The organism is Biomaibacter sp. TOL, from assembly GCF_059717795.1.
In genome coordinates this window covers 1569730-1626018 of sequence record NZ_AP046092.1, presented here as the reverse complement: position 1 = coordinate 1626018, position 56289 = coordinate 1569730, and the positions used below count along the sequence as shown (strand labels likewise).

Here is a 56289-nt window from a genome sequence, read left to right as displayed (position 1 = left end):
TGATTCTCCCAGCCCTTACACTGGCAGTGGTGCCGATGGGACATCTGGCCCAGATAGTCAGGTTCTCCATGGCCGAGCAACTGAACGCCCAGTATTCTACTACAGCAAGAGCCAAAGGAGCGAGCGATTTTTCCGTGCTTTTTGCCCATGCCCTGAAAAATGCGGCCACATCAATTGTTACGATGGGTGGAATGGACCTGGGGAGACTTCTCGCAGGAGAAACGGCAGCCGTGGAGGTGGTCTTTGGCTGGCCCGGTTTCGGCACTCTCATAGTCGACACTATCGGGCGGCAGGATTTTCCTCTTCTTCAGGCGGAAGTATTCCTGGTAGCCGTCATTATATGCTTTATAAATCTTGCTGTCGACATATCCTACGGGTACTTTGATCCCAGAATAAGGTATTGAGGGGGGCTAAAAGTTGTCACAGGATTTGCAAACAAATACACAAATTCAAATAGAAATTCGAGAGCCTGAAGAAAAGAAAAATGTCTTTCAGAGGTTTTTGCGGCGCTTTTCAGGAAACAGTCTTGCCCTCTTTGCATTTATTGTACTGATGATAATTATAGCGGTAAGTATTTTTGCGCCATATATAGCCCCTTATGACCCCGCAAAAAGCGACATAGTCCACAGGCTTCAGCCGCCGTCTCTCGCTGTGCCCGCAAAGGGAGGTTTTCCGCATATTCTGGGCACCGACCAGCAGGGAAGAGATGTGCTTTCAAGGCTTATATACGGCGGAAGGGTTTCCATGAGTGTGGCCTTTACGGTAGTTGCGGTGGCGGGCGCCATAGGAACGGTAATAGGCCTTATATCGGGGTATTTCGGCGGATGGGTTGATCTGGTGTTTATGCGCCTGGTGGATATTCAATCGTCGTTTCCCGGCTTGCTGGTGGCCCTTACGTTCGTCATGGTGCTCGGACCCGGGCAGAGAAACCTGACCATTGCACTTTTAATCGTAGGGTGGATGATTCATGCCAGAATGGCCCGGAGCCAGGTTTTAACCGCGCGGGAATCAACCATGGTGGAAGCTTCCAGGGCAATCGGATGCAGCATGCCCAGGATCTTATTCGGCCACATACTGCCGAATGTCATTTCCCCACTCATAACCACCTATGTCTTGGAAATGGCCCATATGATTGAAGCAGAAGCCAACATGAGCTTTCTCGGTTATGGTATTCAACCGCCGGCTTCTTCCTGGGGTCTGATGATAGGCGAAGGGCGCCAGTATATAACGAATGCATGGTGGCTGGTGGTTTTCCCCGGTCTCATCATCGGCATAACTGTACTGTGCCTCAATCTTGTGGGCAACTGGGTAAGGGAAGAATTCGACCCGTTACAGAAGGGCCGCCACTAAAGGAGGGGTTTAGGTGACGAATGCAGAAGACATTATCATAGTAAAAAACCTGGTAAAACATTTTCCTGTCAGAGGCGGTTTGATGGGAAAACCGACTTCCTGGGTGCATGCCGTGGATGACGTTTCTTTTACGATAAAACGGGGACAGACCCTTGGGCTTGTGGGAGAAAGCGGATGCGGCAAGACTACCGTAGGCCGCCTTGTATTGAACCTGATAAAGCCAACCAGCGGAGAAGTCTACTTTGAAAATAAAAATATATATGACAAAAAGCAGTGCAATGAAAAAGAATTCCGCAAATGCGCTCAAATCATTTTTCAAGACGCGTTCAGTTCTTTTGACATAAGAAAAAATGTTGAAAGTATTATAGGAGAACCGCTGGTGGTTCATGGCCTGGCCGGCGGGAAAGAGCTGAAAGAAAAAGTTGCCGAGCTTTTGAAGACAGTGGGACTGAAACCTGAAATCGCCAGGGAATATCCGCATACATTATCGAGCGGTCAAAAACAGTGTGTGGGTATCGCCAGGGCTCTAGCATTAAATCCGAAGTTTATAGTGGGGGACGAGCCCATATCGGCTCTGGACGTTTCTGTCAGAGCCCAGGTATTGAATCTGATGCGGGACCTGCAGGAAAAGTTCGATTTAACTTATCTTTTTATATCCCATGATATCAGGGTTGTACAATATCTTTCAAATTATATTGCCGTGATGTATGTCGGTAAAATGGTTGAAATGGCACCGACGGAGGAAATATTTGCCCATAGGTTGCACCCGTATACGGAAGCTTTGCTTACGGCAGTGCCCATTGAGGATCCTTACCTGAGGCGGCCGAGGGAGATTTTACAGGGCGAAGTTCCTTCACCCGTTGACCCGCCTCCGGGATGCAGGTTCTACCCTAGATGCCAGTATGCCATGAAAAGATGCAAAGAAGAGGACCCGCAACTTGTGGAAAAAGCCCCCGGGCACTTTGCAGCCTGCTTTGCAGACTTTCACAGCTCGGAACGGATCATCTAATGTGGAAAAATGTAACATTTTTATGGAGGGTTAAAAAATGGTTGAGAGCCGTAACTTACAGCAGCAAGAGCAAGAAACGCAGCAGGATGGCCAGTATTTCGAACAGGGTGAAAAAGCCTCGTGGATCGGCATAGTTGGAAATATACTGCTTACGGCGGCAAAGATGGCAGCCGGCATCGTCGGGCACAGCACGGCTATGGTGGCCGACGCCGCCCATTCGGCCTCGGATATAATCGCATCAATTGTGGTTTTATTCAGTTTGAAAGTTGCCAGAAAGCCCGCCGATGAAGGGCATCCTTACGGCCACGGTAAAGCCGAGTCCCTGGCTACTGCGGTAGTGGGAGTTTTCCTGTTACTGGCAGGCTTTTATATAGCGTTTTCGGCGGTAGAATCCATAGTGACGGGCCATATGACCGAACCGGGGCTGCTTCCGCTTCTAGCTGCAATTTTATCCATAACGGTGAAAGAAAGCATGTTTCAGTACACTTACAGGATTGGCAAGAAGATTCAGAGCCCTTCCACTATTGCAAATGCATGGCATCACCGTTCCGACGCGTACTCTTCAATAGCTTCCCTTATCGGTATATTTGGAGCCAGGCACGGTATTGTAATACTGGACCCTATAGCGGGCATAGGCGTTACGGTGTTTATAATTAAAATGGGGTGGGATATTACCGTCGATGGAATAAACCAGTTAATGGACGGATTTGGCAACAGGATACTGATAGATAATATTTCCAATATAGTGAAAGGCTGCAGGGGGGTATGTGAGATAAAGACCATAAAAGCGAGGCAGAGCGGACCTTTCATATATGTTGACATGAAAATCGGAGTGGACAAAAGCATGTCTTTTGAAGAGGCTCATAACGTGGCGGTGGAAGTAAAAAATAAAATACTGGACAACAATAAGAAGATCAACGATGTTTTAATTCATGTGGACCCTGTGGAAATGAAAGTTGATTGAACTTTGTCCGGTAAGTATGAATCTCTCTATCACTTGAGAATCAATATCTTGCTTGACTTTATAACCGTTTCATGTTATATTATCATCATAGTGAGAACAGGTAAAATACCGGGCGCAACAGCGCAGCAAGAAAAACTTGCGGGACTCATACCGCAAGTTTTTTATATATATAAAAATGGGTAAGATATAACGTATACGCTAAAAAGATTTAGAATAAAGGGGGATGAAAGATGAACAATATAGTTAAAAAAACCGTGGATTTTATGATAACCCGTTTTTTAAAAGAAGAACAATCGTCTCAAAAGATTATAGAGGCTAAGGCAAGAAAAAAATATGCCTATCTGGAGGCGTGGGTCAGCATTATAGGCAATTTTTTCCTGGCAGCAATCAAGATAATGTTCGGCCTTATGTTGAACAGTATTTCGCTCCTTGCGGATGCGGCACATACGGCTTCGGATGTTTTAACATCGGTGGTGGTGCTGTTGGGATTTAAACTGTCCAGTTCTCCGGCCGATGAAAAACATCCTTACGGCCATGGCAGAATAGAATTTCTTGCGACACTGCTGATAGCGGCAATGTTGGTAATAGTGGGCGTGGAGTTCGGCAAATCTTCCTATGGCCGCCTTATATCAAATACACCGGTCAAAGGCAGCTTTGCAATAGCCGCTATTATGGTGGCGGGTGCCATATTCAAGGAATGGATGGCCCGGTTTTCCATAGATTTGGGCACCAGAATAAACGCTCCCGCATTGATAGCTGACGCATGGCACCACAGGACGGACGGGATAGCGTCGGTTCTGGTGGCGGTGGCGATAGTGGCATCGCAATATGGATATTATAAGGTGGACGCCGTATTCGGTCTGGGCGTTTCAGCGTTGATCGTCTATACCGGTGTCGGTATTGCCAGAGAATCTTCTTCAAAGCTCATCGGAGAGGCTGCAGATCAGGAAATGATCGAGGGCATTGAAAGATTGGCCCTTTCGGTGCCGGGGGTGACCGGCATTCATAAAATCCATGTTCACGATTACGGCGACAGGAAGATGATTTCCCTGCATATCCAGGTAGAGAACGAATTGTCGCTGATAAAAGCCCACGACATATCGGAACAGGTGGAAAGAGCAATCGAATCAAAAACCAATTCAAAAGCCCTCGTGCATGTGGAGCCTCTTCTGGATTTGGAACAGGATTAAAAAAAAAGTCCGGGTTATCCGGACTTTTTTAGATATCAGGCCTTGCAGCCTGTGGGGTTTGCTCAAAGGGATTCTTCATAAATCTTTGCAATTACTTCTTCCGTTGCTTCTACCGGCGCCATGGAAAGCAATCCGTCAAGAGACGGCGTGGTTTTCGCCAGTTTCACCAGAGTAGGGATGTCATCTTTTGTGAATCCAAAGTCTGAAAGCTTTTGGGTGCATCCCATATTGAAGAGCCATTCTTCCACCTTTTTGGCGGCATACTCCGCTTCGGCGGGAATGCCTTTCAGGTCGGGCACCATGGGGCTGTATACATCTGCCAGCACTTCAGCAACCGCGGGGTAAATAGTCTTTATAACCGCGGGCAGTATCGCTCCGAGGCCCAGACCGTGAGCTATCTCGGGCTTTACCGCACTCAGTGGGTGTTCCAGGGCATGGGTGAAGTGCAGCAGACCGTTGTCAAAAGAGATTCCTGCAAGAGCGGAAGCGTAGAGCAAATAATATCTGGCCGTAAGGTTTTCGGGGTCGATTATGGCGGCGGGAAGGTATCGAACTATCAGCCTGACCGTCTCTTTAGCGGTAAGGATGCTGTAGGGTGACGCCACAAGGGTTGTGGCGGCTTCTGTAATGTGGTTTAAAGCATCTACGGTGACTGCTATTGTCTGTTTTTTATCAAGCTTTGTCATGAGGGCGGGGTCGTCTATGGCATACATGGGATAAATGCATTCGTAAGCTATGGCGGGTTTGTAGTTCTTTTCGGGGATGGTTGCCACCGCGAATCTGTCAACCTCGGTGCCGGTGCCATGTGTAAGGTTTATTGCTATGATGGGAGCTGCCTTTTCTGGGGTAAATTTTCCTTCGTATAGTTCTCTTGCATTTTTATCGGCATATTCCAGCAATACGGCAACACTCTTGGCAGTGTCAATGGGGCTTCCACCGCCGATGCCGATAACGGCCTTTGCACCGGTTTCCCGTCCGATTTTGACCGCCTCGTCGATCATGTCCACGGTAGGGTTGGGTCCAACCCTATCATAAAGCGAATATTTAAATCCGGATTCTTCAAGGGCCGGTTTTACCTCGTTCCAGGCTCCACTGGCCTTGTAAGAACCTTTTCCGGTCACAAGGATGACATTGTCTATGCCTTTGTTTTTTAGAACTTCCAGGATGTCTTTTATCTTTTTTATGCTCCCTATTCCGAAATACGTGGTGTTCCTGCAGCGAAGCTCGAAAACCCTGTTAGTGCTTATTTTGGTTTCCCACATTTTAACAGCCTCCTTGTGAAAATTATAACTATCTTCAAATATAATTATATTATAATGTTAAAAAAATATCAATACCCGAATTGAAAAATATTTAATATTTATTTATATCTTTAATTATTTTATCTGAAAGTTGCACTTTTATCCGTCATTTTGCTGCCAAGAATTTTCCACTACAAGAAATTTACCTAGCTTTTTTATATTTTTGTTTAATTCTATTTATACGACTATAATTATGGCCTGCATTCATCATTAGGAAGACATGCTTTTGTCTCTTGTCGATTTCTCATGGCCAGCTTTGATTCGGTTTAATTTTTTTGGTAAAAGGAATACATTGTTGAATTAGAGGCTATAAAATGATAAACTCTGTCTAACAAGACTTGATGATTTTACCAATCATGAATAGAATGTGGGAATCAACGTTTATCTCAAGTCTGTTTGGTTCTTACGCTAAAAATCGGGCCGATCTTTTTACCGATCTGGATATTATAGTTGTGTTGAAGAGGGGGGATATCACATAGCTTGTTTTCTGTCCCAGCAGGTGGCTGAAAAAGCCATTAAAGCTTTTTTGTACTCCAAAGGGGAGACCATCGTAATAGGCCATTCTGTAAACTTACTTTCTCAAAAAGCCAGCCAATATGATAAACGCATAGGTGAAAAGGGCGAAAGATGGTCTATACTGTATACTTGGGAAGGAAGCAACTTTTGATGGCTGTTGTGTTTTAAGCAAAAATATAGTAAGATAAAAAAGAGGGGGAAGGTGGGATGAGCATGCCGATGGAAGATATGGAAAAAGCTAAAAAAGAAGCTGCAAGCGGGATGGACGAGCAGTCTCAAAAAATGCCTGAAATGGGGTATTTTCTGCTAGCACAACAATTAAGTTCAATAAATCAGCAGATAAATTCTCTGCAAAGTCAAATGCAAAAAACTGATGAGAGTTTACGTCAGGAAATAGGATCCGTAAGGCAGGAAATAGGATCTGTACGTCAAGAAATAGGATCTGTGCGTCAGGAAATGGGATCAATAAGGCAAGAAATTAGTTCTGTGAGATCTGAACTAAAACAAGAAATAAATTCTGTACGAACAGAACTAAAGCAAGATATAGCGGCATTAGATCAAGAAGTTGGCAATTTACGCCTATGGTCTATAGGCGCAGTAGTTGGAATTGTTTTAGCTGCGGTAGGATGGTTTGTTACATGGATTTCTGCAAGGTTTCCGGCAATTCATTAAACTTCGGGGAAAAATATATTGAAACTTTAGAAACTTTATAGGCAGGGGCGGACGAAAATTTTAATCCTGCCATTTTGATTTGTACATAATCTCTGGAAGGTAAATGACCAAAGTAATCATGCCACAAAAGTGATTCAAGCAGTTGATATTTTGCCAGTGGATGCATCTGTTTAGACAAAAAACAAATAAAAAAGATAAAAGGATAGTAAAATTGCTTTTTAGAAACGCATAATAAATTATTATCAGAATTAAATTAAAAATTGGGGTGTCAACATGAAGGTAAGAATTATCGGAGTCCCTATGGATTTGGGAGCTGATCGTCGGGGTGTGGACATGGGGCCGAGCGCCATCAGATATGCACATCTGCAGCAGCGCCTGGTAGAAAATGGGATTACAGTGGAAGACAGGGGAAACATTGAAGTTGCTACTCCCGAAAGCCGCAAAATAAAGGACGTTAAATTGAAGTATCTTCACGAAATAGTGGAGTCTTCCGAGCGTACTGCTGATGCGGTGGGCGATGCTCTGGAAAATGGATTTGTGCCCCTTGTGCTGGGAGGCGACCACAGCATTGCCCTTGGTACAGTAATGGGCGCAAGCAGGGTTTTAAAAAAAATAGGCCTTATATGGATAGACGCTCATGGCGATTTTAATACGCATCATACAACTCCTTCGGGCAATATTCACGGAATGGCGCTGGCAGCAAACCTCGGGATAGGAAATGATATCCTGGTCAATATCGGCGGTTTTTCGCCGAAGGTACTCCCCGAAAATACGGTGCTTATAGGGGCAAGAGCCATAGATCGGGATGAGAAGAAGCTTATACGGGAGTCGGGAATTAAGGTGTTTACAATGAATGAAATAGACCGATATGGCATGGAGCATGTTATAAGGACTGCTGTAAAATTTGCGGGTGAAGGCACTGCCGGAATTCATCTGAGTTTTGATATGGACGTCCTTGACCCCATGGTGGCACCGGGGGTCGGGACACCGGTGAGAGGGGGGATAACTTATAGGGAAGCAGCCCTAGCAATGGAAATATTGGCGGAATGCGGGCTTATAAAATCGCTGGAATTTGTGGAAGTAAATCCCATACTGGATCGGGGCAATGAGACCGCTAAAGTCGCAGTGGGACTCATAGCAGCGGCTTTGGGAGAGGAAATTCTGTAGAGAAATCAGCCGGATTTTGATACTAATTCATCGGATATCAGCGCATTAAGGGATTTAACCCTGATATTATATATTTAAGGAGGGTTTGCAATGGCTGTTGTTGCGGGTTTTCATATGCCGCATCCTCCCATAATGGTGAGGGAAGTGGGCGGGGTAGAGACTCAAAAAGTAAAATCTACCGTCAATGCTGCGGAGGAGGTGGGAAGACAGATTCGGGAACTGGCCCCCGATACGGTCGTGATTGTATCACCCCACGGCCCGGTGTTTCGGGATGCCGTATGCATATACGACTTTCCGCTCAAAGGCAGCCTAGCGTCATTCGGCGCATCGGGGGTGAAAATGGAGTTTGAGAGCGATGAAGAATTAAAAAATGAGATTATACGGATAGCGAGGCAAAATGGTATCTCTGCTGTGCGGTCGCGGGATGTTTTTCTTTCCAGATACGGCATAAAGGAAGAACTGGACCACGGCGTGGTAGTGCCTATGCATTTCGTGTCTAAATTTGCTTCGGGTTTCCGCCTGCTTCCGATAGCGTACGGAATTTTGCCATATGAGGATTTATATGCCTTCGGTGCAGCAATAAGCGACGCTGCGGAAGCTCTCGGCAGAAGAGTTGTTGTAGTTGCGAGCAGCGACCTTTCCCACAGGCTCATTCCCGGTGCACCTGCCGGGTACAGTCCCCAGGGAGCGGAATTTGACCATAAGCTTGTGTCTTTGCTTGAGAATTTTGATGTGGAGCAAATAGCCGAATTGGAATCTGGGTTAATAGAGGAGGCGGGGGAGTGCGGCCTGAGGTCCATATGGGTTATGCTAGGAGCCCTGGACGGATACAAAGTTAAAGCACAGGTGCTTTCCTACGAAGGCCCCTTTGGCGTAGGTTACTGTGTGGCTTCCTTCTACCCCGAAGCAAAGAGGGAGAGCCTTTTGAAAAAACTTTATGAAAAAAGGCGGCAAAAAATCGAAAATCGCAGAAAAAACGAAGACCCTTATGTGAGTCTTGCGCGGCAAACCCTGGAGACGTACGTAAAAGAAGGCAGGATACCTGAAATTCCGGCGGATTTGCCTGAAGATATGCTTGCCGGCAGGGCCGGGGTGTTCGTATCCATTAAAAAGCATGGAGAACTTCGGGGGTGCATAGGAACCTATCTTCCCACCAGGAAAAACATAGCGGAGGAAATACAGCACAACGCTATCAGTGCGGGGTGCGAGGACCCAAGGTTCGAACCCGTGAAGCCCGAAGAACTTCCTGAGCTTGTATATTCGGTGGATGTGCTAACTAAGCCAGAGCCTGTAGATTCTATTGACAAACTGGACCCGAAAAAGTACGGCGTCATTGTGAAGAAGGGCTATCGCTCTGGACTGCTTTTGCCAGATCTGGAGGGCGTGGATACCGTGGAGGAGCAGATAAGCATAGCCTTGAGGAAGGCGGGCATCAGCCCCGATGAGGATTATAAGCTGGAAAGATTCCAAGTGGTGAGGCATTATTGACGGCATAATTTTTTCAAATTCGTTAGCCATAATATTCACCGCACAATAATGCCGATAAAGGAAGGTAGTAGAACATGAAAGAAGCTATGTTCTATGAAAAACAAGAGGACAGTTTTGTTCATTGTTTTTTATGCCCGCATAATTGCAGGATAGCACCGGGGAAAGCCGGAGCCTGCCGTGTAAGAAAAAACATAGATGGAAAATTATATTCCATAAATTACGCCCGGATTTCGTCCTGGGGCATGGACCCAATAGAAAAAAAGCCCCTTTATCACTTCTTTCCCGGAAGCTGGATATTTTCAGTGGGGAGCTTCGGATGTAATTTTCGGTGCAAGTTCTGCCAGAACTGGCAGATTGCACAGCTTACTGATGTTCCGACGGAAGAGATAAGCGCCGAAGAATTGGTTAATGTGGCATCAAGACAGAAGGACAATATAGGCATAGCTTACACATATAATGAGCCCACGATATGGTACGAATATGTGATAGAATGTGCCCGTCTGGCCAGGGAAAAGGGATTAAAGAATGTCCTGGTGACCAACGGTTTTATCGAAAAGGAACCGCTGGAAAAATTGCTGCCCTTTATAGACGCCATGAATATTGATGTGAAGGCATATACCGAGGATTTTTACACGGACATGACCTTCGGGAAGCTATCTCCGGTGAAGCGGACGGTGGAAATAGCCCAGAAATCCTGTCATGTGGAGATAACCACCCTCCTCATACCCGGTATGAACGACGGTGAGGATGAAGTAGAGGCTCTAGCAAAATGGCTGGCCTCTTTAAGAAAGGATATTCCGCTTCACCTCACCCGCTACTTCCCCAATTTCAAGCTGGACCTCCCGCCCACACCGGTGGAGACCATCCGGCGGGCAAGGAAAATTGCTATGAAATACCTGGATTATGTCTACACCGGAAATATGGTAGATGAGGAAGGCAGCAACACTTATTGCCCAAAATGCGGCGAGCTTCTGATTGCGCGCCGGGGTTATGATGTGGAGGTATTGGGAGGAGCTAAGTGTCAGAACCTCCCAGAACATAGATGCCTCATAAATTCCTCGAAGAGTTTTGAATGATATTTGTCCTTGTGGTAGATTATGTTGAACTTTCTTAAGAACCTTACGCCCTCTAAATTAATTTTTACTAACCTGCCGCTTTTAATTTCTTCTTTTATGGCTATTTCCGACACCACCGAAATTCCTATATTCGCTTCTACGGCCTTTTTTATAGCTTCGGTGTTGTTCAGCACGTGCTTTATACTGTAGGGGATATTATGTTTTGACATAGTGTTTTCAAAAACTTCCCGAGTGCCGCTGCCCTGTTCACGTATTATAAGATTTTGCTCTGATATTGTCCCTGGACCGATTCTCTTTCTTGCGGCCCAGGGGTGATTTTTGGAACATATTATGAAAAGCTCGTCGTTCATATGGCGGAGGGCTCACTGGCCTTGAAACTGCCGAATTTCTGGCCCAAAAAGGCAAGGATGTGACAGTCCTGGAAATGCAGGACGATGTGGCTGCAGGGGTATTTCCGATGGTAAAAAAACTTCTTTTAAAAAGATTAAAAGAGCTGCATGTAAATATAGTTACAAAGGCGAAGATAAACCGTATGGTCCGGAAAAAGCTGTCATATACTGTAGATGGTGTCGAAAGGCTCTTGGAGTTTGACGATGTTGTCCTGGCGGTGGGCAACAAGCCTGATGAAACCTTTGCAAAATTAAAAGGCCATGAAAAATACACCTTTGTGGGCGACTGCAATGTGGTGGCCACAGCCGTTGAGGCCATAAGGAACGGGGCGGAAATCTCACTGAAAATATAGAGAAAGGGGCGCTTTAAAAATGAATGTAATGGATAAATACGTCGGAAAGATGTCTATTTCCCGGGAAATATGGCATATATTGTAATATGGATTCGACCACTTTTTTGTTAACAACTCTTAACCAGAATATAACAATGATTAACATCACATTAACATCATTTTAAAACAATTCTAATAAAATAAAAACAGGCTTTAAATTTTTTATTATTTTTAGGAGGGGTTTTTGTGAGGTTGTTTTCCAGAAAGAGTATAGGTTTGTTGCTGGCAGTGGTTATGGTATTATCGGTCGTTGTTTTTTCCTATATTCCTGCTGCCGAAGCTGCCGCTCCCGCCAGGAATGTAATTTTGCTCATCGGCGACGGCATGGGATACGGTCAGATGACACTGGGACGTATAATGAAGGACAGCGCTCTCAACATGGATAGTTTTACATATAACGGCACCGCATCTACATATCCCAATGACCCTGTCGAAAAGTGGGTCACGGACTCGGCAGCCGCCGGAACGGCTCTTGCTACAGGTGTTAAAACCTACAATGCGGCCATAAGTGTAGATGTAAACAAAAAACCTGTAAAGACTATACTCGAATATGCCCAGGAAAACGGCAAGGCTACCGGTCTTGTGAGTACCACCAGAATCACTCATGCTACTCCTGCCGTTTTTGCCTCCCACAATGCGGACCGCGATGCCGAAAATGAAATAGCCGTTGATATGCTCAACCATAAAGTTGATGTGCTTTTAGGCGGTGGAAAAAGATATTTCGTGACAAAAGACCAGGGCGGCAAGAGAGAAGATGGCAGGGACCTTATTGCCGAAGCCAAAAACATGGGTTACACCTTTGTGGAAACCAGGGATGAAATGAACAAGGTCACCGGCGGAAAACTTCTCGGCCTTTTTAAGAGCAGCCATGCCAGCTATGATATTGACAGAGATGCCGCAAAAGAACCCAGCCTCGCAGAAATGACCAAAAAGGCTATCGACATTTTAAGCAAGGATAAGGAAGGATTCTTCCTTATGGTGGAAGGCGGCCGCATCGACCACGCCTCTCATGGCCATGATGCAGCAACTGTCGCCAAAGATGTCATAGCCTTTGATGATGCCGTAAAGGTAGCTCTTGACTTTGCAAAATCCCGCAAAGATACTCTGGTTATCGTAACCGCAGATCATGAGACCGGCGGACTTTCCATCGGCGGATACGGCCAGTACAACTTCAAGCCAGAAGTTTTAAAAGCTCAAAAGAACTCCATTGAAGATGTTATAGCATCCAAATTTACAGCGGATAATTATAAGGATATTTTTGCCCAGTATTTTGGTATTACAGACCTTACCCCCTATGAGCAGGTGGCTATGCTGGATGCTTTCAAAGCCCAGAAAACAGATTCCTACGCTGTGGCAAATACAGCTGCCGATATAATGAGCAAGAGGGCTTTAGTAGGTTGGACTTCCGGAGGCCATACCGGAGCAGACGTACCTGTAATGGCTTACGGCCCCAATGCTTCCGACTTTGCCAGACATATGGATAACACCGATATAAATAGGCTCATGATGAAAGCCTTCGGATTCAGCAGGTGAATATAGCGTAAGGCTACTCAACGAATTGAAATAATTTTGTAAAGAACACAAAGGGAGCTGGTAATTCTCAGCTCCTTTCTTTGATATTGCAGGGGACCAGATTAAAAGAATATATGGGCCTGTTTATGGTGAGCCGGTAAAAAAAGGCAAATTTTGAGTTGAAGATACAGGCCTTACGCTATCTATAACTTCCCGGACATCGAACAGAGGTGAGAGCATCTTGTCCTGAGTTTTCATAGCGATACCATCTATATGCCTTCTGTCCATTTCTATAAAATTACTCTCAAAGTTTTCATAGGGTTTTGGCCCTACACCGTAAAAAACATTGAATCCGGATTGCAGTAAAAATTTGAACTTGGGATCCTTCGAAGAAAGGCTGCTGCCGTAAGGGTAGATATATATGGGTGTCGGCCCTATCAGGGGTTCTACCTCCATTTTCCATTTCAAGGTATCTCTTTTCAACTTTTCTAAACTAATTTTTCTCACATCAGGATGACCGTAACTGTGGGAGGCAAATTCCCACCCGGTTTCCTTTAAGCGCTTGACCACCTGCAGAGCTTCGCTTTTTTGCCTTTCATAGGATATAGAGTCCGCTTCATTGGTTCTATACCCCAGGATGCCCTGATAACCTGTGAGGCCAATAATGCCCTTTGCCCCATGAAGCGAAAAGTCCTCATGTTCCTTTACAAAATTATCAAGAATAGGAATTATTTCATTATCATGCGAGATAACTACTTCCCCCTCTGGAGAAACAGAATAGGTGGCTACATTTCCGTTTTCGTCCAGTATCAGCCTGAAAACATTGCCGTTTTTAATCATGTAGTCATAATAATTGAGGTCATCCACCGATATTATAAGGGGTTTTTTGCCCGGGGGAAGCATCAAGGTTTTTTTAACCAGGACTTTTTTTCCATCCACTATCTTTTCCTCAAAAATAGATTTCGTATCTATCAGTATGTAATTGTTTTTGTAAAGAGCCTCAAGGATTCTCTTGAATTCATTTACAGTGACGAACCAGTCATCATATCCCTTTGAAAGATAGTCCCCGTCAAAGGCAAGTTTTGGGTATGCAATAAGTGGATGAAAAAATATATTTTCTATAGGGCCATTGTAGGGTAAAAGTTCCGGTTTTGCGGGACTTTTCTTTTCAGGGGAGGAAACCTGTGAACTTATATCCGGGGCTTTATCTTTATTATCATTACTCTTTGAGTTTTCCTCTGAAGAAGGATTTACTCGAGAAAGGGATTCCGACAAAGCCTGGGTCTTTAATGTGTAATAAGTAATCGGAATAATGAAAATAACGATAAAAACAACTATAAAGATGGTCTTCTTCATGGAGCACCGCCCTTTTTTAAAATTAAGCAAGTACAGCCTAAAATAATTTTTATTATTCTATTATTTTAGACGAAAAAAGTCGGAAAAAGTTCCGCTTTTTTAATGGAACTTTTTTTGACTTTTCTTCGTCTAAACAGGTGGAAAGGAAAAGGGTAGTGAGAATTATAAAAATGTAATTCTAAAAAGGTTTGAGGGAGGGATCTTTAAAATGTTGTAATTCATGGGATAAAAATATAATAACGCCAGGCTTAAAAAAGTACTTAAGGAATAAATAACTTGAATGTTGCTTTTGGTGAAAATAACGTAAATAATCGGAGGGATTTACAATGAAAAGAAAATTATTACCTATAATTGCTATCTTCTTGATTTCAGTTGGGATCTTCACAATAGCTTACGCTGCTTCCCCTATCAAGATTATTTTGAACGGCAGGGAGCTAAAAGTAGATGTGCCTCCTCAGAATGTAAACGGCAGAGTATTGGTGCCTATAAGAGTGATTTCGGAAGCCTTTGGTGCCGGTGTCTCCTGGGATGGGAAAAACAATGCGGTCAAAATAGAGTCCGGCCAGGACAGGTCTCCGGAATTCAGGATAAATCAACTGGAACGGGCGTTAGCTCCAAAAGATCCAATGGAAGCCGTTACCACCTGGACCGAGGCACTGAAAGATAGAAGTGGGGCCGTGCAGTATGCGGTTTTGTCCCCCGAGCTAAAAAAGGCTATGTATTCAGAACTTGCCGGCATGAATTGGGTTACCGGAGTCTCGAGCCCCTGGGTCGATAGCTACAAAATTACAGACTTGGGAAGAGGAGAGGATGGAAGCTACAGATATAAGGTCGATATTTTATGGATGACTTCTGCGGGAAGCTCCACGGGGGAAGAGTATGTCACCGTGAAAAAATACGATGAAAACTTCTTTATTTCGAGTATAGGAAGATAGACATTAGAGAAAAAATCACAAAACTGGATGAAGAAAAGGATAATAAGACTATAAGCATAACGGTCGAAGGCTCCAAGGAATACGATACTTCTTATGATAAGGCAAAGGTGGCAGTCTAGAAATACTTGACGCTTATTCGGGCTCAAGCAGACTTTTGCAGCAGAATGAAAACTGTGATATAAAGGGGACTCCCCGAGAAGGAAAAGAGAGGGCTTTCGGAAGTAATAGAAGAAAGCGAGGAGGTGGATGAGATGATATATAACCTTGAAAGAGCTTTACAGGAAGAATTTCAGAAAAGGGAAATTATAGGGATGGAAAAAGGGATGGAAAAAGGGATGCTGGAAGCTAAGTTAGAAATAGCAAGAAAACTCATAAATAAAGGCAGAAAAGTGGACGAGATAATTGAAATTACCGGTTTGTCTGAAGAAGAAATATTAAAATTACAAGTAAATTAAAGCAAAGGAAAACGGGAATACTAGGACAGGCTTGAATTATTCGCCTTTATCGAAATCATGATTTACAGAAAAAATATAGTGGCCCCTTTTGCAATATATATGGCACTTTTTATAATTGAATATAAATTATTGACTATCTCATTTATAAACTCCTGGCCTTGCTCAGGAGTTTATTTATTTAAACCAAATCCCTTGTTAAAAACGAAAAGCTGTGCTATAATAACAAATGTATTTTTATAGCCTGAAATTTAAGCGATATTCGCTGAAAATAAGCTAGAGAGGTGAAAACGATGAAAGAAGGAATCCATCCCAAATACGGAAAAGCTATAGTGAAATGCGCCTGTGGCAACACCTTCGAGACGGGGTCCACAAAACCCGAGCTGCATGTAGAAATTTGCTCCAAGTGTCATCCTTTCTTTTCCGGCAAGCAGAAGCTGGTAGATACCGGCGGACGTGTAGAAAGATTCAAGAAGAGATTCGGTCTGAAAGACCAGGAGTAGTCTTAAAAGGTTAGAGTTTTGCTCTAGCCTTTATTAGTATATAAAGCTGATTGGGATATTGTAAAAAGTTATATGAAAACAAAGTTCTATACCAGAGGAACTACAAAATAGCATAAAATGAATGTTAGAGATAACGAGAGGGGTCTTTTATGAAGCCGGTAAGACCTAACATAGGCGGCCAGGCAGTTATCGAAGGGGTGATGATGCGGGGCCCAAAGTTTACTGCCATTGCCGTCAGAAAAAATGACGAAATAATTATAAAGAAAGAGGAAAACCGCTCTCTTTCCGATAAATATAAATTCTTGAAATTGCCCATCCTCAGGGGGATGCTGTCCCTGGTGGAAATGCTCATCGTAGGCATACAAGCCCTCTCTTATTCAGCAAGCATGGCGGGGGATGAAGAAGAAAAACTTTCAAGCAAAGATATCGCACTGGCCCTCCTTTCTGCAATCGGTTTTGCTGTCCTGCTTTTTATCATAATCCCTACCGCAGCGGTTAAACTAATTGGAGAAAACGTAAAAAGCCCATTCTGGCTCAATATGATAGAAGGCATACTGCGGATCTTGATATTCCTGGCTTATCTTTTGATAATTACGTCGATGAAAGATATAAGGAGGGTCTTTGAATACCACGGCGCCGAACATAAGGCGGTCCACTGCTATGAGCACGATGAAAAGCTTACACCTGAAAATGCTGCAAAGTATACCACGCTTCATCCCAGGTGCGGCACCAGCTTCCTTATGGTGGTCATGGTCGTCAGCATTTTGCTTTTTTCCCTGCTGGGCTGGCCGGGCATCATCATGAGGATATTTTCGAGGATTTTGCTTTTGCCGCTGGTGGCGGGGATATCCTACGAGTTTATCAGGCTGGCCGGCAAAAGCAATTCGCCGGTGATAAAGATGTTAAATGCTCCGGGGATCTGGCTTCAGAAGTTGACTACCCGGGAGCCGGACGAATCACAGATTGAAGTGGCGCTGGAAGCACTGAAGAGTGTATTATGATACCTGCACGGTTCGAAACAGGTCGGTTGCGGCTTTCGAGCGGTAAGAATATGTTGTGTATTTCAGGAAGGTGATTTATGATGATAGACAGACTTGACGAGGTCGAAAAAAGATACGATGAACTGACTCAGAAAATCAGCGACCCCGAGGTGATTTCAAGACAGGAAGAATGGAGAAAACTCACCAAAGAGCATGCTTCCCTGGAAGAGATTGTCACATGCTACCGGGAGTATAAAAAAGTGGCCGCAGAGATAAATGAAAACCGGGAATTATTGAGGGAGAATTCCGGTGACAGCGAGATGGAAGAATTAATAAAGAGCGAAATTGCAGCTCTTGAAGATAGATATGCAAATCTAGCGGAAAAACTGAAAATCATGTTGCTCCCTAAAGACCCCAATGACGAAAAGGATGTAATCATGGAAATAAGAGCCGGGACCGGTGGCGAGGAAGCCGCCCTCTTTGCGGGGGATTTATTCAGGATGTATAACCGATATGCCGAGAGCAGGGGATGGAAAGTTGAACTGATGAGCTCAAATCCGACCGAACTCGGTGGTTTTAAAGAGGTGGTCCTCGAAATTTCAGGCCGTGGAGCCTTCAGCCGCTTGAAATATGAGTCCGGGGTCCACCGGGTGCAGCGCATACCCACGACGGAAGCAGGAGGCCGGATACACACATCCGCCGCCACTGTCGCGGTTTTGCCCGAAGCCGAGGAGGTTGACTTGGAGATAAACCCTGCGGACCTGCGCATCGATATATACAGGGCGTCGGGACACGGCGGGCAGGGGGTAAACACCACTGATTCCGCCGTCAGGATCACGCATCTTCCCACTGGACTGGTGGTGACCTGCCAGGATGAGCGTTCCCAGATAAAAAACCGGGAAAAGGCCATGAAAGTTTTAAGATCCCGGCTCCTTGAGAAAATGCAGGAAGAACAGGAAAGGGAAATTGCGGAGAACCGCCGCAGTCAGGTGGGAACGGGTGACAGGAGCGAGAGGATAAGGACATACAACTTTCCTCAGGGGCGAGTCACGGACCACCGCATAGGCCTGACACTTCACCAGTTGGAGAACATTTTAAACGGAGATCTGGACCCCATCATAGACGCCCTCATCGCGGAGGACCAGGCCAGAAAACTGGCAAAATCCGGCGACAGTCTGGAGTCGGTAGCCCGATGAATGTCCGTGAAGCGCTGGACATAGCCCGAAAAAGATTAATTGAAGCCGGCGTGGGAAATCCCGCTTTGGATGCGGAAATTTTGCTGGCTCATACGCTTTCGGTTGACCGGCTCAGACTGCTGGTAAACGACGAGGAAAAACTTTCCGACAAAGATATGAAATGTTTTATAAGGCTCCTGGACCTAAGATGCGGTCATATGCCCGTGGCATATATAACAGGGCATAGGGAGTTTTTTGGACTTGATATATCCGTAGGGCCCGGGGTGCTGATACCCCGGCCCGAAACGGAGTTTGCCGTGGAAGAATCTCTTCGGGTAACTAAAAATTTAAAAAAACCCAGAGCGGTAGATTTATGCTGTGGCAGCGGAGCTATTGCCGTGGCCGTGGCTGTAAACCATCCTGATGCCATTGTATATGCGTCAGATATATCCGAAATAGCAGGAAAATATACGAAAGAGAATGCCCGAAAGCATTATGTAGAAAACAGGGTTTTTTTTATAAAAGGGGATCTATGGCACCCCTTTGAAGAAAAAAACATAGGGCAATTTGATTTGATAGTGTCCAATCCCCCATATATTCCGGAGGATGAAATGGGCAATCTTCCTGAAGATGTAAAAAAAGAGCCTGAAATAGCCTTAAACGGCGGCATAGATGGCCTTGACTATTATAAAAGAATCATTTCAAAAGCACCTCAGTTTTTAAAATCCGGCGGGCATATAGTTCTGGAGATTGGATGGAATCAAGCTGCTGCTGTGCAGAATTTGTTGAAAGCGAGCGGCTTTAATGAAATTCAGGTGATAAAGGATTATGCGGGCTATGACCGGGTTGTTTCTGCAACTGGAGTCTGACGGGCCTTTCGGGAAACTGGATTTGAGAAAACTATCAGGTGGTGAAGCAATTGAATCGAAAACTTTCGCCCAAAGAGCTCCTGCTTATGTTCTGGGCTTTTTTCAAAATAGGCGCCTTTACCCTGGGCGGCGGTTTTGCCATGATTCCATTGATGAAGGTTGAGATGGTGGACAGGCAGAAGTGGATCAAAGAAGAGGAATTTCTTGACATAATTGCCGTTACCCAATCGGCACCGGGGGCTGTGGCCATAAATTCCTCCATATACATAGGTTTTAAGCTGGCCGGATTTTTGGGTTCTGTAATCGCTACTCTCGGTACCGTGCTACCATCCTTTCTCATAATTTTATTTGTCGCCCTCTTTTATTCCGACATGAAATCCAACACATATGTGAAAAAGGCTTTTTACGGCATATATCCGGCCATAGTGGTGCTGATCCTTGCAGCGGCCGCAAATCTTTGGAAGGCCGCATTCAAAGATAAAACCGGTATAGCCATAGCGGTGCTGTCGTTGGCGGCTTTGATTGTATTTGATGTACACCCCATACTGGTGATTTTATTGTCGGGTCTGGTCGGAGTGTTTTTGAAAAAGGATACCGCAAAACGAGGAGGTGGCCGGAAATGATATATCTTATACTTTTCTGGGCATTTTTTAAAGTGGGAGCCTTCAGTTTTGGCGGAGGCTATGCCATGATTCCCCTCATAGAAAAGGAAATAATAGACATACACCACTGGCTCCCCATGCAGGAGTTTCTGGATGTCATTGCCATTTCTCAGATGACGCCGGGCCCCATAGCCATAAACTCGGCCACTTTTGTTGGATACAAGGTGGCGGGCTTCTGGGGATCGGTGATGGCTACCCTGGGTGTCACCGCGCCATCTTTTTTGATTATTCTGATTCTGGCGCTTCTTATTTTAAGATACCGGCACCTTCCGCTGCTGGACGCCTTTTTCAAAGGGGTGAGGCCTGCAGTCATAGCCCTCATTGTCCAAGCGGCCTATTCAGTAGGCAGAAATTCCTTTTCCGGAGTGAAAGATTTTGTTGTGGCTTCAGCTGTATTTGTGGGACTGTATTTGCTTAAAATAAACCCTATAGTCATCATAGCCCTTTCAGCTGTTATTGGCATAATGATATATTAATCGAATGTTACTATGTGCCAACGCAATCATAATCGCCGTGATGTTGCATATGATTTACCTGTAGAGGTGAATCATATGGCCGTATGGACTGCGACGCTGATCGGTCTTGCAGTGGGAGTGGGGGGTACCGGCGCCGGAGGATTATACATATTCTTAATAAAAGATGTGAGGATGCGCAAAATGAGCGCCATCCTGGGGTTTTCGGGCGGGATAATGATGGTGGCGGTGTTTCTGGAACTGTTGCCCGAAGCCCTGGCGATATCGGGTTTGATTTTTACCATGATTGGAATAATAATAGGTGTGATGTTTTTGACGGCTTCTGAAGGTTTAATAGAATCCACAATGCGTCTTCGCTATAAATCTCAAGCAAATTTCTACAGGGCGGGATCCTTATTGTTTCTAGCAATTGCGAGCCACAATTTTCCCGAGGGATTGGCCATAGGCGGCGGTTATGCGGCGTCAAGCAGCCTTGGAATATTGCTGGCTCTGGCCATTGCAGTTCACAATATCCCGGAAGGCCTGGCGGTAGCGGCGGCGTTCAGACTTTCGGGGATGACATCGGCAAGGGCCTTTTTATATGCGGCTCTTTCGGGAATACCCATGGGTCTTGGCGCCCTGATGGGTCAGGCACTGGGCGAAGTTTCCCCGATACTGATCACCATTTCTCTTGGGTTTGCGGCAGGAGCCATGTTGTATACTACCTGCGAAGAGATTCTTCCGGATATTTTTATGGCAAAAGACGCCACCCCGGGAGGGTTTTTCTGGGGGCTGGTTGTGGGGACCGCTCTTTTCAATATCCTCTAAAGAAGGCAGATTTATGATAAAAACAAGGATAATTTCTATAGATGCACAAAATCCAAAAAAGGATGCAATTTATGAGGCGGCTGAAATAATTAGAAATGGAGGTCTTGTGGCCTTTCCGACGGAAACTGTTTACGGCCTCGGAGGAAACGCCCTGGACGAACATGCCGCTGAAAAAATCTATGCCGCCAAGGGAAGGCCTCAGGATAATCCCCTGATAGTTCACATCCAGAGCATCGACGACCTGGAAAACATCGTCGAAGATTTTCCGAAGGAAGCGGGCCGATTGATGAAGATTTTCTGGCCCGGCCCTCTGACCATTTTGTTCAGGAAAAAGCCGGTGATTCCTGCCGGCACCACGGCGGGTCTGGATACGGTGGCGGTAAGGATGCCGGCCCACAGGATAGCCCTTGAGCTCATAAAAGCCGCCGGCGTTCCCATAGCCGCGCCCAGCGCCAACATATCGGGCAAACCCAGCCCCACATGTGCCGCCGATGTGTACGAGGACCTGAACGGCAAAATCGACATGATACTCGACGGCGGGACATGCCCTGTCGGAGTGGAATCCACCGTGCTGGATTTGTCAGGTCCGGTACCGCTGATCCTTCGGCCGGGCGGTCTGCCAAAGGAAGAACTAGAAAATATACTGGGGCGTGTCGAAATCGATCCTGGGCTTCTGCCGGGGCAAAAACCGCGTTCCCCCGGGCAAAAATACAGGCATTATGCTCCGGAAGCCCGTATGACTGTGGTGGAAGGCCCCGTAGAGCTTCAGGTGGATAAAATTATTGAACTTGCAAAAAGTCTAGAAATGTCGGGGAAGAAGGTGGGCATAATGGCAACGGCTCAGACCCGGCATCTTTATCCGGCAGGGTTTGTCGTTTCTGTGGGAGACAGGAATGCTCCTCTTACAATATCTTCCAACCTTTTTTCCATACTGAGGAAATTCGATCGCATGGGCGTAGACGAAATTCTGGCCGAAGGCATTTCGAAAAGTGGACTGGGGCTGGCGGTCATGAACAGGCTGTACAAAGCCGCCGGATATAATATAATTAAAGTATGAGGGGTGATGCGGTTGAAAAAGGTGGTTTTTGTATGCACCGGAAACACGTGTAGGAGCAGCATGGCGGAAGCGCTGTTTAAGAAGCTGCTGGAAGAGCAGGAAAAGCAAAACGATATAATAGTAGAATCCTGCGGCATAGCGGCCGTGGAAGGGATGCCGGCATCGCCCAACGCTGTCAAAGTAATGCGGGAGGAAGGCATAGATCTGTCTGCACATAAGGCAAGACTTTTCTCGGAGGAATTTTTAAAGGCTGACCTCATTTTGACCATGGCCAAAAGCCACAAGGATTATATTCTGGACAGGTTTCCGGCAGCAAAAGGCAAGGTATTTGTCCTGGAGGAATTTTCTTCGGAACGGGGAGGGGATGAAAACATGGACGTTCCTGACCCTTACGGAGGCGATGAGAACACGTACCGCAGAGTTGCAGCCGAAATTAAACAGAAGTTGAAAAATGTACTGGAAAGACTCGAAAAAAACTAGACAAGCAAGGGCATTTTTTTATATAATGAATTGACAGAACAGGAATGAGGTGTCGGATTATGAAAATTGCCATTGCCAGCGATCACGGCGGCTTTGAGCTGAAAAAAGACATAATAAAATTGCTGGAACGCAAAAAAATCGAATATAGGGACTTCGGAACTTTCTCTGCAGAGTCGGTGGACTATCCCGACGTGGCCATTCCCTGCGCCGAAGCCGTAGCCCGCGGCGAATTTGATAGAGGCATCATCATCTGCGGAACGGGAATCGGCGTATGCATTTGTGCCAACAAGGTGAAGGGCATAAGGGCCGCTCTTTGCCACGATACTTTCTCCGCCAGGATGTCCAGAATGCACAATGATGCCAACGTGCTTACAATGGGGGGAAGGGTCATCGGCCCGGGCCTTGCCGCAGACATAGTGGAGGAATGGCTCGATGCCGGCTTTGAAGGCGGCCGCCATCAGCGAAGGGTTGAGAAAATAAGCGAATATGAAAACAAAGCGTAATGACGAAAGGGGAATAGTTGATGGAAGTATTGAAACTGGTGGATCCTGAGATTGCCGATATAATTGAGAAAGAAACCCGCAGGCAGCAGAGCAAACTGGAAATGATAGCCTCGGAAAATTTCACCAGCAAAGCGGTCATGGAAGCCCAGGGGTCGGTCCTCACCAACAAGTATGCCGAAGGCTACCCCGGGAGGCGTTATTACGGCGGCTGCGAATTCGTGGATATGGTTGAAAACCTGGCCATAGAAAGGGCAAAGAAGCTGTTTGCGGCAGAATACGTGAATGTGCAGCCCCATTCCGGCTCCCAGGCCAACATGGGGGTGTATTTTGCTGCTCTCAATCCAGGCGATAAGGTTCTTGGAATGAACCTGGCCCACGGCGGCCATCTCACCCACGGCAGTTCTGTGAACATATCTGGGAAATATTTTCAATTTATTCCCTACGGAGTTTCGAAAGAAACGGGATACATAGATTATGACGAAGTGGAAGCCCTTGCCGAAGAGCATAAGCCAAGGATGATTGTGGCCGGAGCCAGCGCGTACCCCAGGATTATCGACTTTGCAAGGCTTTCCGGTATTGCCAGAAAGGTGGGGGCTTATTTTATGGTGGATATGGCCCATATTGCAGGCCTGGTGGCGGCTGGCATACATCCCAGCCCGGTGCCGGTGGCGGACTTTGTGACAACCACCACCCACAAGACACTCAGGGGTCCCAGAGGAGGCATGATTCTGTGCAAAGAGGAATATGCCAAAATGATCGATAAGGCCATTTTCCCCGGCACCCAGGGCGGTCCGCTGATGCATGTGATCGCGGCAAAGGCCGTATGTCTGAAAGAAGCTCTAAGTCAGGAATTTGTGGGCTATCAGCATCAGGTGGTTAAAAATGCCGCTGTCCTGGCAAAATCTCTGATGGACAGGGGGTACAGCCTGGTGTCAGGGGGGACCGACAACCATCTCATACTGGTAGATTTGAGAAATAAGAACCTGACGGGTAGAGATGCGGAAAAGATGCTGGATGAGGTGGGTATTACGGTAAATAAAAACGCCATTCCTTATGACCCTGAAAAGCCTAATATCACCAGCGGCATCCGTCTGGGCACACCCGCATTGACTTCCCGGGGGATGAAAGAACAGGAAATGGAACAAATAGCGGAACTCATCGATAAAACTTTAACTTCCGGCGGCGACGATACTTGCAGGGCAAAGGTTAAAGCGGCGGTAAAATCGTTGTGCGATGCCTTTCCGCTTTATTAAAATAAAGGACGGGAGCGTTGATTATGGAATATGGAAAGAATGTCTTTGTTTTTGACCATCCTCTGATACAGCACAAACTGGCCCTCATCCGGGATGAGAATACCGGAGCCAAGGAATTCAGGGAACTGGTGGAAGAACTTGCCATGCTCATGGCCTATGAAGTCACCCGGAACCTTCCCCTAGAAGAAGTGCAGGTGAAGACTCCCATTGGTCCGGCAAAGGTCAGAATGATATCCGGCAAGAAACTTGGGATTGTACCAATACTCAGGGCGGGTTTGGGGATGGTCAACGGCATGTTAAAATTGATCCCCACCGCCAAGGTCGGCCACATAGGCCTGTACCGCGACCCCGATACTCTCACTCCGGTGGAATATTACTGCAAACTGCCCGCCGATGTAACCGAGCGCGAATTTATCATCCTTGACCCGATGCTGGCCACAGGTGGTTCGGCCACCATGGCGGTCGATTTTCTGAAAGAAAAAGGCGCTACCAGCATAAAGCTGATGTGCCTCATTGCAGCGCCAGAGGGAATAGCGGCGGTCCATAAAAAACACCCTGACGTGGAAATATATACGGCTTCGGTAGACGAAAAACTGAACTCCCACGGGTACATAGTCCCCGGCCTTGGAGATGCTGGCGACAGGCTTTTTGGCACCAAGTAGGGGCATAATCATGAGACCCTCCTGGGACAGTTATTTTATGGAAATAGCTCATGCGGTGGCAAAACGTTCCACCTGTATCAGAAGGCGTGTGGGAGCAGTTATTGTAAAGGATAAGCGAATATTGACGACCGGGTACAACGGAGCTCCCACCGGTATCGCTCACTGCGAGGAAGTCGGGTGCATCAGGGATGAGCTGAATATACCTTCGGGGCAGCGCCATGAACTGTGCAGGGGCCTCCATGCGGAGCAGAACGCCATAATTCAGGCCGCCATCTGGGGAGTCAGCATCAAAGGAGCCACTCTTTACTGCACCACCCAGCCCTGCGCCCTCTGTGCGAAAATGCTTATAAACGCGGGAATAACGAAAATAGTGTATGAAGGAGATTATCCCGACGAACTGGCAATGAGGTTGCTAAAAGAGGCTGGAGTCGAAGTAATTCAGTTTCCGTTGATTGACAACAGAGAAAAAATAAAATAAAATTATAGGGAAGTTAAAATAGACGGGTGTATACGGAAAAAAGGAGCGATTACATTGCCTCTTTACATATATGCGTTTTTGACGGCTATGGTCATAGCATATGTGACAACGCCCGGAGTCATTAAACTGGCATGGAAAATAGGCGCCATAGATGTGCCCAGGGATGCGAGAAGGGTGCACAAGAAGCCTATTCCAAGGCTTGGCGGTCTGGCCATCTTTATTGCCTTTACCGCGACCGGCATACTTACTCTTCCGCTGGAATTTTCCACATTAAAAGGAATGCTCCTGGGCGGGACATTTATAGTGATGGTCGGCATCCTGGATGACATTTACAGCCTGTCCCCAAAAGTAAAGCTTATGGGACAGGTGGTTGCGGCAGGGATTCTTTTGCTTTTCGGCCTCAAGGTGGAATGGGTGACGAATCCTCTGGGAGGCATGTTTTACCTAGGCAAATGGAGCATACCTATTACCCTTTTCTGGGTTGTGGGCATAACCAACACTCTCAATTTCATAGACGGCCTGGACGGCCTGGCCGCAGGCATATCCGCCATAGCGTCCATCACTATGATGCTGGTAAACCTGAGCATCCATCAGACCAATGCGGCGCTGGTGACGGCTTTACTCGCAGGTGCGTCGGTAGGTTTTTTGCCCCACAATTTCAATCCCGCCCGAATCTTTATGGGGGATACGGGAGCCATGTTTCTGGGATTTATGCTTTCCGCGGCTGCCATAGACGGAGCGGTTAAAAGCGCTACGGCCATCGCCCTGATAGTCCCGATCCTGGCCCTGGGGCTGCCGATTTTCGATACTGCTTTTGCCATTTTGCGCCGCTTTATGAACGGAAAGCCCATCATGCAGGCGGACAAAGGTCATCTTCACCACAGGCTTATGGCAATAGGGCTCTCCCAGAAGCAGGCGGTATTATTCATGTATTTAGTCAGCCTTTCATTGGGGCTTTGCTCAATAATACTGGCCAAGATAGGTATTAAAGAAGCTGCGATAGCGCTGGCAGTAGTGCTTTTTTCGCTGATGCTTTCCATAAGGCAGTTCAACATATCGCATGAAGCCAAAAAATCCACCCACAGCATGTAAAGGGGAATATTGAAAATTGGGAAGGTTAAAGGTATTGACCATTTTCGGTACAAGGCCTGAAGCTGTAAAGATGGCTCCGCTGGTCCAGGAATTAAAAAGGAATGAGTTTTTTCGCTGTGAAGTGGCGGTCACGGCTCAACACAGGCAGATGCTTGACCAGGTGTTGAGCCTTTTTGATGTAGAGCCGGATTATGATCTGGACATCATGACAGACAGACAGACGTTATTCGACATTACTGAGAGGGCGCTAGCGGGATTAAAAGATGTACTGGAAAGGTCGCATCCCGATATGGTGCTGGTCCACGGCGACACCACCACCACTTTTATTGGAGCCCTGGCGGCATTTTACATGCACATAAAGGTGGGCCATGTGGAGGCGGGTCTCAGGACTTTCAACAAATGGCTGCCCTTTCCGGAAGAAATGAACAGGAAATTGACCGGTTCCCTGGCAGACCTGCATTTTTCACCTACTCAGACCGCAAGGCAAAATCTGCTGAGGGAAGGCGTAAAGTCTGACAGCATCTTCGTTACGGGCAATACCGTGATTGACGCCCTCAAAACCACTGTAAAAAAGGACTTTGTTTTTTCGACGGATATCTTAAACCGATTAGATTATAAAGGGAAAAAGGTGGTGCTGGTCACTGCCCACAGAAGGGAAAACCTTGGAGAACCCCTCAAGAATATTTGCCTGGGGCTTATGGATATCGTAGACAGGAACACCGATGTGGTAATAATCTACCCGGTGCATTTAAACCCGGCGGTGCGGGACGTGGTCGAAAAGATACTTGGCGGGCATGAACGCATAGTGCTTCTTCCTCCGCTCAACACCGATGAAATGCACAACTTGATGGCCAGATGCTACATGGTGATGACCGATTCCGGCGGGTTGCAGGAGGAGGCTCCCTCACTGGGAAAGCCCGTGCTGGTTTTGAGAACGGAGACCGAGCGGCCGGAAGCGGTGAAGGCAGGCACCGTTAAGGTCATCGGCACCGATCGCCGGAGCGTATATGAAGAAGCGGCAAGACTTTTATCCGATCGCTCGGAGTACGACAGGATGGCGAGCGCCGTAAACCCCTACGGCGACGGCCGGGCATCCCAGCGTATAGCAGGATGCATACTGTATCATTTCGGGTTGATTGATAAGAGCCCAGAGGAATTCGATGCACAAATTTAAACCGGGGAATATTGACAAGATTCGCTCATATGGTATAATAAAGAAAAACAGATAGGGACAACCTTTAAACTGGTCCCGTGAGGCTGGTAAGGTGAAAGTAAAATAGACAGAAAGACAAACCTTTCTCCTGCCTGAGGAGAAAGGTTTTTTGATGAATCAAGCCCTTGCCGCCTTGCAGCAAGGGCAATTATATGTACAGTTACTTTATAATTATTAAGGAGGGCATCATATATGGAAAATTCTAAAAAAACAGCAGTTACAGCCAGAAACCCAGCCGGAACCACCATCAGATCCGGCGACTATCTCCCCCCGCTGCAGCTTTTTATCCTGGGTGTGCAGCACACATTCACCATGTTCGGCGCCACGGTGCTGGTGCCTCTGCTGACCGGCCTGAGCGTAAGCGTGGCGCTCTTTACTGCGGGAATAGGAACATGGTGGTTTCACCTGGTCACCAAAAGAAAAGTCCCGATTTTTCTCGGGTCATCCTTTGCGTTCATCGCTCCCGTTGCCCTGGTGGTGAAAGAAATGGGAATTCCGGCGGCCCAGGGAGGCATCATTGTCGCAGGGTTGCTGTACTGCATAATGGCCGTATTCATCTATTTTCTCGGACCGAAATTCATGGAATCCCTATTGCCGCCCGTCATAACCGGCCCCATCATCATGGTTATCGGGTTGAATCTTGCGCCTGTGGCCATCGGTAATGCAAGCAAAAACTGGCTGATAGCCCTTGTCGTGCTGGCGGTAGTGGCGTTTGTGAGCCTCTATGTGAAGGGTTTTTTGCGATTACTCCCGGTCATCTGCGGAATCGTGGTAGGATATGTTATATCATTTATAGCAGGGATTGTAAATTTCCAGCCCATCATTGAGGCCAAATGGTTTGCCATGCCCGACTTCACATGGCCGGTTTTCAACGCAGCGGCAATCGGCCTCATTGCTCCAGTGGCAATTGCCACCATGGTGGAGCATGTGGGCGATGTGCTTGCGGTTGGGGCCACTGTGGAGCAGGATTTTGTAAAAGATCCGGGCCTTCACAGGACATTGATAGGGGACGGCATTGGCACCTCGCTGGCTGGCATTTTCGGTGGCCCCGCCAACACCACATACTCTGAAAACACGGGCGTTCTGGCGTTGACTCGAGTGTGGAAACCGGAAGTAATGAGGATAGCCGCCTGCCTGGCCATATTCCTTTCCTTTATTCAAAAACTGGGGGCGGCAATCCGGACCATTCCGGAACCGGTCATCGGCGGCATATCCATAGTGCTCTTCGGCATGATTGCCAGCATAGGTGTAAGGACTGTGGTGGAAAATCAGGTGGATTTTAAGCAGTCGAGGAATCTTCTTATTGCCAGCGTAATTCTTGTGGTGGGTATAGGAGGAGCCATCATCAAGCTCTGGGGCGGCATCCAATTCGGAGGCATGGGACTTGCTGCCATTTTGGGAATAATTTTAAACCAGATTCTGCCGAAGGAAGAATAACAGAAAATTTAAAGCAAAAAAGTTGGAGGTCAGGATTTCGCAAGCCTGACCCCGTTTTTTTTTGAAATTAAAAAGGAATTTCTTCTTCGCTGTAGAATTAATTTTTCGTAAGATATTTTTCGGAGGATAAGATGACCGATTTCAGTTTGAATGAGAGAGTTATAAAAATAAAAGGCGATATCGATGAAATCAACAGGCTGATAGAAGAGTACAAGCCTTTTATTGCTTCTGTTGTGGAAAAACACATCGGACGCTTCGTGGAATACGGTATAGATGACGAATTGAGCATAGCATTGATGGCTTTTCATGAAGCTATAGAAAAATATGATATATCCAGGGGAAATTTCCTGGCTTTTGCCAGGATGATAATCAAGCACCGTCTCGTGGATTTTTACAGAAAGGAACAAAAAAGCGCGCCTGTGGTTTATATGGAAAGTCCTGAAAATGAGGAAGACGGGGGATATCGGGACCCCACAGCCGAAAAATCCGCAGAGAAATTCGATGAGAGTCAGATTAGCGAGCTTCGACGGTTGGAAATCATGGAAATAAAAAAAGAATTGTCGCGCTGGGGGATAACATTTGCCGATGTGGCCAGATGTTCACCCAAGCAGGAATCGACAAAAAAAGCCTATTTGAAGGCGGCGGAGTTTGCGGCAAGCACTCCGGAAGTGCTCAAAATAATTAAAACAAAAAGATATCTGCCGGTGGATAAAATAGTGAGCGCTACAAAAATACCCCGTAAAACCGTGGAACGCGGTCGGAATTATATTATAGCGACGGTGCTGATATTATCCGGAGACTACCAGTATATAAAGGAATATGTAAAGTGGAGGTAAAATTTCTTGAAAGGCATTATTGTGGATATAGACAATGAATATATAATTATCCTTAATAAAAGCGGGGATTTTAAAAAAATTTATAATAATATGCCTCAATGCCGTATAGGCGACGAAATTGAAGTCCCGGATAATATGCTGACATCGCGTTTCTTGCTGAGGCGGATGTTTTCTATTGTTTTGACGAAAAGGATTGCGGCGGCTGTTATTGCTTTGATGCTGCTCCTGGGCATGGGCGGATACGCCATAGCGGATTATTTCAATCCGGTGACTTTTGTAACGATGGACATCAACCCGAGCATAGAACTGATTTTAAATAGATATGAAAGGGTATTGCGGGTGGATGCATTCGATGATGAAGGAAGTATTCTGGCAAAGGATGCCGGCGCGTTTAAAAATATGAAACTTGAAGAGGCTCTGGGCATACTGGTTGCTCGGGCGGAATCTCAGAATTACTTGAAAGAATCCGGCACTCTCATGTTTACAATTTCCAGCAAGCAAAAACGTGTGCCTGAAGAGCTTGATGGGAAACTGAAAGAACTGATTAAAAGCAGACCGGCCATTCAGGTAATTGTGGAAAACACTTCCGTAGAAAAGCATGAGGAAGCAAGAAGAATGAAGATATCCCAGGGGAAACTTTTAATGTATGAAAAACTAAAGAAAGTAAACCCCGTCATATCTCTGGAAGACGTAAAAAAGGCGTCCATATCCAGTATAATAGAAGAATTAAAAAAATCAAAAGCAGGGACGCCGGCCGATGGAAAGAAAGGACCGGAAAGCGAACAGAAGGGCGCTGACGGCACCGAACGGTTTGATGGTAAAGACATACGAAAAGATGAAGATATAAAATTACAACAAAATCGAAAGAATGAAAAGAACCAGAATGTAGAAAAAGATAAAAAGCAAAGTAAGAATGATGATAAAAACCCTGACGATGAGAAAGATAATGCCGGTGAAGACAAAATTGGAGAAACGAAGAAAACTTTCGATAATGCCGGTGAAGACAAAATCGGCGAAACGGAGAAAACTTTCGATAATGCCGGTGAAGACAAAATTGGAGAAACGAAGAAAACTTTCGATAATTCCAGTGAAGACAAAATCGGCGAAACGAATAGTATTTCAGACAATTCCGGGGCTGAGTCAGAAAGTCTGCGCAAAGAAATAAAAAAGGACATATCCGATACCTTTGAAAAAACCAAGGATAAATTGAATGGGACACAGAAGTCTGGGGGAAATGAAAATAATAAAAAAGAAAAAAAGAAATGACACACTTCGATTTTATATTGCCGGGCGGATGAAAAAACCGGAAAAACCTTTTTATTGCGTTTATTTGTGACATATTTCACATATAATCGCCGTCAGCCGGTCTATAAGGAAATTTTCAATTTGAATTTTTTTTATCAATGTTATATAATATAAACCAGTATGAAAAATTTTAAAGGTATCCAATATCTTGTGCTGCTTTCTCAAATTGGTCTTAATATGGCACTACCCATAGTAGGGGGGGTTTACGCTGGAGCCTATCTGGACAAGAGGTTTTCCACGGGTAGCGCTTTTTTAATTTTCGGGACCTTTTTGGGGGTATTTTCGGGAATCGCAGGAGTTTATCGAATTTTATCAAAAGAATTTAAGAATAAATAAATTAAACAAACTTGCAAGGGGGTGGTAATTTGAAAGAAATCCTGGAGGATGTGAAAACGACTGAAAAAAAGGCTGAAGAAATTGTTGAAAGATCAGAACAGGAATCCAGAAAAATTATTCTGGATGCAAAAAAAGAAGTCGAAAAATTGATTCTAGAGGCTCGAAAAAAATGCGATGAGGAAGAAGGGGAAATTATAGAAAAAGCAAGGCTTGATGCGAAAGAAGCGGCAGACAATCTTTCGAGAGAATACGCGCAAAAAATAAAAGAGTTGAAACTCAAAGCCGCCGAAAAAATACCGGAGGCGGTGCATTTGATTAAAGAGAGGATAGTGAGGGCCCATGGCGATAGTTAATATGAAGAAAATGCACCTCCTGGGCCTTAAACTTGAACAGGACATGCTTTTGGACGCCATTCAAAAAATCGGAGCTGTAGAAATCACTGATATAACGCAACAGGTACAGGACGACGAGGTGCAGCAGAATCGGATTCATCAGGAACTGGAAAAAGAACTGTCAGAACTGGATTCCAAACTGAACAAGCTGAAATTTGGGATTGATTTTTTAAAGCCGTATGTAATAGAGAAAAATCCTCTTTTATACGGGAAACCGAAAGTTAAAAAACAGGAACTCGATGACATGCTTTCCAGGGAAGAGCAATATCTGGCGGTCATTCAGGCAGTTTTTGAACTTGACCAGCGTCTTGCCCGCTTAAAGGCGGAGGAATCGAAGATTCACAGCCGCATCGAACTGTTGTCTTTGTGGAAGTCGATGGATATACCTCTGGAGGAACTGGGGCCGACCCGGAAAACAGAATTTATACCAGCAGTGGTTCCGGCAAAAGCTTTCGAGGATTTCAAAAGCAGGCTGGTTGAAAAAGAGTTACTTTCCGAAGTGATAAATATAGGCGAAAGCAGGGATGAAGTTTTCTGCCTACTGGTTTATCATAAAGCTCAAAAAGTTGATATACAGGATGTAATGAAGGAATTCTCTGTCAGCATCCAGGAGTTTACGGGGCTGAAAGGCACACCGAAAGAAATTATCAGCGGTGATGAAAGAAGACTTGCCGAAATAGAGAAGGAAAGGCAGGGTATAGCAGGTGAGGCCCGGGCTCTTTCAGATCAGCGGTTTGCCTTTGAAGTGCTCTACGATTACTGGAACGTGGCGAGAGAAAAGAAAAGAAACATGCTTAAAATGGCGGAAACCAGCCGGACATTCTATCTTACAGCATGGATACCGGAGCCTCTGGAACAGAAATTAAAACAAAGAATTCTTGAGCTGACAGAGTCGGTTTATATCGAGTTTTCGCCACCGGAAGAAGATGACGAAATACCGGTGCTCGTGGAAAACCCCAGGCTCGTGCAACCATTTGAGCTGATTACCGAACTTTACAGCCTGCCCGATCCCAGAGGCATAGACCCGAACATATATATGGCGCCGTTCTACTTTGTATTTTTCGGCATGATGGTCAGCGATGCGGGATACGGCCTAGTGCTTGCGCTTTTGACAGGCCTTGTGCTCTGGAAACTGAAACTGGCCGGCCAGGGGAAAAAGCTGGTGGAGCTGCTTTTTCTCGGAGGCATATCCACTTTTGTATGGGGCGCTATTTTCGGCGGCTGGTTTGGAGACCTTATAAAGCTAAGACCAATATGGATAAACCCTCTGGACAATCCCATGGCCATACTGATATTGAGCTTTGCCTTCGGCGTCATCCAGATTTATACGGGATTGATGCTTTCCGCCTATAAGAACATAAGGGCGGGCCGCACAGCCGATGCATTTATGGACCAGGGGTTGTGGATAGTTTTCCTGACGGGCCTCATCATGCTGGCTTTTCCAAAGCTCGGCTTCATAGCCAAATATGTGGCTCTTGCCGGGGCGCTGGGGCTCCTGCTGACTCAGGGGAGAGCTCAGAAAAACGTTTTGATGAAGTTATTATCCGGCCTCTTGAGCCTTTACGGGGTTACCGGGTATCTGAGCGATGTGCTGTCGTACTCCAGGCTGCTGGCTCTGGGCCTTGCCACCGGCGTAATCGCTGTGGTTATAAACACCATGGCAAGACTGGTGGGGGTAAACGCCATCGGATTAGTAATCATGATAATAATCATGATAGGCGGCCACATATTCAACATTGCCATAAATACTCTGGGAGCATATGTTCACAGCAGCCGTCTGCAGTATATAGAGTTCTTCAGCAAGTTTTACGACAGCGGCGGCAGAGCCTTCGATCCGATGAGGATAAAAACCACATACGTGGACTTTGAAAATCTATAAACAAATTTAAATAAAAAGTGGGAGAAAGAAAGTCGAATTTGACCTCTCACTTCTTATATCTATTTTGGAGGAGGAGTAAAAAATGGAATTAACTTATGGTCAGGTACTGGCACTTTTAGGGGCGGCGCTGGCGGTGCTGCTTCCCGGCATAGGTTCCGCAAAAGGTGTTGGAATCGTGGGTGAGAGCGCTGCCGGAGTAGTTACCGAAGATCCGGGGAAATTCGGTCAAACATTGATTCTACAGGCCATTCCTGGAACTCAGGGTATTTACGGACTTTTAACGGGATTTGTAATCATGCAGAGGATCGGTATCCTGGGAGGAAATCTGCTTCCGCTTAACCTGCATCAGGGTCTGCTGATTCTGGCAGCTGCCCTTCCCATTGCTTTTGTAGGCCTTCTTTCGGCTATAGCCCAGGGCAGAGCCGCAGCGGCCGGCGTGGGCATCATAGCGAAGCGCCCTGAAGAACTGGCAAAAGGCATCACCTATGCCGCCATGGTGGAAACCTATGCGGTGCTGGCGCTTCTGGCATCCATCCTCATGCTCTTCGGCATCAAGCTATAGGGGAGTGGCCGGCATGGAGGGTATCGAAAAGATAAAAGAAAGGATAATGCAGGAAGCCCTGCAAAAAGAGCGCGATATGCTGGATAAAGCCAGGGCCGAAGCAGACAAAATATTGAAAGATTCCGCCATACAGGTGGAAGAAATAAAGAGGCAATCTCATCAAAAAGCAGAAAGGCTGGCTGAAGAAGAAAAAAGAAAAATACTATCAATGGCTGAACTGGAGGAACGAAAACGCCTGCTGGCGGCGAAACAGCAGGTAATCGACGAGGTGTTTGAAAAAGCCCGGCAGGAGCTAGAAAATATGCCCGTCGATGATTATCTGGATTTTGTGCGAGCCATGCTCATAAAAACAGCAGCCGCCGGAGATGAGGAAATAATCGTAAACGAAAAAGACAAAAACAGGATTACACAGGATTTTTTGAACAAAGTCAATGAGGAACTGAAAAAGCAGGGCAAGATCGGCAGCCTTAAGCTTTCTGCCTATTCACGGCCTGTGATAGGCGGATTCATCTTGAAGGCAAGGGATATGGAAATAAACAGCTCCTTTGATGCTCTCATCAAGGCGCAAAGGGAAGAGCTGGAAACCGAAATTGCGAAAATGCTTTTCGAGGAGTGATGCTATGGGCAGGGAACTGGAATTCTTATATGTATCATCCCGGATAAAAGCCCTGGAGACCGAACTCCTCGGTAAAAATGCTATAGACAGGCTGCTGGAAGCCGAAGGACCGGAAGAAGCCCTGAAGGTCCTGGGCGATACCGGTTACGGCGGCGATATTGCCGAAATGGAGAATGTCTACGATTTTGAAAAGGTGCTGGAAAAAAGCTTGAAGAGGACCTTTAAAACTATATCCGATTCAACGAAGGACTCCCGCTTCGTAAGGTTTTTTACGCTGAAGAACGATTACCACAATCTGAAGGTAATCATCAAGAATAAAATTCTCGGGCTCGATGGAAGAGATTATTTTTCAATACTTGGCGAAGTGCCGCCGGAAGAGCTTCAAAAACTGGCTTTTGAAGATGCAACCGCATCGGTCCCGGAGAGAATAAAAAGGGCTTACAAACAGGCCGTTCAGATTTACGAAGAAACCCAGGATTCCCAGCAGATAGACTTGCTTCTGGACCGCATGCTGTTTGAAGAGCTGGCAGAATTGGTGGAAGACACGAAAGAGATATTTTTAAAAGAATACTTTACTTCAATGGTAGACCTTACGAATATAAGGACCATGGTAAGGCTCATGCAAATGAAAGCCGACGCCAGAATGCTGGAGAAATCACTTCTTCCGGGAGGAAGCTTGAAAAAGGATGCTTTCATGAAGCTTTATGCGGAACCCCTGCAGGGTGTAATCGACGCGTTAGCTTCGTCTCCATACCGTAAAGTTGTGGAAGAAGGCATTTCGGCGTGGATAAACAGCGGCAGTCCAGCGGTATTTGAGAAACTGGCCGACGACTACCTCCTGAAGCTGGCCAGGCGGGGGCTCTATAAACCGTACGGCCCCGAGACAGTGGTGGGCTATCTTGCGGCCAGGGAGAATGAAACAAAAATCCTCAGGATGATTCTGGTGGGAAAGATAAACGGCATTTCTTCGGAGATGATAAAGGAGAGGTTGAGAGATGTCTACGTATAAAATAGGCGTAATCGGCGACAAAGATACGGTCCTGGCTTTCAAGTCTCTGGGAGTGGACATCTTTCCCGCACTGGATTCAAAAGAGGCCGGCAATATAATCACCCGGCTTGCAAAACAAAATTATGCTGTGATTTTTTTAACCGAGCAGCTTGCAAAAGACATGAAGGAAAGAATAGATTATTACAGAAACAGTATGCTGCCGGCCATAACGCTCATACCAAGCAACAAGGGTTCGCTCGGAATTGGAATACAGGAAGTGAAAAAATCTGTGGAAAAAGCCATAGGAGTGGATATCTTATTTGAAAGAGAGGGAGAGGAATGAGCCAGGGAGTTGTAGTTAAGGTTTCCGGTCCCCTCGTTGTGGCAACGGGATTGCCCGAGGCCAAAATGTTCGACGTGGTGAAAGTGGGCAAACAGGGTCTGATTGGCGAAATTATAGAGGTGCACGGGGAGAAACTATCCATCCAGGTGTATGAGGAGACTTCAGGCCTGGGCCCCGGCGATCCGGTCGTATCTACCGGAGTGCCCCTCAGCGTTGAACTGGGACCGGGGATGCTGGAAGGAATATTTGACGGAATTCAAAGGCCGCTGGATGTCATAGAATCCAAAGCCGGCAGTTTTATAACCAGAGGAATAGATGTTCCTGCATTAAACCGCGATAAAAAATGGGCCTTCAAGCCCACCGCCAGAAAAGGCGACAGGGTCACGGGCGGAGATATAATAGGTACCGTGCAGGAAACCGTCATAGTGGAGCACCGCATCATGATTCCCCCCGGATTGTCCGGAACCCTAGAAGACATCAGGGAAGGGGAATTTACCGTTACTGAGACCGTGGCGAAATTAAGGACCGATAGCGGCGACATTGTAGATATCGCCATGATGCAGAAATGGCCCGTAAGAAAGATAAGGCCTTATAAGGAAAAACTTGCCCCCGAAGAACCGATGTCCACCGGGCAGAGGGTAATAGATACTTTCTTTCCGGTCACAAAGGGAGGAACGGCATGCATCCCCGGGCCCTTCGGCAGCGGCAAGACGGTGGTTCAGCACCAGCTGGCCAAGTGGGCCGATGCTGAAATAGTCGTGTATATAGGCTGCGGCGAGCGGGGCAACGAGATGACTGACGTGCTCCTGGAGTTCCCTGAATTGAAAGACCCGAAGACCGGGGAGCCACTCATGAAGAGAACGGTTCTCATTGCCAACACATCCAACATGCCCGTGGCGGCAAGGGAAGCGTCGATTTACACCGGAATAACAATAGCTGAGTACTTCAGAGACATGGGATACAGTGTGGCACTTATGGCCGATTCCACCTCGCGTTGGGCGGAAGCCCTCCGCGAGATGTCCGGAAGGCTTGAGGAAATGCCCGGTGAAGAAGGTTATCCTGCATATCTTTCCAGGAGGCTGGCAGAGTTTTATGAGAGGGCAGGAAAAGTTATATGCCTCGGAAGCCAGGAGCGGCAAGGAGCTCTTACCGCAGTCGGCGCTGTGTCGCCTCCCGGCGGCGACCTTTCGGAACCCGTGACGCAGGCCACATTGCGGGTGGTGAAGGTGTTCTGGGCACTGGATGCGCAGTTGGCCTATGCAAGGCATTTTCCGGCCATAAACTGGCTCACCAGCTACTCGCTGTACTCCGATACTGTGGAAGAGTTTATGAATGAAAACATCAGCCCGGAGTGGCGGGATTTAAGAACCGAAGCCATGAAGCTTTTACAGGAAGAGGCGAACCTTCAGGAAATAGTGAGGCTGGTGGGTATAGACGCCCTTTCCGTAAAAGATAGGCTGGTACTGGAGGCAGCGAAATCCATGAGGGAGGATTTCTTGCATCAGAACGCATTCCACGAAGTAGACACCTATACTTCCCTGAAAAAGCAGTACCGCATGCTTAAATTGATACTGCTGTTCTATCACGAATCTCAAAGGGCAATAGATGAAGATGTGGTCTTTTCCGAGATAGAAAAACTGCCGGTCAGGGAAAAAATTGCAAGAGCCAAATTTATTGATGAAAAGGAACTGGAGAAGTTTGATGAGATAGAAAAAGAATTGAAAGCCCAGATTGCGGAGCTTCTTTCGGAAGGAGGGAGAGTGAATGCTTAAAGAATACAAGACAGCCCGGGAAATAGCCGGCCCTCTCATGCTGGTGGAAAATGTGGAGGGCGTAAAATATAATGAACTGGTGGAAATAGAGACTTCCGAAGGAGATATCCGCCGCGGTCAGGTGCTGGAAATCGATGGAGACAGGGCATTGGTGCAGCTGTTCGAGGGCTCAACTGGCCTAAACATCAATGACTGCAGGGTCAGGTTCCTGGGCAAGAGCATAGAGCTCGGAGTGTCCGGCGACATGCTGGGCCGTGTGTTTGACGGTTTCGGCAGGCCCAAGGACAACGGCCCAAAAATAATTCCGGAAAAGAAACTGGATATCAACGGAAGCCCCATAAACCCCACCGCCCGTGACTATCCTTCGGAGTTTATCCAGACGGGGATTTCAGCCATCGATGGCCTGAACACCCTGGTCAGGGGACAGAAGCTGCCCATTTTCTCCGGTTCCGGCCTTCCGCACGCCCAACTGGCGGCTCAGATAGCAAGGCAGGCCAAGGTTCTGGGAACGGGAAGCAAATTCGCCGTGGTATTTGCGGCCATGGGTATAACCTTTGAGGAGGCCGATTACTTTATATCGGACTTCAGGAGGACCGGCGCCATCGACAGGTCCGTGCTGTTCATTAACCTTGCCAACGACCCGGCCATAGAGCGTATAGCCACGCCGCGTATGGCTTTAACCTGTGCCGAGTTTCTGGCCTATGAAAAGGATATGCATGTTCTGGTTATCCTGACCGACATGACAAACTACTGTGAAGCTCTCCGGGAGGTATCCGCAGCCCGCAAGGAAGTTCCGGGCCGGCGCGGCTATCCTGGATATCTGTACACGGACCTTTCTACAATATATGAAAGAGCGGGAAGAATCCGCGGAAAGGCAGGTTCCATCACCCAGATACCGATACTAACCATGCCCGAAGACGATAAGACTCACCCCATACCAGATTTAACCGGCTACATCACCGAGGGCCAGATAATACTGAGCCGTGAGCTTTACAGGAAGGGAGTTCTGCCGCCCATAGATGTGCTGCCGTCCCTTTCCCGTCTGAAGGACAAGGGTATCGGCAGGGGTAAGACCCGGGAAGATCACGCTGACACCATGAACCAGCTCTTTGCCTCATACGCCAGGGGCAAGCAGGCCAAGGAACTGGCAGTGATCCTGGGCGAAGCGGCCCTTTCAGACGTGGATAAACTCTATGCGAAATTTTCGGATGAATTCGAGAAGAGATATGTCTCGCAGGGTGAAAATGAAGATAGATCCATAGAAGAAACGCTCAATCTGGGGTGGGAACTTTTGACAATACTGCCGAAGCCAGAGCTCAAGCGAATCAGGGACGAATATATCGAAAAATACCTTCCTAAAAAAGGAGAAGAATAGATATGTTGATGCGGGTAAACCCCACCCGGATGGAGCTGACAAGACTTAAAAAACAGCTGGTGACAGCCAGAAGGGGCCATAAGCTCTTGAAAGACAAACAAGATGAACTCATAAAAAAGTTCATCGACATGGTGAAAAAGAACAAAGAGCTGCGGGAAGAAGTGGACCGGGAACTGGAAAGTGCCTTCAAAAGCTTCACAATGGCCCGCAGCCAAATGCCGCAGGAAGTGCTGGAGGAAAGCCTTATGATTCCCGCGGCTCGCGTGAGCATCAACGTCTCCAAGGCCAACATCATGAGCGTAAATGTCCCGAAGATAGACATATCCAGCGAGGAAAGCGGCAATATATACTCCTACGGTTTTGCGCAGACTTCTGGCGAGTTGGACAGCGCCATAGGCATCCTTGCCGGTGTGCTGCCCAAAATGCTCAAGCTCTCGGAAATAGAGAAAGCCTGCCAGCTCATGGCCGACGAGATAGAAAAGACCCGCCGCAGGGTCAACGCACTGGAGTATGTCATGATACCCTCTCTGGAGGAGACCATAAAATACATCACCATGAAGCTGGACGAAAACGAGCGCGGCAATATAACCCGACTCATGAAGATAAAGGAAATGGTGATGAACGGATAAAGACAAAGCCTGTTTCCACAAATTATGGAAGCAGGCTTTTTTAATAGCAGCGCTTTTGAATTTCAGGCTGGCTTCTATTATCCATAAAGTCATCCGAACAATATTTCGCAGTTGTTTCAAAGACCTTCCAAACATTATCTTTTGGAATTAATAAAACAATGTCATCCAGTTTTTTTACAAAAACTTCTTTATCCTTAAATCGATATTCTTTAGGCAACCGGACGGCTTGACTCCGGCCGTTTTCAAAGATTTTATTTACTTTGGAGTAAATATCGTCGTAGTCCTTTTTCCAGTTCACGGATTGAACCGTCTGGTAATCTTTCATTATCATCATCTTTAAATATTGAGATACAGTTAAACCATAATATTTTTCATCGCAACGAAGAGCTATGAATTTATTTTTCGCTCTATTTTTCATAACACCTTATCTCTAAAAATAGAGTAATACAAATATAGCTATAAAACAAGAGGCTATACAATTTTAATTGAATAAATCGTAACAAATAATCGCAAATAAAAACTTACTTTTCTCAAAAATCTATGTTAAAATAACATCAGGAGGTGTGAAAATGAGCATACCGATTGAAAAAATTAATGATTTATTAAAAAAGTTACCTGATGAGGATAAAAAAGAGGTTTTAAATTATACCGAATTTTTGATTGAAAAAAGAAAGAGAGCCTTTAAAGAATTTCTAGAAAATGTTCCGGAAGAAGATGAGGAACTTTCTCCAGAGGAAATTGAAGCATTAAAAGAAGCGGAAGAAGATGTCAAAGCCGGTAGAGTAAAGACCCTTGAAGAAGTCAAAAGGGAGCTAGGACTATAATGGAAATAATAATAACGAGAAGGGCTGAAAAGGATATAGAAACATTAGATGCTTTAATTAAAAAAAGGATAATTGATGAAGTATTAAGACTCAACGACTTTCCGAAGATACAAGGGATAAAGATGCTTAAAGGAAAACCTACAAGATATAGGCTTCGAGTGGGAGATTGGAGAGTTATTTTTTATGTTGATTGGGATAACAACTCGATAATTGTGGAAACCGTTAAACACAGACGTGAAGTGTATAGGTGAAAACACTTTTTGGAAGTGTAGAAAAAATCAAACTCTGTTCTTCGGATTTTTAAGGAAGCTCCGGAAACCCCATTAAAAGATAAAAAGTATCCCTGTAACAAAAGTAGTTCCATGCTGGATTTCATGCGAATTTATGAAAATTATGGTATAATATTGGTGTGCTTGGTCAGATGCTGGCATACCATTTTTTTGTTTTTATAAAAATTAATTTATAACTATATAATTTATTAAATGAGTTGTTGTTTTCATTATTTGCAGGTTTCTACTTTATAAATTTCATAGAAAAGTAAATTATAACAAAATTTACCGATGGATGGCATCTTCTGTTATAATACTAAAGCATAAATTTTCCCAATCAAGAAGAAATCCAGGGTGCTCTCAAGGGTTATCTGGAAAGTGGAGAATTCAGAGTTGGAGACCATAGGGGGATAGGAGAAGCCGGCTTTATGCTGCTCGGTAATATAGATGAAAGCCTTATGAACGTTGAAGCAAATATGTTCCAAAACCTTCCTCAGATATTCCATGAATCGGCTTTAATTGACCGTTTTCATGGTTTTATAAAAGGCTGGAATGTGCCCAGAATGAGAGAGAACATGAAGGCAAACGGGTGGGCTCTAAATGTTGAATATTTTTCTGAGATTATGCACTTGATGAGGGACGAAATTATTTATCGTGCGATCATTGATGAGATTTTAAACGTACCTAAAGGAGCTGACACCAGAGATACTGAGGCTATAAAAAGAATGTGTACAGGGTTTTTAAAATTATTCTTCCCGAATGTAAACGATATAACGAATGTTAATATATTAGAGTTTAATGAATACTGCCTGAATCCCGCAAAATCTATGCGGGAAGTAATTAAGAAACAGTTAGGTATTATCGATCGTGAATTTAGCGGTAAGAATATACCGGAGATTACTTGTAAAGGGCTCGAATAATAAGTAAATTGGGTGAGTAAAAATGAAGATAGCTAATTGTAGCTTTTGCAATGCGCAACTTGATAAAGATATTATTGCGCTTAATAGAAAACTATTGGGACGTAATATCAAAAGAATTTTGTGTATATGTTGTCTTGCGGAGTATATTTCTTGTACGGAAGATGAGTTAAGGGTAAAGATTGAAGAATATAAGGAACAGGGCTGTACCTTATTTGCATAATTTTTATTATGGCATTGGCAACTGTCATAGGGCGAAACCGCTTTATGACAGACGAAATTGAAGCCGGAAAAGCGGCACGGGTGCTTGGATTGTCCTTTATTACCGAAGGTGCCATACCTTTTGCTGTCGCAGATCCGTTAAGAGTTATTCCCGCCATAATGTCAGGTTCTGCTTAGTCCACCCAGTTTTCCAAGGAAAGGCCGGGAACTCTTTTAAATTCATTCGTATTGTTGGTTACCAGAGTAAGGTTTTCAGACAGGGCATGGGCGGCAATCAACATGTCATGAGCTCCGATAATTTCCCCTCTTCTTTCCAATTCAGCACGGATCTGACCATAAACGAAGGCGGCTTTATCGGAAAAAGGCAATATCTCAAAGGGAGCAGAAAAAACTGTCAATGCGAGCTTATTTTTTTCTTTGTTTTGACTTTTTTCTACCCCATACGCAAGTTCCGCCAGCGTAATGGCGGATATACATACATCCCCAATATTGAGTTTTTCTAAGGTTTTATAAACTGTGACAGGTTTCTTTTTTATGATGTAGATACAGATATTAGTATCCAGCATATATTGCATTTACAGTTCATCTCGCTCTTCAATTTCCGGCTGGTTTCTATTGTCCATAAAGTCATCCGAAAAATATTTCGCAGCTGTTTCAAAGATCTTCCATGCATTATCTTTTGGAATTAATAAAACAATGTCATCCAGCTTTTTTATAAAAACTTCTTTATCCTTAAATCGATATTCTTTAGGCAACCGGACGGCTTGACTCCGGCCGTTTTCAAAGATCTTGGCGGTATCCATGAAATATCCCTCCATACACACGGTATATACTATAGTATATATTTTCGTATTTTTTATGTCAACTCTATCATAATTAGGTGGTATAATGCTTACACAAAAACACTTAAACGTATTACAAAAAATATATAATAAGTTGAAGGAAACAAATATAAACTGGGTCATCACGGGAAGCACAGCCTTTATCATCCAAGGAATTCCGCTTGCTCCAAATGATATTGACATTCAAACCGATGAACGGGGTACGTATCAAATAGAAAAATGCTTCAAAGATTTTATTAAAACAAAAGTACGCCTGTCTTCCGATGGCAAAATATCTTCTCACTTTGGATGCCTTGAGATTGATGGCATTAAGGTCGAAATAATGGGCGACATACGAAAAAATATAAATGGTGTCTGGGAAGAGCCGGTGGATTTAAGAAAATACAAAAAATATATCAGTTTCAATGATATGCATCTGCCCGTTCTGGATCTCGAATATGAATATGAGGCATATATGAAAATGGGGAGAGTTGAAAAGGCTATGCTGCTCAAAGAATGGATATGCAAAAAGCAATCATAACCAATTTTCACAGGAAGGGTTATACAAAAAGCGGAAATGGTATATAGAAATGTTATTAATGAAAGCCGATGGGTATATCAAGTGCCTGCCGGCTTTTTTGATTTTCAACGGGGCATAATAATAACGGGGCATAATAATATAGACTGAAAATTTTTTTATTTAATTAGTGAAGGACGCAGGGGATGGGATGGAAAGTTTGAATAGGGATTTTGAAAGGATGCTCCGGCAAAGTAGCTTTATATCACTGGCGGCAACGCTTTTTGTCCTGCTGCTGGAAAAAGACGGGCGGTGGGCTCTGGGGATTCTGGCGGGGTCTCTGGCCTCGAATATAAATTTTTATTTGCTGTACAGGAGCATTGTAAAATCGCTAAAAAAGAAGCGACACCGCGCTTTCATCTTTATGTACGGCATGTACCTCGTACGAATCGGGGCCATCATGGGCATGCTGATAATATGCCTTAAAGCCGGATTCGATGTTTTTATATCATCAGTTTTGGGGCTGATGGTAATAAAACTCGTGATGTATTCAAATACTATTTGTGTGAGGTGGAAAATGTGGAATTCTTCCCGAAGGTAGTTTTTGTTTTGCCTCTATTTGGCATAAATATTCCGGTGACGGAGACGGTAGTGGTGACATGGGGGATAATGGCAGGATTGATGATATTCGGATACGTGGCCGGGAAAAACTTCGAACGGATACCGCAAGGACTTCAAAATGTGGTGGAAATATTGTATGAAGGGCTGGAAGGACTGATCAAATCTACAATGGGCGAAGGCAAAGATGGATTTGTGCCGTATATCGGGACACTGGCGATGTTTTTAGCTGTTGCAAACCTGATAGGTTTACTAACCTTTAGACCACCTACGGCAGACCTGTCCACTACCCTCACCCTGGCGGGCATCACTTTTGTGCTTACCCAGTATGAAGGCTTAAAGAGAAAAGGTGCAGCCGGGTATATCAAGGAATTTTTCGAGCCTCTTCCTTTCATGGCCCCGCTGAATGTCATAGGTCAGATTGCCAACCCTTTTTCCATGGCTTTCCGCCTTTTCGGCAATATACTGGGCGGCATGATAATAATGGGGCTGGTATATTCTGTAGTTCCGGTGCTGATCCCTGCGCCCCTGCATTTTTATTTTGATGTGTTTGCGGGCGTGCTTCAAACTTTCATTTTTATCATGCTCACCATGACCTTTGTGACCATGGCCGCTGATTAAACCAGAATATATCTTTTGAAAGGAGAATAAAAAAATGGCCGCAATCGATGGGAAAGCTTTGATCCTGGCTTTTTCCGCCATTGGCGCTGGACTTGCAATGATAGGCGCTCTGGGCACCGGTATAGGCCAGGGCATAGCTGCCGGCAAGGCAGCTGAAGCCGTGGCAAGACAGCCCGATGCCCAGGGGGATATTATAAGAACCTTGCTTCTGGGCGACGCCGTGGCTGAGACCAGCGCCATATACTGCCTTATCATCGCGTTGATACTTATTTTTGCTAATCCTCTGGCAAGATTGCTATAAAGAAGGCATGTATATATGATGATTAATATTTATACCATGATATTTCAACTCATCAATGTGCTCGTTCTGTTTTATTTTTTGAAAAAGTTTTTGTATAAACCCCTGGGTGATTTTTTAAAGAAACGCAGGGAAACATTGAAATCCCTTTTTGAAGAAGCCGAAAGCAGGAAAGTTGAGGCGGAAAGACTTTATAAAGACTATCAGGCGAAACTTGAAAACGCCCATGCCGAAGTGCGTTCCATTATCATCCAGGCAAGAAAAGAAGCGGCTGCACTTCGGCAGGAACTTATGCAAAAGGCAAAACACGAAACCGAGAACATTACAGCCGAAGCCCGACGAGAGATTGAAAGGCAAAAGAGCAAGGCTTTCTCCGAGGTTAAGGAAAAAGCGGCTGAATTATCCGTAATGATAGCGTCAAAAATTTTGGAGGAGAAACTTTCGCCTAAAGACCACCAGGAGCTAATACACCGGGTCATCGAAAGGATGGATGAAAGACAATGGCTGCAGTAAGCAGTCCCTATGCGGAGGCCCTTTTTTCGGTCGCTCAAAAGGCGGATAAAATAGAAGAGTTTAAAAATGAACTGTGGCTTGTATGTCATATAATAAAAATTGACAATAAGTTCCGGCATTTTTTAAAACACCCCAAGATATCGAGAGACACCAAAAAAAATGTAGTAAGACAGAGCTTGTCTCAAAAAATAAGTCAGGAAATGTTAAATTTTATTTTCTTTGTAATTGACAAAAACAGGCAGGATTCTCTGCAGGAAATTTTTAGGGAATACTCGAATCTTTACCGTAAATATAAAGAGCAGAGGTACGCAAAGGTTTATACGGTTGTACCGTTGACTGAGGAACAAAAGCTGGATATTAAAGAAAAATTTGATAATCTATATGATACCGACGTTACTATTGAAAACATCCTGGAGCCTGAAATCATAGGCGGAATGATGATAAGAATGGGATTTCAGGTGATAGACGGTACCATAAGGTCGGAGCTTGATCGCATCAAAGCTGCAATATTGTGAGGAGCGGTAGATATGGACCTTGCGCCTGATGAGATAATTTCGGTCATAGAAGACAATATCCGCGGATATGAAAAGCATCTTGAAGTGGATGAATTGGGTTATGTGATGAGTGTGGGTGACGGTATAGCCAGGATTTACGGCGCAAGAAAGGCTATGGCCGGAGAACTCCTGGTCTTTAAGAATGGCGTCCACGGCATAGCCTTGAACCTTGAAGAGGACTCCATAGGCTGTGTACTCCTGGGTTCCGATACTGAGATTAGCGAAGGGGATGAGGTGTACCTCACCGGCAGGATAGTGGAAGTGCCTGTGGGAGAAGATCTTCTTGGCCGGGTGGTTGACGCTCTGGGAAACCCCATAGACGGATTGGGCCCCATAAAAACCCATATGACCCGCCCCATAGAATACCCGGCTCCCGGCATAATAGAGAGGCGGCCTGTAAATACTCCTCTTGAGACCGGGATAATGGCCATCGATGCCATGATACCTGTTGGAAGAGGGCAACGGGAACTAATCATAGGCGATCGTCAGACCGGCAAGACTGCCATAGCGGTAGACACTATCATAAATCAAAAGGGCAAAGGAGTTTATTGCGTATATGTGGCCATAGGGCAGAAAAGCTCCAGTGTGGCCCGACTGGTGGAAATTCTGAGGGAAAACGGTGCCATGGACTACACCATAGTTGTGGCGGCCAATGCCAGCGAGCTGGCACCGCTGCAGTACATCGCCCCTTATGCGGGGTGCGCCATGGCCGAAGAATTCATGTACAGCGGCAAAGATGTTTTGATCGTCTATGATGACCTTTCAAAACATGCCATTGCTTACAGGGCCATGTCTCTGCTTTTAAGGCGGCCTCCCGGAAGGGAAGCTTTTCCCGGAGATATCTTTTATCTTCACTCGCGGCTTCTGGAAAGGGCGGCCCGCCTCTCCAAAAAGTTCGGGGGAGGTTCCATGACGGCTTTTCCTATAGTGGAGACCCTGGCCGGAGATGTATCTGCATACATTCCCACCAATGTCATTTCCATCACTGACGGCCAGATTTACCTTGAATCGGAACTTTTCCACTCCGGAGTGCGCCCCGCTATAAACGCGGGCCTTTCGGTATCCAGGGTGGGAGGTGCGGCTCAGTATAAGATAATGAAACAGGTGGCAGGCAGGATTAGGCTGGACCTGGCCCAGTACAGGGAGCTTGCGGCTTTTGCACAATTCGGGTCTGAACTGGACAGCCAGACCAGGTCAAGGCTTGCCCGGGGTGAGCGCATCGTGGAGATCCTGAAGCAAAACCAGCTTCAGCCTATGGACCTTACTTCCGAAATACTGGCCCTCTATGCGGTGACCCACGGATTCCTGGATGATTTGGCTCTGATTGATGTTAAAAGGTTTGAAAAAGAAATGCTGGATTACATGAAATCAATGCAAAAAGAACTGCTGGAAGAGATAAAACATAAGAAAGCCCTGGACGATGAACTGGAAGAAAAGATGAAAAAGGCCATTGCCAAATTCAAGGAGATATTTAAACCCAGTGAAAAGGAATCCCCTGAAGAGCTTCACCAGAGAGACGACGAAAATGCAGAGTTCATAAAAGACAAGACAGGGGATAGAATAAATTAAGCGTAAGTTACGAGTAAGGAGGTTACGGCGAGAGGAACTATGGTAGTCGGAAATCATATTCTGACATCCGACTTCTTACCTCTGGCCTCTTATATCATATGTCTGGCATCCGTGACATAAAAAGGCGGATATCCGCCGTAAAAAACATGCGAAAAATCACCGGGGCCATGTATATGGTTTCCTCGGCCAGAATAAAGGGAGCTCAGATCCGGGCTCAAGATTTCGGGGATTTTTTTGATAAGGCTTTGGATATCATTGCCAGGATACCGGCTTCATTAAAGCCTACAGAAGAAAGGCCGCCGCTTTTTATCGTGATGGCGGGGGACAGGGGCATGGCGGGAGGATACAATGCGTATATTCTAAAAACGGCTTTGCGGGAAATAGATAAAACCGGCAATGCTGGAATAATAACCGTGGGGCAGAAAGCCAGGAAGTTTTTTTTGAACATGGGGATAGAGCCGGTGCTGTGGTACAACGGAATTGATAAGGAGTTGACCTCGGAGGTCATTGAAGAAATTTCCAGGAGAGCTGTGGAGGAATATAAAAAAAACAGCTGCGTGTATGCGGTTTACACTCATTTCAAGAATCCCGCGATACAGCAGGTAAAGGTGGCAAAGCTGCTGCCGCCTGAAAAAGACAATTTAAGACAAAAACGTCAGTACATCTTTGAACCTTCACCGGAAGAACTCATAAAACTGACATTGGAATTTTATGTTAAAATGAGCCTTTATGGGTTTTACCTCCACTCCTATGCCAGCGAGCAGGCTTTTCGGATAAAGGCCATGGAGAATGCCACCCAAAACGCCGATGAACTGCTAGAGGATTTGAATATGAAATTTCATCGGGAACGTAAGGCTTTTATTACGAGGGAAATAACAGAAATAGTGAGTGGTGCGGAAAACTATTTGCATTGACGGCAAGTCTGTGCATGCCGCCCCTGTTCCGCTTGTATCGAGGCAAAGAAGATGGGAAACGGCAGAAAAGAGATTTCCGAAAGAAAGTGAGAAAGTGAGCAGCGATAATGCGTTAAAAGAGAAGCAAAAACATAGTGTGGGTGAAGTAATTTCCATCATCGGGCCGGTGGTGGATGTAAGATTCCCGGACGAGGAACTCCCGGCCATATATACCGCCCTTGAGGTGGTGGATGAGGAGCTTGGGAGGTCCCAGGAAGGCCCCAGAAATCAGGATGCGGGCAAACACCTTAAGGTCGTTGTTGAAGTGATGCATCATCTGGGCAATGACACCGTGAGGTGCATAGCCATGTCGTCCACCGACGGCCTGGTAAGGGGAATGAAGGTAATAAACACCGGGAAACCAATAGAGATTCCGGTGGGGGAAGAGGTGCTGGGAAGGATTTTCAATGTCCTGGGCCAGCCCATCGATGACATAAAGGGTATTGAAGTCAAAGAAAGGTGGCCCATACACCGACCTGCTCCTTCTTTTGAAGAACAGGAAACTCAAGAAGAAATATTCGAAACCGGCATAAAGGTGGTGGACCTGTTGGCCCCCTATTCCCGGGGGGGCAAAATCGGGCTTTTCGGCGGCGCCGGAGTGGGCAAGACCGTTCTCATCATGGAACTCATAAGAAATATTGCAACAGAAAGGAAAGGATATTCGGTTTTTGCGGGTGTGGGTGAAAGGACCAGGGAAGGAAATGAACTCTGGATCGAGATGAAAAACTCCGGAGTTCTGGAAAAGACAGCCCTGGTATTCGGCCAGATGAACGAACCCCCGGGAGCCAGAATGAGGGTGGCTCTGACTGCCCTGACCATGGCAGAGTATTTCAGGGATGAAAAAGGCCAGGATGTGCTTCTCTTCATAGACAACATATTCAGATACATCCAGGCGGGTTCCGAGGTGTCAGCCCTGCTGGGCCGTATCCCCTCCGCTGTGGGCTATCAACCCACTCTCTCGGTGGATGTGGGCATGCTGCAGGAACGCATCACTTCTACAAAAAAAGGTTCTATTACATCGGTACAGGCGGTCTATGTCCCGGCCGACGACCTTACGGACCCTGCTCCGGCCACAACTTTCGCCCATCTGGACGCCACCACGGTGCTTTCCAGGCAGGTGGCGGAAATGGGGCTCTACCCTGCGGTGGACCCACTGGATTCCACATCGAGGATTCTTGACCCCAAGGTCGTTGGGGAAAAACATTATGAGGTGGCAGTAAAAGTTCAGGAGACGCTGCAGAGGTACAGGCAATTGCAGGATATCATCGCCATCCTGGGCATGGATGAATTGTCCGACGATGACAGGTTGACAGTGGCCAGAGCCAGAAAGATCCAGAGGTTTTTGACACAACCCTTCTTTGTGGCCGAAGCCTTTACCGGCACCCCCGGAAGGTATGTAAAGCTTTCGGATACCGTGGAGGGATTTTCGCAGATTATCGAAGGCAGGTGCGATGATCTGCCGGAATCGGCATTTTATATGGTGGGAACCATCGATGAAGCCCTTGAAAAGGCGGAAAAGATCAGGAGGAGGAAAAAGAATGCCATTTGATATGGAATTATATTCACCCCGGAAAAAGTTGGTGAAAAAAGTAAAAATGATGGTGGTGCCCGGCGTGGAGGGCAACTTTGCCGTTCTTGCCGGACATGCACCGCTAATTGCCGCTGTAAGACCCGGCAGAATAAAAGTGGAAGTTGAAGATCATGAAGAATACTATAATACTGGATTTGGATTAATAGAGGTCCTGCCTGAAAAAACGACTTTGATAACTGAAGATTTTTCGGAGGAAAAAAACCAACACGGGGCATAATCATGTTTTTTTTGGCAATAATTCATAAAGAATATATTGTGGGGGGATGAAGCGTGAAATTTTTCAAAATAATGGTTGTAGGAATTATTCTGGTAATGTTTCTGCCGGGCGTAACCTGGAGTTATGAGGAGAAAGATCCGCTGAAACGAGCATTTTTATCATCGGGGGCGAGCATGGAAATATACGACATAACGGACTGGTCTGTAATAACCCGGGAGTCTTTGAATTTTAGAGATTTGGAAGAAATAAAGGCAAGTATGATAAAACTTTTTGACACGAAAGAACAAAATTTTGAAACTACGAAGGAATCTGACGAGATGTACCGAATATTAAATACGGAGGGATGGCTCGATTCCGATATTTTTCTCCAGATTATACTGCAATCGGTGCATTTGCCGGAAGAATATGAGGAGGAACCTCAGACTTATCTGGTTGTGACAGTGACTTCAAGGGACATTGCGAAATTGGAAGAACTCCAGTCAAAAGTCAAAAATGCCGTTATTTCCAGCGGGGGACAGTCAAGAATTACCACTTGTATAACGGGGACTTTTGATGGTAAACTTAATGAAGCGGAGCAGGACAGAATCCTGGAGAAATTTGCCCAGGATTTGAAAATTGAAAATCTCGAGAAAATGAGGGATGATTATGCTGTAAGCGTGCTGGGTTATTCCCCTGAACTTTCGGACAGCATAACCATCCTGGACAAAAGCTATAATGTAAACATAGCAATGAGGTATAACTCTGAAGATGACAGAACTTATATATGGATAGGAACGCCGGTTATTTCAGTGGAATATTAAAAAACTTGCGGAGGGAAAGGCGTTGTCGGGGTTTATTGTAGAAGGCGGCAGAAAGCTTTCGGGCACCGTCAAGATAAGCAGCGCGAAAAATGCCGTGCTGCCTGTGATAGCTGCTTCTCTTTTGACTGAAGCGGAGTGTGTTATAGAAGACGCACCGGAACTTGAAGATGTAAGGGTTATGAAAGAGGTGCTCCTTTCTCTGGGAGCGAAGATAACGTGCGATGCAAATTCCATCAAAATAAATGCGGCACATATAAATTCTTATGAGGCCCCTTACGACCTTGTCAGGAAGATGAGGGCTTCTTTTTTGGTGATGGGGCCACTGCTGGCACGGAAAGGGAAAGCCCGCATATCCATGCCCGGCGGATGCGCCATCGGTTCCAGACCCATTGACCTGCACCTCAAGGGATTTGCTTCTCTCGGAGCGGAGATCGAACTGGGCCACGGTTTTGTGGAAGCCCGATGTGAAAAACTCAAGGGCGCTACCATATACCTGGATTTTCCCAGCGTCGGGGCTACGGAAAACATCATGATGGCCGCCGCACTGGCGGAAGGACAGACCATAGTGGAAAACGCCGCAAAAGAGCCCGAAATAATCGATCTGGCAAACTTTTTAAATTCCATGGGAGCGCATATTCGCGGCGCGGGAACCGATTTAATCAAAATAGAAGGTGTAAACCGGCTTAAGGGGATATCCTATACGGTTATTCCGGACCGCATTGAAGCGGGGACTTTTCTGGTGGCCGGAGCTATTACGGGGGGCGACATACTCCTCGAGAATGTGGTATCCGAGCACCTGAAGCCGGTCATTGCAAAACTGGTTGAATGCGGAGCCCGGATTATAGAAGAGCCCGACGGATTGAGAGTCATAGGGGACGGAAGGCCGCTTCCGTCGGATGTAAAGACGCTGCCATATCCGGGTTTTCCGACGGACATGCAGGCTCAGATCATGGCTTTCCTGAGCTTGGCAAAGGGAACCAGCATGATAATCGAAACGGTGTTTGAAAACCGTTTCATGCATGTGGAGGAGCTCAAGCGCATGGGCGCCCGGATCAAGATTGAAGGCCGAAGCGCAGTAGTGGAGGGTGTGGAAAAGCTGTCAGGAGCTCCCGTTAAAGCCACCGACCTTCGGGCGGGCGCGGCCCTCATTCTGGCGGGGCTTGCGGCTGAAGGCACCACCACTGTCATGAACGCGCACCATGTGGAAAGGGGTTACGTTGACATAGTGGGTAAGCTGTCTTCACTGGGAGCGAAAATAAAGAAGTGTGATTAATAGTGCAGGCAGTATCATATCCCTTTGGTTTGGCTAATAGAATAGTAAAGAGTATTTTTAGGTAAAACTGGAGGGATATGATGAAACGGGCGGAGCTATTGCTAATTTTTTTTATATTTTTTGTTGTCATAGTAGTCCCGGGCCTCACAGTCAGAAGATGCGGAACCTTGTTGCCGCAAAATTCCGGTGGGCAGACGAAGCCCGAGACCGGGACGGGTCAGCGGGAAAATACCGTCGCTCTTTACATAAGTTCGGCAAAGAAAATTGAGCGCATCCCCCTTGAAGAATATGTAAAAGGAGTGGTGGCCGCAGAAATGCCCGCTGGTTTCAATATGGAGGCCATAAAGGCCCAGGCTGTGGCCGCCAGGACATATGTGTATATGAGGTGGAAGCAGGCCGGAGGCGGCGGCTGCAGCCTTCACCCGGAAGCAGATGTATGTGATGATCCCACTCATTGTCAGGCATGGATAACAAAAGGCGAGATGTTGAAAAAATGGGGGATTTTTTCTTATTATCATTATTACAGCAAAATAAACCAGGCGGTAAGCTCCACAGCGGGTATGGTGCTGTTGTACGATGGAAAACCAATAGATCCGCTGTTTTTTTCCACCAGCAATGGAAAGACCGAAAATTCCGAAGACGTTTGGGAAAAGTATATTCCCTATCTTCGCAGCGTCACCAGCCCCGGAGAAGAAACATCTCCAAAGTTTCTTGAAATAAAGCAAATTACCGTCGACGAGATAGTAAATAAGCTGAAGCAGAAATGGCCGGATATTATCATAGATTCTAAAAATCCGGAAAGGCAGTGGAAGGTGCTGGAGACGAGCGCCGGAGGGAGGATAAAAATTATGCAGCTGGGGAACAAAGTTATAAAGGGCACCGAATTCCGGCAATTGTTCGACCTCAATTCCACCGATCTTAGATGGGAAAGGACAGGCAAAAGTATCAAATTCACCAGCATCGGCTTCGGCCACGGGGTTGGCATGAGCCAGTACGGAGCCAACGCCATGGCCAAAAACGGTGCTACATATGTCGACATATTAAAACATTATTATACGGGAGTGGAAATCAAAAAAGTTTTTTAAAGGCCGATCTGTTTGGTTAATTCCTCAGTTTTTAAACAAAGGAAGTACTCCAAGGAAAATCAAATCTTTCCGAGAGGCCGCATCTCCTTCTGCCAGAATGGCGGCTTTTGCCACCACATGGCCGCCGGCTTTGGTTACAAGACGTTCCAGAGCAGCGATAGACGAACCGGTACTTATCACGTCGTCGATCAGCGCTATCCTCTTTCCATTAATTTTTTCAGCATCTTCTCCGTTTAAAACAAGAAGCTGTTTTTTCTGAGTTGTTATTGAAACAACCTCATCGGTGATCGGTGAAGCCATGTACGGCTTGATGCTCTTTCGAGCCACAATGTAATTTTTCCCGAGGAGCCTTGAAATCTCATGAACAAGAGGGATGCCTTTGGCTTCGGCCGATACCACCATATCGATTGGAGGAAGGCGCCGCACAATCTCCTGAGCGGCGAGGGAAACCAATTCCGTATCCCCCAGAATGACAAAGGACGCTATTTTCAAGCCGGGAGCCACTTCGATGATTGGGAGCTCCCGCTTTACGCCCAGTATTTCAAGAACGTATTTTTCCAATTCAAAGCCTCCTTTTCATAACGGTTGCGGCAGCATGCCGCATAGCTTTAAAAGAATCAACCGCATAAATGCTGAAGCAATGGATGTAAGCCCCACCGTATTGTTTTTCTTGACCATATTGATAGCCACCCATGAAAGCATTATCCCGACTCCTGCCATCATTCCGTTGGTAATGACCGGACCAATGGAATTGATTATTAACTGGTTCATTCCGAATAAAGAGATTATCGTCATGATGGCGCCGCCGAAAAAAATCATAGAAAGCCTTCCCCGAAGGCTGGATCCCATGGTTCCCGCCAGGGTAATTGTCTCTGCCTGAAAGGATATGGGGGAAACCAGGCCGAAAACACAGGCGCCCACTGCGCCTATAACAAAAGCCAGTGCTGTGGGGAGAGAAGCAAAACCGGATGATAAAGCCAAAATTCCCTGTGGCAAACCGTTGATAATAACACCGATGGCTGCCATTAAATCTTTGATGTCCATACGCCACGCTCCATTTCATAATACGAATATTTTTATATGCATATGTTATTAATATACGACATTTTATGCCATATTCCTACAGGAGTTTTATATTCGCAATAGTAAAAAAGAATGCCACAGGGGGATTATGTACCACAAAAAGAGGGGGAATACCCGCCATGCCCACCCTGGAAGAAGTGAGGCGTTGCATGGAGAACGTTGGTTTGCGGTAAAAAACCCCGGATCGCCGGGGTTATGCCTTTTTAATGCTGACTTCCGCTATTTCCCTAGTTCTGGGAGTTTTTACCCATGCCTGGGGCTGACTGTTTAAAGCCCTTAAGACCAGCGCTCCAGTATAGGGCAGGGGCAGGAGGAATCCCGCTGCCGGCAGGACCAAAAGTGATATAAGGGCGAATAGAGTGCTTGCGAGGCTGCGCTTTACCATGAATTGATAATATTTTACGATATAAAGGTAATAAGTGAACCCGAAATAAATAAAGATGAGGGATTTAAGGAAAACCCGGAAACCCTCGGGCAATACCGAAGGGTCGATCATGCCTTTATAGGAAAACCATATTACCGCCAAGGGCACCAGCACCGCCAGTTGGTATAAAGTCCACTCCACTTCGCCTTTTAAAAGAAGGGTCTTAATGAGTCTTGTTTTTTTCGGACCGGCATATTCCGGAGTGTTTTTAAATTTTTCGATGACCTGAATGTGACCGGCGGCCCAGCGCAGGCGCTGCCGAAAGAAAGCCCTGTAGGTTTCGGGAGTTTGCTCGGTGCTTATGTAGGGAAAGTAGTCGGGCCAGGCACCTTCGGCCAGATAAGCCCTGACGCCTATCTCTAAATCTTCTGTCAGGGCTTTGCAGTCAAACCCTTTAATTTTCGTTAGAAGTTTTGATTCTATAAATAAATTTGTCCCACCCACAAAAGGAAGCATTTTCATGAGGACAGGCATATACCATTCATGGGATAGCGCCTGGTATAGGGAGGCAATCTTGGTTATGGGGCTCAGGTAAAAGAAGTTTCTGACCTGAAAAACCGGTCCCTGCCAGATGCGGCTGCGTTTTTCCGATTGTATCCAATCACAGGCTATGTATAAAAGGACGTCAAGTTCCGGATGGCTTTCGGCGTCGTAGAATCCGCATATGTCCGCCG

General features: G+C 46.0%; 67 protein-coding genes and 2 pseudogenes (2 of these 69 cut by a window edge). 60 read left to right on the top strand and 9 right to left on the bottom strand.

All coding sequences use genetic code 11. The features are described 5' to 3' along the window. The 5 genes from AC6I1H_RS08165 to AC6I1H_RS08145 all read left to right on the top strand — a co-directional run. Positions 1-404 carry the end of an ABC transporter permease gene (locus AC6I1H_RS08165; protein WP_497740454.1) on the top strand. The gene continues 514 nt to the left of window position 1, outside the view, so only the last 404 of its 918 coding nucleotides appear in the window; the start codon falls outside the window, past its left edge; it ends in the stop codon at positions 402-404. 13 nt (positions 405-417) lie between these two features. Then, positions 418-1350, top strand: a complete 933-nt coding sequence (locus tag AC6I1H_RS08160) for an ABC transporter permease (RefSeq protein WP_497740453.1) — start codon at positions 418-420, stop codon at positions 1348-1350. A 13-nt stretch (positions 1351-1363) separates the two neighbouring features. Further along, positions 1364-2359 carry an ABC transporter ATP-binding protein gene (locus AC6I1H_RS08155; protein WP_497740452.1) on the top strand — a complete coding sequence of 332 codons (996 nt, stop codon included), beginning with the start codon at positions 1364-1366 and terminating at the stop codon, positions 2357-2359. A 37-nt stretch (positions 2360-2396) separates the two neighbouring features. Continuing rightward, positions 2397-3323, top strand: a complete 927-nt coding sequence (locus tag AC6I1H_RS08150; protein WP_497740451.1) for a cation diffusion facilitator family transporter — start codon at positions 2397-2399, stop codon at positions 3321-3323. A gap of 230 nt (positions 3324-3553) precedes the next feature. Then, the gene (locus AC6I1H_RS08145; RefSeq protein WP_497740450.1) at positions 3554-4513 is read left to right on the top strand and encodes a cation diffusion facilitator family transporter; all 960 of its coding nucleotides are present in this window, start codon (positions 3554-3556) and stop codon (positions 4511-4513) included. A gap of 62 nt (positions 4514-4575) precedes the next feature. Here the strand turns inward: AC6I1H_RS08145 and AC6I1H_RS08140 are convergent, their stop codons facing one another. After that, the gene (locus AC6I1H_RS08140; protein WP_497740449.1) at positions 4576-5775 is read right to left on the bottom strand and encodes an iron-containing alcohol dehydrogenase; all 1200 of its coding nucleotides are present in this window, start codon (positions 5773-5775) and stop codon (positions 4576-4578) included. Between the two features lie 380 nt (positions 5776-6155). Between AC6I1H_RS08140 and AC6I1H_RS08135 the strand changes: the two genes are divergently transcribed. The 6 genes and pseudogenes from AC6I1H_RS08135 (at position 6156) to amrS (ending at position 10733) form a co-directional block, all read left to right on the top strand. Then, complete coding sequence (locus AC6I1H_RS08135) at positions 6156-6293, top strand: nucleotidyltransferase domain-containing protein (RefSeq protein WP_497740448.1); 138 nt, start codon at positions 6156-6158, stop codon at positions 6291-6293. Further along, positions 6281-6481: pseudogene (locus tag AC6I1H_RS08130) on the top strand (HEPN domain-containing protein); the annotation flags it as partial. The gene AC6I1H_RS08135 and the pseudogene AC6I1H_RS08130, both read left to right, overlap by 13 nt. 56 nt (positions 6482-6537) lie before the next feature. Continuing rightward, positions 6538-7002: a hypothetical protein gene (locus tag AC6I1H_RS08125; protein ID WP_497740447.1), complete on the top strand. Its 465-nt coding sequence runs from the start codon at positions 6538-6540 to the stop codon at positions 7000-7002. A 273-nt stretch (positions 7003-7275) separates the two neighbouring features. Next, a complete protein-coding gene (gene rocF / locus AC6I1H_RS08120) occupies positions 7276-8169 on the top strand; it encodes an arginase (protein WP_497740446.1) in 894 nt (297 codons plus the stop codon). A gap of 90 nt (positions 8170-8259) precedes the next feature. Beyond that, positions 8260-9657 (top strand): AmmeMemoRadiSam system protein A, encoded by a 1398-nt coding sequence (gene amrA / locus AC6I1H_RS08115; protein WP_497740445.1) that lies wholly within the window; start codon positions 8260-8262, stop codon positions 9655-9657. A 74-nt stretch (positions 9658-9731) separates the two neighbouring features. After that, entirely contained in the window at positions 9732-10733 is a 1002-nt protein-coding gene (gene amrS / locus AC6I1H_RS08110) for an AmmeMemoRadiSam system radical SAM enzyme (RefSeq protein WP_497740444.1), read from the top strand. Here the strand turns inward: amrS and AC6I1H_RS08105 are convergent. Then, positions 10679-11083 (bottom strand): LysR substrate-binding domain-containing protein, encoded by a 405-nt coding sequence (locus AC6I1H_RS08105; RefSeq protein ID WP_497740443.1) that lies wholly within the window; start codon positions 11081-11083, stop codon positions 10679-10681. The two genes, amrS and AC6I1H_RS08105, sit on opposite strands and share 55 nt — an antisense overlap. 59 nt (positions 11084-11142) lie before the next feature. On the opposite strand from AC6I1H_RS08105, the gene AC6I1H_RS08100 reads away from it, so the two are divergent. Further along, entirely contained in the window at positions 11143-11475 is a 333-nt protein-coding gene (locus tag AC6I1H_RS08100; RefSeq protein ID WP_497740442.1) for a hypothetical protein, read from the top strand. Positions 11476-11700: 225 nt separating this feature from the next. Next, entirely contained in the window at positions 11701-13047 is a 1347-nt protein-coding gene (locus AC6I1H_RS08095) for an alkaline phosphatase (RefSeq protein WP_497740441.1), read from the top strand. 123 nt (positions 13048-13170) lie between these two features. Here AC6I1H_RS08095 and AC6I1H_RS08090 read toward each other — a convergent pair whose 3' ends face one another. Beyond that, a complete protein-coding gene (locus AC6I1H_RS08090) occupies positions 13171-14382 on the bottom strand; it encodes a polysaccharide deacetylase family protein (RefSeq protein ID WP_497740440.1) in 1212 nt (403 codons plus the stop codon). 326 nt (positions 14383-14708) lie between these two features. Between AC6I1H_RS08090 and AC6I1H_RS08085 the strand changes: the two genes are divergently transcribed. The 30 genes from AC6I1H_RS08085 (at position 14709) to AC6I1H_RS07940 (ending at position 40446) form a co-directional block, all read left to right on the top strand. Then, positions 14709-15317, top strand: a complete 609-nt coding sequence (locus tag AC6I1H_RS08085) for a copper amine oxidase N-terminal domain-containing protein (protein WP_497740439.1) — start codon at positions 14709-14711, stop codon at positions 15315-15317. A 251-nt stretch (positions 15318-15568) separates the two neighbouring features. Beyond that, on the top strand, positions 15569-15772 hold the full coding sequence (locus tag AC6I1H_RS08080) for an Rpn/YhgA-type helix-turn-helix domain-containing protein (protein ID WP_497740438.1): 204 nt from the start codon (positions 15569-15571) through the stop codon (positions 15770-15772). A 290-nt stretch (positions 15773-16062) separates the two neighbouring features. Next, positions 16063-16272: a 50S ribosomal protein L31 gene (gene rpmE, locus AC6I1H_RS08075; RefSeq protein WP_120768670.1), complete on the top strand. Its 210-nt coding sequence runs from the start codon at positions 16063-16065 to the stop codon at positions 16270-16272. 149 nt (positions 16273-16421) lie between these two features. Then, a complete protein-coding gene (locus AC6I1H_RS08070; RefSeq protein WP_497740437.1) occupies positions 16422-17273 on the top strand; it encodes a DUF1385 domain-containing protein in 852 nt (283 codons plus the stop codon). An 80-nt stretch (positions 17274-17353) separates the two neighbouring features. After that, on the top strand, positions 17354-18448 hold the full coding sequence (gene prfA / locus AC6I1H_RS08065; RefSeq protein ID WP_497740740.1) for a peptide chain release factor 1: 1095 nt from the start codon (positions 17354-17356) through the stop codon (positions 18446-18448). Beyond that, a complete protein-coding gene (gene prmC, locus AC6I1H_RS08060) occupies positions 18445-19296 on the top strand; it encodes a peptide chain release factor N(5)-glutamine methyltransferase (RefSeq protein WP_497740436.1) in 852 nt (283 codons plus the stop codon). The genes prfA and prmC overlap by 4 nt, the downstream gene beginning before the upstream one ends. 50 nt (positions 19297-19346) lie before the next feature. Further along, entirely contained in the window at positions 19347-19919 is a 573-nt protein-coding gene (locus tag AC6I1H_RS08055; RefSeq protein WP_497740435.1) for a chromate transporter, read from the top strand. Next, a complete protein-coding gene (locus AC6I1H_RS08050) occupies positions 19916-20434 on the top strand; it encodes a chromate transporter (RefSeq protein ID WP_497740434.1) in 519 nt (172 codons plus the stop codon). The genes AC6I1H_RS08055 and AC6I1H_RS08050 overlap by 4 nt, the downstream gene beginning before the upstream one ends. Positions 20435-20509: 75 nt before the next feature. Beyond that, positions 20510-21238: a ZIP family metal transporter gene (locus tag AC6I1H_RS08045; protein WP_497740433.1), complete on the top strand. Its 729-nt coding sequence runs from the start codon at positions 20510-20512 to the stop codon at positions 21236-21238. Positions 21239-21251: 13 nt separating this feature from the next. After that, positions 21252-22295: an L-threonylcarbamoyladenylate synthase gene (locus AC6I1H_RS08040; protein WP_497740432.1), complete on the top strand. Its 1044-nt coding sequence runs from the start codon at positions 21252-21254 to the stop codon at positions 22293-22295. Between the two features lie 6 nt (positions 22296-22301). After that, positions 22302-22775: a low molecular weight protein arginine phosphatase gene (locus AC6I1H_RS08035; protein WP_497740431.1), complete on the top strand. Its 474-nt coding sequence runs from the start codon at positions 22302-22304 to the stop codon at positions 22773-22775. A gap of 59 nt (positions 22776-22834) precedes the next feature. Beyond that, positions 22835-23278, top strand: a complete 444-nt coding sequence (gene rpiB, locus AC6I1H_RS08030; RefSeq protein ID WP_497740430.1) for a ribose 5-phosphate isomerase B — start codon at positions 22835-22837, stop codon at positions 23276-23278. Between the two features lie 20 nt (positions 23279-23298). Continuing rightward, entirely contained in the window at positions 23299-24531 is a 1233-nt protein-coding gene (glyA, locus tag AC6I1H_RS08025; protein ID WP_497740429.1) for a serine hydroxymethyltransferase, read from the top strand. 23 nt (positions 24532-24554) lie between these two features. Then, on the top strand, positions 24555-25193 hold the full coding sequence (gene upp / locus AC6I1H_RS08020) for a uracil phosphoribosyltransferase (RefSeq protein WP_497740428.1): 639 nt from the start codon (positions 24555-24557) through the stop codon (positions 25191-25193). A gap of 10 nt (positions 25194-25203) precedes the next feature. After that, a complete protein-coding gene (locus AC6I1H_RS08015; protein ID WP_497740427.1) occupies positions 25204-25671 on the top strand; it encodes a deoxycytidylate deaminase in 468 nt (155 codons plus the stop codon). 54 nt (positions 25672-25725) lie between these two features. Continuing rightward, positions 25726-26763 (top strand): MraY family glycosyltransferase, encoded by a 1038-nt coding sequence (locus tag AC6I1H_RS08010; protein ID WP_497740426.1) that lies wholly within the window; start codon positions 25726-25728, stop codon positions 26761-26763. A 16-nt stretch (positions 26764-26779) separates the two neighbouring features. Continuing rightward, positions 26780-27937, top strand: a complete 1158-nt coding sequence (wecB, locus tag AC6I1H_RS08005; RefSeq protein WP_497740425.1) for a non-hydrolyzing UDP-N-acetylglucosamine 2-epimerase — start codon at positions 26780-26782, stop codon at positions 27935-27937. A 231-nt stretch (positions 27938-28168) separates the two neighbouring features. After that, a complete protein-coding gene (locus tag AC6I1H_RS08000; protein WP_497740424.1) occupies positions 28169-29413 on the top strand; it encodes a uracil-xanthine permease family protein in 1245 nt (414 codons plus the stop codon). A 131-nt stretch (positions 29414-29544) separates the two neighbouring features. Continuing rightward, positions 29545-30249, top strand: coding sequence for an RNA polymerase sigma-I factor (gene sigI / locus AC6I1H_RS07995; protein ID WP_497740423.1), 705 nt, complete (start codon positions 29545-29547; stop codon positions 30247-30249). Positions 30250-30255: 6 nt separating this feature from the next. Then, positions 30256-31515 carry an anti-sigma factor domain-containing protein gene (locus tag AC6I1H_RS07990; RefSeq protein ID WP_497740422.1) on the top strand — a complete coding sequence of 420 codons (1260 nt, stop codon included), beginning with the start codon at positions 30256-30258 and terminating at the stop codon, positions 31513-31515. A 159-nt stretch (positions 31516-31674) separates the two neighbouring features. Continuing rightward, on the top strand, positions 31675-31890 hold the full coding sequence (locus tag AC6I1H_RS07985) for an AtpZ/AtpI family protein (protein WP_497740421.1): 216 nt from the start codon (positions 31675-31677) through the stop codon (positions 31888-31890). Between the two features lie 29 nt (positions 31891-31919). Continuing rightward, positions 31920-32243, top strand: a complete 324-nt coding sequence (locus tag AC6I1H_RS07980) for a hypothetical protein (protein ID WP_497740420.1) — start codon at positions 31920-31922, stop codon at positions 32241-32243. Further along, positions 32230-34161, top strand: coding sequence for a V-type ATP synthase subunit I (locus AC6I1H_RS07975; RefSeq protein WP_497740419.1), 1932 nt, complete (start codon positions 32230-32232; stop codon positions 34159-34161). Before AC6I1H_RS07980 ends, AC6I1H_RS07975 begins: the two co-directional genes overlap by 14 nt. A gap of 82 nt (positions 34162-34243) precedes the next feature. After that, positions 34244-34723, top strand: coding sequence for a V-type ATP synthase subunit K (locus tag AC6I1H_RS07970; protein ID WP_497740418.1), 480 nt, complete (start codon positions 34244-34246; stop codon positions 34721-34723). 13 nt (positions 34724-34736) lie between these two features. Continuing rightward, positions 34737-35339, top strand: a complete 603-nt coding sequence (locus AC6I1H_RS07965; protein WP_497740417.1) for a V-type ATP synthase subunit E — start codon at positions 34737-34739, stop codon at positions 35337-35339. Positions 35340-35343: 4 nt separating this feature from the next. Then, complete coding sequence (locus AC6I1H_RS07960) at positions 35344-36348, top strand: V-type ATP synthase subunit C (protein WP_497740416.1); 1005 nt, start codon at positions 35344-35346, stop codon at positions 36346-36348. Next, positions 36335-36670, top strand: coding sequence for a V-type ATP synthase subunit F (locus AC6I1H_RS07955; protein WP_497740415.1), 336 nt, complete (start codon positions 36335-36337; stop codon positions 36668-36670). The genes AC6I1H_RS07960 and AC6I1H_RS07955 overlap by 14 nt, the downstream gene beginning before the upstream one ends. Further along, positions 36667-38442, top strand: coding sequence for an ATP synthase subunit A (locus tag AC6I1H_RS07950; protein ID WP_497740414.1), 1776 nt, complete (start codon positions 36667-36669; stop codon positions 38440-38442). The genes AC6I1H_RS07955 and AC6I1H_RS07950 overlap by 4 nt, the downstream gene beginning before the upstream one ends. Further along, complete coding sequence (locus tag AC6I1H_RS07945) at positions 38435-39817, top strand: V-type ATP synthase subunit B (protein WP_497740413.1); 1383 nt, start codon at positions 38435-38437, stop codon at positions 39815-39817. The genes AC6I1H_RS07950 and AC6I1H_RS07945 overlap by 8 nt, the downstream gene beginning before the upstream one ends. A gap of 2 nt (positions 39818-39819) precedes the next feature. Further along, positions 39820-40446 carry a V-type ATP synthase subunit D gene (locus AC6I1H_RS07940; protein ID WP_497740412.1) on the top strand — a complete coding sequence of 209 codons (627 nt, stop codon included), beginning with the start codon at positions 39820-39822 and terminating at the stop codon, positions 40444-40446. A 40-nt stretch (positions 40447-40486) separates the two neighbouring features. On the opposite strand, the gene AC6I1H_RS07935 is transcribed toward AC6I1H_RS07940, so the two are convergent. After that, on the bottom strand, positions 40487-40864 hold the full coding sequence (locus AC6I1H_RS07935; RefSeq protein ID WP_497740411.1) for an antitoxin: 378 nt from the start codon (positions 40862-40864) through the stop codon (positions 40487-40489). A 151-nt stretch (positions 40865-41015) separates the two neighbouring features. Between AC6I1H_RS07935 and AC6I1H_RS07930 the strand changes: the two genes are divergently transcribed. The 4 genes and pseudogenes from AC6I1H_RS07930 to AC6I1H_RS07915 form a co-directional block, all read left to right on the top strand. Beyond that, positions 41016-41270 carry a DUF2281 domain-containing protein gene (locus tag AC6I1H_RS07930; protein ID WP_497740410.1) on the top strand — a complete coding sequence of 85 codons (255 nt, stop codon included), beginning with the start codon at positions 41016-41018 and terminating at the stop codon, positions 41268-41270. Continuing rightward, positions 41270-41521 carry a type II toxin-antitoxin system RelE family toxin gene (locus AC6I1H_RS07925; RefSeq protein WP_497740409.1) on the top strand — a complete coding sequence of 84 codons (252 nt, stop codon included), beginning with the start codon at positions 41270-41272 and terminating at the stop codon, positions 41519-41521. The genes AC6I1H_RS07930 and AC6I1H_RS07925 overlap by 1 nt, the downstream gene beginning before the upstream one ends. Before the next feature lie 341 nt (positions 41522-41862). Beyond that, on the top strand, positions 41863-42459 hold the full coding sequence (locus tag AC6I1H_RS07920) for a BREX system Lon protease-like protein BrxL (RefSeq protein WP_497740739.1): 597 nt from the start codon (positions 41863-41865) through the stop codon (positions 42457-42459). A 228-nt stretch (positions 42460-42687) separates the two neighbouring features. Next, positions 42688-42852 (top strand): annotated as a pseudogene (locus AC6I1H_RS07915) (PTS fructose transporter subunit IIBC); the annotation flags it as partial. On the opposite strand, the gene vapC reads toward AC6I1H_RS07915, so the two are convergent. Next, positions 42852-43253, bottom strand: coding sequence for a type II toxin-antitoxin system tRNA(fMet)-specific endonuclease VapC (gene vapC / locus AC6I1H_RS07910; protein ID WP_497740408.1), 402 nt, complete (start codon positions 43251-43253; stop codon positions 42852-42854). The pseudogene AC6I1H_RS07915 and the gene vapC overlap by 1 nt on opposite strands. Further along, positions 43254-43481: a type II toxin-antitoxin system antitoxin VapB gene (vapB, locus tag AC6I1H_RS07905; protein WP_497740407.1), complete on the bottom strand. Its 228-nt coding sequence runs from the start codon at positions 43479-43481 to the stop codon at positions 43254-43256. 85 nt (positions 43482-43566) lie between these two features. Here vapB and AC6I1H_RS07900 point away from each other — a divergent pair, with 85 nt between their 5' ends. The 13 genes from AC6I1H_RS07900 to spoIID all read left to right on the top strand — a co-directional run bounded on the left by AC6I1H_RS07900 (position 43567) and on the right by spoIID (position 54108). Beyond that, positions 43567-44040: a nucleotidyltransferase domain-containing protein gene (locus AC6I1H_RS07900; protein WP_497740406.1), complete on the top strand. Its 474-nt coding sequence runs from the start codon at positions 43567-43569 to the stop codon at positions 44038-44040. Between the two features lie 187 nt (positions 44041-44227). Continuing rightward, on the top strand, positions 44228-44617 hold the full coding sequence (locus AC6I1H_RS07895) for an ATP synthase subunit I (protein ID WP_497740405.1): 390 nt from the start codon (positions 44228-44230) through the stop codon (positions 44615-44617). Next, a complete protein-coding gene (gene atpB, locus AC6I1H_RS07890) occupies positions 44596-45255 on the top strand; it encodes a F0F1 ATP synthase subunit A (RefSeq protein ID WP_497740404.1) in 660 nt (219 codons plus the stop codon). Before AC6I1H_RS07895 ends, atpB begins: the two co-directional genes overlap by 22 nt. 34 nt (positions 45256-45289) lie before the next feature. After that, entirely contained in the window at positions 45290-45556 is a 267-nt protein-coding gene (gene atpE / locus AC6I1H_RS07885) for an ATP synthase F0 subunit C (protein ID WP_497740403.1), read from the top strand. Positions 45557-45571: 15 nt separating this feature from the next. Beyond that, entirely contained in the window at positions 45572-46066 is a 495-nt protein-coding gene (gene atpF, locus AC6I1H_RS07880) for a F0F1 ATP synthase subunit B (protein WP_497740402.1), read from the top strand. Further along, a complete protein-coding gene (locus tag AC6I1H_RS07875) occupies positions 46054-46581 on the top strand; it encodes a F0F1 ATP synthase subunit delta (protein WP_497740401.1) in 528 nt (175 codons plus the stop codon). The genes atpF and AC6I1H_RS07875 overlap by 13 nt, the downstream gene beginning before the upstream one ends. Before the next feature lie 12 nt (positions 46582-46593). Next, a complete protein-coding gene (atpA, locus tag AC6I1H_RS07870; RefSeq protein ID WP_497740400.1) occupies positions 46594-48189 on the top strand; it encodes a F0F1 ATP synthase subunit alpha in 1596 nt (531 codons plus the stop codon). Between the two features lie 98 nt (positions 48190-48287). Next, entirely contained in the window at positions 48288-49103 is an 816-nt protein-coding gene (atpG, locus tag AC6I1H_RS07865) for an ATP synthase F1 subunit gamma (RefSeq protein ID WP_497740399.1), read from the top strand. Between the two features lie 136 nt (positions 49104-49239). After that, positions 49240-50691, top strand: coding sequence for a F0F1 ATP synthase subunit beta (gene atpD, locus AC6I1H_RS07860; protein ID WP_497740738.1), 1452 nt, complete (start codon positions 49240-49242; stop codon positions 50689-50691). Further along, positions 50681-50950, top strand: a complete 270-nt coding sequence (locus AC6I1H_RS07855; RefSeq protein WP_497740398.1) for a hypothetical protein — start codon at positions 50681-50683, stop codon at positions 50948-50950. The genes atpD and AC6I1H_RS07855 overlap by 11 nt, the downstream gene beginning before the upstream one ends. A gap of 53 nt (positions 50951-51003) precedes the next feature. After that, a complete protein-coding gene (locus AC6I1H_RS07850; protein WP_497740397.1) occupies positions 51004-51750 on the top strand; it encodes a YwmB family TATA-box binding protein in 747 nt (248 codons plus the stop codon). Positions 51751-51772: 22 nt separating this feature from the next. After that, entirely contained in the window at positions 51773-53023 is a 1251-nt protein-coding gene (gene murA, locus AC6I1H_RS07845; RefSeq protein ID WP_497740396.1) for a UDP-N-acetylglucosamine 1-carboxyvinyltransferase, read from the top strand. Between the two features lie 80 nt (positions 53024-53103). After that, the gene (gene spoIID, locus AC6I1H_RS07840; protein ID WP_497740395.1) at positions 53104-54108 is read left to right on the top strand and encodes a stage II sporulation protein D; all 1005 of its coding nucleotides are present in this window, start codon (positions 53104-53106) and stop codon (positions 54106-54108) included. Between the two features lie 24 nt (positions 54109-54132). On the opposite strand, the gene AC6I1H_RS07835 is transcribed toward spoIID, so the two are convergent. The 3 genes from AC6I1H_RS07835 to AC6I1H_RS07825 form a co-directional block, all read right to left on the bottom strand. Next, positions 54133-54669 (bottom strand): phosphoribosyltransferase family protein, encoded by a 537-nt coding sequence (locus AC6I1H_RS07835; RefSeq protein WP_497740394.1) that lies wholly within the window; start codon positions 54667-54669, stop codon positions 54133-54135. A 15-nt stretch (positions 54670-54684) separates the two neighbouring features. Further along, positions 54685-55152: a hypothetical protein gene (locus AC6I1H_RS07830; protein WP_497740393.1), complete on the bottom strand. Its 468-nt coding sequence runs from the start codon at positions 55150-55152 to the stop codon at positions 54685-54687. A 232-nt stretch (positions 55153-55384) separates the two neighbouring features. After that, a protein-coding gene (locus tag AC6I1H_RS07825; RefSeq protein ID WP_497740392.1) for a glycosyltransferase family 2 protein crosses the window boundary here: on the bottom strand, positions 55385-56289 show its 3' portion. It continues 511 nt past the right edge of the window; the window shows 905 of its 1416 coding nt (coding positions 512-1416); its start codon lies off the right edge, out of view — the gene reads right to left on this strand; its stop codon occupies positions 55385-55387.

Bases quoted from the DNA above. Each gene is read 5' to 3' on its own strand.
- AC6I1H_RS08150 (WP_497740451.1), top strand. From the start codon at position 2,397: ATGGTTGAGAGCCGTAACTTACAGCAGCAAGAGCAAGAAACGCAGCAG.
- AC6I1H_RS08145 (WP_497740450.1), top strand. From the start codon at position 3,554: ATGAACAATATAGTTAAAAAAACCGTGGATTTTATGATAACCCGTTTT.
- AC6I1H_RS08140 (WP_497740449.1), bottom strand. From the start codon at position 5,775: ATGTGGGAAACCAAAATAAGCACTAACAGGGTTTTCGAGCTTCGCTGC.
- AC6I1H_RS08135 (WP_497740448.1), top strand. From the start codon at position 6,156: ATGATTTTACCAATCATGAATAGAATGTGGGAATCAACGTTTATCTCA.
- AC6I1H_RS08125 (WP_497740447.1), top strand. From the start codon at position 6,538: ATGAGCATGCCGATGGAAGATATGGAAAAAGCTAAAAAAGAAGCTGCA.
- rocF (WP_497740446.1), top strand. From the start codon at position 7,276: ATGAAGGTAAGAATTATCGGAGTCCCTATGGATTTGGGAGCTGATCGT.
- amrA (WP_497740445.1), top strand. From the start codon at position 8,260: ATGGCTGTTGTTGCGGGTTTTCATATGCCGCATCCTCCCATAATGGTG.
- amrS (WP_497740444.1), top strand. From the start codon at position 9,732: ATGAAAGAAGCTATGTTCTATGAAAAACAAGAGGACAGTTTTGTTCAT.
- AC6I1H_RS08105 (WP_497740443.1), bottom strand. From the start codon at position 11,083: ATGAACGACGAGCTTTTCATAATATGTTCCAAAAATCACCCCTGGGCC.
- AC6I1H_RS08090 (WP_497740440.1), bottom strand. From the start codon at position 14,382: ATGAAGAAGACCATCTTTATAGTTGTTTTTATCGTTATTTTCATTATT.
- AC6I1H_RS08085 (WP_497740439.1), top strand. From the start codon at position 14,709: ATGAAAAGAAAATTATTACCTATAATTGCTATCTTCTTGATTTCAGTT.
- AC6I1H_RS08080 (WP_497740438.1), top strand. From the start codon at position 15,569: ATGATATATAACCTTGAAAGAGCTTTACAGGAAGAATTTCAGAAAAGG.
- rpmE (WP_120768670.1), top strand. From the start codon at position 16,063: ATGAAAGAAGGAATCCATCCCAAATACGGAAAAGCTATAGTGAAATGC.
- AC6I1H_RS08070 (WP_497740437.1), top strand. From the start codon at position 16,422: ATGAAGCCGGTAAGACCTAACATAGGCGGCCAGGCAGTTATCGAAGGG.
- prfA (WP_497740740.1), top strand. From the start codon at position 17,354: ATGATAGACAGACTTGACGAGGTCGAAAAAAGATACGATGAACTGACT.
- prmC (WP_497740436.1), top strand. From the start codon at position 18,445: ATGAATGTCCGTGAAGCGCTGGACATAGCCCGAAAAAGATTAATTGAA.
- AC6I1H_RS08050 (WP_497740434.1), top strand. From the start codon at position 19,916: ATGATATATCTTATACTTTTCTGGGCATTTTTTAAAGTGGGAGCCTTC.
- AC6I1H_RS08045 (WP_497740433.1), top strand. From the start codon at position 20,510: ATGGCCGTATGGACTGCGACGCTGATCGGTCTTGCAGTGGGAGTGGGG.
- AC6I1H_RS08040 (WP_497740432.1), top strand. From the start codon at position 21,252: ATGATAAAAACAAGGATAATTTCTATAGATGCACAAAATCCAAAAAAG.
- AC6I1H_RS08035 (WP_497740431.1), top strand. From the start codon at position 22,302: ATGCGGTTGAAAAAGGTGGTTTTTGTATGCACCGGAAACACGTGTAGG.
- rpiB (WP_497740430.1), top strand. From the start codon at position 22,835: ATGAAAATTGCCATTGCCAGCGATCACGGCGGCTTTGAGCTGAAAAAA.
- glyA (WP_497740429.1), top strand. From the start codon at position 23,299: ATGGAAGTATTGAAACTGGTGGATCCTGAGATTGCCGATATAATTGAG.
- upp (WP_497740428.1), top strand. From the start codon at position 24,555: ATGGAATATGGAAAGAATGTCTTTGTTTTTGACCATCCTCTGATACAG.
- AC6I1H_RS08015 (WP_497740427.1), top strand. From the start codon at position 25,204: ATGAGACCCTCCTGGGACAGTTATTTTATGGAAATAGCTCATGCGGTG.
- AC6I1H_RS08000 (WP_497740424.1), top strand. From the start codon at position 28,169: ATGGAAAATTCTAAAAAAACAGCAGTTACAGCCAGAAACCCAGCCGGA.
- sigI (WP_497740423.1), top strand. From the start codon at position 29,545: ATGACCGATTTCAGTTTGAATGAGAGAGTTATAAAAATAAAAGGCGAT.
- AC6I1H_RS07985 (WP_497740421.1), top strand. From the start codon at position 31,675: ATGAAAAATTTTAAAGGTATCCAATATCTTGTGCTGCTTTCTCAAATT.
- AC6I1H_RS07975 (WP_497740419.1), top strand. From the start codon at position 32,230: ATGGCGATAGTTAATATGAAGAAAATGCACCTCCTGGGCCTTAAACTT.
- AC6I1H_RS07970 (WP_497740418.1), top strand. From the start codon at position 34,244: ATGGAATTAACTTATGGTCAGGTACTGGCACTTTTAGGGGCGGCGCTG.
- AC6I1H_RS07965 (WP_497740417.1), top strand. From the start codon at position 34,737: ATGGAGGGTATCGAAAAGATAAAAGAAAGGATAATGCAGGAAGCCCTG.
- AC6I1H_RS07960 (WP_497740416.1), top strand. From the start codon at position 35,344: ATGGGCAGGGAACTGGAATTCTTATATGTATCATCCCGGATAAAAGCC.
- AC6I1H_RS07955 (WP_497740415.1), top strand. From the start codon at position 36,335: ATGTCTACGTATAAAATAGGCGTAATCGGCGACAAAGATACGGTCCTG.
- AC6I1H_RS07950 (WP_497740414.1), top strand. From the start codon at position 36,667: ATGAGCCAGGGAGTTGTAGTTAAGGTTTCCGGTCCCCTCGTTGTGGCA.
- AC6I1H_RS07945 (WP_497740413.1), top strand. From the start codon at position 38,435: ATGCTTAAAGAATACAAGACAGCCCGGGAAATAGCCGGCCCTCTCATG.
- AC6I1H_RS07940 (WP_497740412.1), top strand. From the start codon at position 39,820: ATGTTGATGCGGGTAAACCCCACCCGGATGGAGCTGACAAGACTTAAA.
- AC6I1H_RS07935 (WP_497740411.1), bottom strand. From the start codon at position 40,864: ATGAAAAATAGAGCGAAAAATAAATTCATAGCTCTTCGTTGCGATGAA.
- AC6I1H_RS07930 (WP_497740410.1), top strand. From the start codon at position 41,016: ATGAGCATACCGATTGAAAAAATTAATGATTTATTAAAAAAGTTACCT.
- AC6I1H_RS07925 (WP_497740409.1), top strand. From the start codon at position 41,270: ATGGAAATAATAATAACGAGAAGGGCTGAAAAGGATATAGAAACATTA.
- vapC (WP_497740408.1), bottom strand. From the start codon at position 43,253: ATGCAATATATGCTGGATACTAATATCTGTATCTACATCATAAAAAAG.
- vapB (WP_497740407.1), bottom strand. From the start codon at position 43,481: ATGGATACCGCCAAGATCTTTGAAAACGGCCGGAGTCAAGCCGTCCGG.
- AC6I1H_RS07900 (WP_497740406.1), top strand. From the start codon at position 43,567: ATGCTTACACAAAAACACTTAAACGTATTACAAAAAATATATAATAAG.
- AC6I1H_RS07895 (WP_497740405.1), top strand. From the start codon at position 44,228: ATGGAAAGTTTGAATAGGGATTTTGAAAGGATGCTCCGGCAAAGTAGC.
- atpE (WP_497740403.1), top strand. From the start codon at position 45,290: ATGGCCGCAATCGATGGGAAAGCTTTGATCCTGGCTTTTTCCGCCATT.
- atpF (WP_497740402.1), top strand. From the start codon at position 45,572: ATGATGATTAATATTTATACCATGATATTTCAACTCATCAATGTGCTC.
- AC6I1H_RS07875 (WP_497740401.1), top strand. From the start codon at position 46,054: ATGGCTGCAGTAAGCAGTCCCTATGCGGAGGCCCTTTTTTCGGTCGCT.
- atpA (WP_497740400.1), top strand. From the start codon at position 46,594: ATGGACCTTGCGCCTGATGAGATAATTTCGGTCATAGAAGACAATATC.
- atpG (WP_497740399.1), top strand. From the start codon at position 48,288: ATGTCTGGCATCCGTGACATAAAAAGGCGGATATCCGCCGTAAAAAAC.
- AC6I1H_RS07855 (WP_497740398.1), top strand. From the start codon at position 50,681: ATGCCATTTGATATGGAATTATATTCACCCCGGAAAAAGTTGGTGAAA.
- spoIID (WP_497740395.1), top strand. From the start codon at position 53,104: ATGAAACGGGCGGAGCTATTGCTAATTTTTTTTATATTTTTTGTTGTC.
- AC6I1H_RS07830 (WP_497740393.1), bottom strand. From the start codon at position 55,152: ATGGACATCAAAGATTTAATGGCAGCCATCGGTGTTATTATCAACGGT.